At 46.2% G+C, this 57,671-nt stretch carries 47 protein-coding genes (1 of these 47 cut by a window edge); 34 read left to right on the top strand and 13 right to left on the bottom strand.

Annotation, left to right across the window (positions count from 1 at the left end; all coding sequences use genetic code 11):
• Positions 1 to 466: 466 nt before the first annotated feature.
• Entirely contained in the window at positions 467 to 2,425 is a 1,959-nt protein-coding gene (abc-f, locus tag DC345_RS02860; protein ID WP_113051826.1) for a ribosomal protection-like ABC-F family protein, read from the bottom strand.
• Positions 2,426 to 2,703: 278 nt separating this feature from the next.
• Between abc-f and DC345_RS02865 the strand changes: the two genes are divergently transcribed.
• The 10 genes from DC345_RS02865 (at position 2,704) to DC345_RS02905 (ending at position 9,741) form a co-directional block, all read left to right on the top strand.
• Positions 2,704 to 3,342 (top strand): 5-formyltetrahydrofolate cyclo-ligase, encoded by a 639-nt coding sequence (locus DC345_RS02865; RefSeq protein WP_113051827.1) that lies wholly within the window; start codon positions 2,704 to 2,706, stop codon positions 3,340 to 3,342.
• A gap of 15 nt (positions 3,343 to 3,357) precedes the next feature.
• Positions 3,358 to 3,861 carry a cyclic pyranopterin monophosphate synthase MoaC gene (gene moaC / locus DC345_RS02870; protein ID WP_309304310.1) on the top strand — a complete coding sequence of 168 codons (504 nt, stop codon included), beginning with the start codon at positions 3,358 to 3,360 and terminating at the stop codon, positions 3,859 to 3,861.
• Between the two features lie 37 nt (positions 3,862 to 3,898).
• Positions 3,899 to 4,384 carry a MogA/MoaB family molybdenum cofactor biosynthesis protein gene (locus DC345_RS02875; protein WP_024630749.1) on the top strand — a complete coding sequence of 162 codons (486 nt, stop codon included), beginning with the start codon at positions 3,899 to 3,901 and terminating at the stop codon, positions 4,382 to 4,384.
• Positions 4,385 to 4,585: 201 nt separating this feature from the next.
• On the top strand, positions 4,586 to 4,834 hold the full coding sequence (locus tag DC345_RS02880) for a twin-arginine translocase TatA/TatE family subunit (RefSeq protein ID WP_064640077.1): 249 nt from the start codon (positions 4,586 to 4,588) through the stop codon (positions 4,832 to 4,834).
• A 78-nt stretch (positions 4,835 to 4,912) separates the two neighbouring features.
• Positions 4,913 to 5,695 (top strand): twin-arginine translocase subunit TatC, encoded by a 783-nt coding sequence (tatC, locus tag DC345_RS02885; protein WP_063564478.1) that lies wholly within the window; start codon positions 4,913 to 4,915, stop codon positions 5,693 to 5,695.
• A 154-nt stretch (positions 5,696 to 5,849) separates the two neighbouring features.
• The gene (locus DC345_RS31605) at positions 5,850 to 5,996 is read left to right on the top strand and encodes a hypothetical protein (RefSeq protein WP_181586456.1); all 147 of its coding nucleotides are present in this window, start codon (positions 5,850 to 5,852) and stop codon (positions 5,994 to 5,996) included.
• A gap of 154 nt (positions 5,997 to 6,150) precedes the next feature.
• Positions 6,151 to 6,432 (top strand): co-chaperone GroES, encoded by a 282-nt coding sequence (gene groES / locus DC345_RS02890; protein WP_024630746.1) that lies wholly within the window; start codon positions 6,151 to 6,153, stop codon positions 6,430 to 6,432.
• Positions 6,433 to 6,505: 73 nt separating this feature from the next.
• Entirely contained in the window at positions 6,506 to 8,137 is a 1,632-nt protein-coding gene (groL, locus tag DC345_RS02895; RefSeq protein ID WP_113051828.1) for a chaperonin GroEL, read from the top strand.
• A 116-nt stretch (positions 8,138 to 8,253) separates the two neighbouring features.
• Positions 8,254 to 8,490 carry a hypothetical protein gene (locus DC345_RS02900; RefSeq protein WP_113051829.1) on the top strand — a complete coding sequence of 79 codons (237 nt, stop codon included), beginning with the start codon at positions 8,254 to 8,256 and terminating at the stop codon, positions 8,488 to 8,490.
• A gap of 207 nt (positions 8,491 to 8,697) precedes the next feature.
• Positions 8,698 to 9,741 (top strand): flavin-containing monooxygenase, encoded by a 1,044-nt coding sequence (locus DC345_RS02905; RefSeq protein ID WP_181586457.1) that lies wholly within the window; start codon positions 8,698 to 8,700, stop codon positions 9,739 to 9,741.
• Positions 9,742 to 9,861: 120 nt separating this feature from the next.
• On the opposite strand, the gene DC345_RS02910 is transcribed toward DC345_RS02905, so the two are convergent.
• The gene (locus DC345_RS02910) at positions 9,862 to 10,461 is read right to left on the bottom strand and encodes a hypothetical protein (RefSeq protein ID WP_181586458.1); all 600 of its coding nucleotides are present in this window, start codon (positions 10,459 to 10,461) and stop codon (positions 9,862 to 9,864) included.
• Between the two features lie 286 nt (positions 10,462 to 10,747).
• Positions 10,748 to 11,011: a DUF2642 domain-containing protein gene (locus tag DC345_RS02915; protein WP_397333620.1), complete on the bottom strand. Its 264-nt coding sequence runs from the start codon at positions 11,009 to 11,011 to the stop codon at positions 10,748 to 10,750.
• A 228-nt stretch (positions 11,012 to 11,239) separates the two neighbouring features.
• Here DC345_RS02915 and DC345_RS02920 point away from each other — a divergent pair, with 228 nt between their 5' ends.
• The gene (locus DC345_RS02920) at positions 11,240 to 11,659 is read left to right on the top strand and encodes a NucA/NucB deoxyribonuclease domain-containing protein (RefSeq protein ID WP_113051832.1); all 420 of its coding nucleotides are present in this window, start codon (positions 11,240 to 11,242) and stop codon (positions 11,657 to 11,659) included.
• A 57-nt stretch (positions 11,660 to 11,716) separates the two neighbouring features.
• On the opposite strand, the gene DC345_RS02925 is transcribed toward DC345_RS02920, so the two are convergent.
• Entirely contained in the window at positions 11,717 to 12,301 is a 585-nt protein-coding gene (locus DC345_RS02925; RefSeq protein ID WP_113051833.1) for a TetR/AcrR family transcriptional regulator, read from the bottom strand.
• Between the two features lie 304 nt (positions 12,302 to 12,605).
• On the opposite strand from DC345_RS02925, the gene DC345_RS02930 reads away from it, so the two are divergent.
• The 14 genes from DC345_RS02930 to DC345_RS02995 all read left to right on the top strand — a co-directional run bounded on the left by DC345_RS02930 (position 12,606) and on the right by DC345_RS02995 (position 31,704).
• Positions 12,606 to 13,670, top strand: a complete 1,065-nt coding sequence (locus tag DC345_RS02930; protein WP_113051834.1) for an LLM class flavin-dependent oxidoreductase — start codon at positions 12,606 to 12,608, stop codon at positions 13,668 to 13,670.
• 28 nt (positions 13,671 to 13,698) lie between these two features.
• Positions 13,699 to 14,667 carry an alpha/beta hydrolase gene (locus tag DC345_RS02935; RefSeq protein ID WP_113051835.1) on the top strand — a complete coding sequence of 323 codons (969 nt, stop codon included), beginning with the start codon at positions 13,699 to 13,701 and terminating at the stop codon, positions 14,665 to 14,667.
• Between the two features lie 221 nt (positions 14,668 to 14,888).
• A complete protein-coding gene (locus tag DC345_RS02940; RefSeq protein ID WP_113051836.1) occupies positions 14,889 to 15,800 on the top strand; it encodes a helix-turn-helix domain-containing protein in 912 nt (303 codons plus the stop codon).
• Positions 15,801 to 15,826: 26 nt separating this feature from the next.
• Positions 15,827 to 16,315: a DinB family protein gene (locus DC345_RS02945; protein WP_113051837.1), complete on the top strand. Its 489-nt coding sequence runs from the start codon at positions 15,827 to 15,829 to the stop codon at positions 16,313 to 16,315.
• Between the two features lie 175 nt (positions 16,316 to 16,490).
• Positions 16,491 to 16,778 carry a hypothetical protein gene (locus tag DC345_RS02950; RefSeq protein WP_113051838.1) on the top strand — a complete coding sequence of 96 codons (288 nt, stop codon included), beginning with the start codon at positions 16,491 to 16,493 and terminating at the stop codon, positions 16,776 to 16,778.
• A 165-nt stretch (positions 16,779 to 16,943) separates the two neighbouring features.
• Positions 16,944 to 17,468 carry a hypothetical protein gene (locus DC345_RS02955; protein WP_181586459.1) on the top strand — a complete coding sequence of 175 codons (525 nt, stop codon included), beginning with the start codon at positions 16,944 to 16,946 and terminating at the stop codon, positions 17,466 to 17,468.
• 123 nt (positions 17,469 to 17,591) lie between these two features.
• Positions 17,592 to 18,113 carry a GNAT family N-acetyltransferase gene (locus DC345_RS02960; protein ID WP_113051840.1) on the top strand — a complete coding sequence of 174 codons (522 nt, stop codon included), beginning with the start codon at positions 17,592 to 17,594 and terminating at the stop codon, positions 18,111 to 18,113.
• A gap of 393 nt (positions 18,114 to 18,506) precedes the next feature.
• Positions 18,507 to 19,358 carry a rhamnulose-1-phosphate aldolase gene (rhaD, locus tag DC345_RS02965; RefSeq protein WP_113051841.1) on the top strand — a complete coding sequence of 284 codons (852 nt, stop codon included), beginning with the start codon at positions 18,507 to 18,509 and terminating at the stop codon, positions 19,356 to 19,358.
• Between the two features lie 284 nt (positions 19,359 to 19,642).
• Entirely contained in the window at positions 19,643 to 21,460 is a 1,818-nt protein-coding gene (locus tag DC345_RS02970) for an APC family permease (RefSeq protein WP_113051842.1), read from the top strand.
• Positions 21,461 to 21,897: 437 nt separating this feature from the next.
• Positions 21,898 to 22,752, top strand: coding sequence for a carbohydrate ABC transporter permease (locus tag DC345_RS02975; RefSeq protein ID WP_397333624.1), 855 nt, complete (start codon positions 21,898 to 21,900; stop codon positions 22,750 to 22,752).
• Positions 22,749 to 23,570, top strand: a complete 822-nt coding sequence (locus tag DC345_RS02980; protein ID WP_064640050.1) for a carbohydrate ABC transporter permease — start codon at positions 22,749 to 22,751, stop codon at positions 23,568 to 23,570. Before DC345_RS02975 ends, DC345_RS02980 begins: the two co-directional genes overlap by 4 nt.
• A gap of 297 nt (positions 23,571 to 23,867) precedes the next feature.
• Positions 23,868 to 25,241 (top strand): ABC transporter substrate-binding protein, encoded by a 1,374-nt coding sequence (locus tag DC345_RS02985; RefSeq protein ID WP_113051844.1) that lies wholly within the window; start codon positions 23,868 to 23,870, stop codon positions 25,239 to 25,241.
• A 533-nt stretch (positions 25,242 to 25,774) separates the two neighbouring features.
• A complete protein-coding gene (locus DC345_RS02990; protein ID WP_181586460.1) occupies positions 25,775 to 31,303 on the top strand; it encodes a 5'-nucleotidase C-terminal domain-containing protein in 5,529 nt (1,842 codons plus the stop codon).
• 188 nt (positions 31,304 to 31,491) lie between these two features.
• Positions 31,492 to 31,704 (top strand): immunity 17 family protein, encoded by a 213-nt coding sequence (locus DC345_RS02995; RefSeq protein ID WP_053781663.1) that lies wholly within the window; start codon positions 31,492 to 31,494, stop codon positions 31,702 to 31,704.
• Positions 31,705 to 32,328: 624 nt separating this feature from the next.
• On the opposite strand, the gene DC345_RS03000 is transcribed toward DC345_RS02995, so the two are convergent.
• Positions 32,329 to 34,920, bottom strand: coding sequence for a glycine betaine ABC transporter substrate-binding protein (locus DC345_RS03000; RefSeq protein WP_113051846.1), 2,592 nt, complete (start codon positions 34,918 to 34,920; stop codon positions 32,329 to 32,331).
• Positions 34,886 to 36,115, bottom strand: coding sequence for a quaternary amine ABC transporter ATP-binding protein (locus DC345_RS03005; RefSeq protein WP_113051847.1), 1,230 nt, complete (start codon positions 36,113 to 36,115; stop codon positions 34,886 to 34,888). Before DC345_RS03005 ends, DC345_RS03000 begins: the two co-directional genes overlap by 35 nt.
• Before the next feature lie 497 nt (positions 36,116 to 36,612).
• Between DC345_RS03005 and DC345_RS03010 the strand changes: the two genes are divergently transcribed.
• On the top strand, positions 36,613 to 37,185 hold the full coding sequence (locus DC345_RS03010) for a GbsR/MarR family transcriptional regulator (protein ID WP_113051848.1): 573 nt from the start codon (positions 36,613 to 36,615) through the stop codon (positions 37,183 to 37,185).
• A gap of 98 nt (positions 37,186 to 37,283) precedes the next feature.
• On the opposite strand, the gene DC345_RS03015 is transcribed toward DC345_RS03010, so the two are convergent.
• The 4 genes from DC345_RS03015 to DC345_RS03030 all read right to left on the bottom strand — a co-directional run bounded on the left by DC345_RS03015 (position 37,284) and on the right by DC345_RS03030 (position 42,282).
• On the bottom strand, positions 37,284 to 38,912 hold the full coding sequence (locus DC345_RS03015; RefSeq protein ID WP_181586461.1) for a helix-turn-helix domain-containing protein: 1,629 nt from the start codon (positions 38,910 to 38,912) through the stop codon (positions 37,284 to 37,286).
• 197 nt (positions 38,913 to 39,109) lie between these two features.
• On the bottom strand, positions 39,110 to 40,396 hold the full coding sequence (locus tag DC345_RS03020; protein ID WP_113051850.1) for a DUF5050 domain-containing protein: 1,287 nt from the start codon (positions 40,394 to 40,396) through the stop codon (positions 39,110 to 39,112).
• Between the two features lie 154 nt (positions 40,397 to 40,550).
• A complete protein-coding gene (locus DC345_RS03025; RefSeq protein WP_113051851.1) occupies positions 40,551 to 41,384 on the bottom strand; it encodes an ABC transporter permease subunit in 834 nt (277 codons plus the stop codon).
• Positions 41,377 to 42,282 carry an ABC transporter ATP-binding protein gene (locus tag DC345_RS03030; RefSeq protein ID WP_181586462.1) on the bottom strand — a complete coding sequence of 302 codons (906 nt, stop codon included), beginning with the start codon at positions 42,280 to 42,282 and terminating at the stop codon, positions 41,377 to 41,379. Before DC345_RS03030 ends, DC345_RS03025 begins: the two co-directional genes overlap by 8 nt.
• Positions 42,283 to 42,729: 447 nt before the next feature.
• Between DC345_RS03030 and DC345_RS03035 the strand changes: the two genes are divergently transcribed.
• Positions 42,730 to 44,565, top strand: coding sequence for an HSP90 family protein (locus tag DC345_RS03035; RefSeq protein WP_113051853.1), 1,836 nt, complete (start codon positions 42,730 to 42,732; stop codon positions 44,563 to 44,565).
• On the top strand, positions 44,565 to 45,629 hold the full coding sequence (locus DC345_RS03040) for a hypothetical protein (RefSeq protein WP_113051854.1): 1,065 nt from the start codon (positions 44,565 to 44,567) through the stop codon (positions 45,627 to 45,629). The genes DC345_RS03035 and DC345_RS03040 overlap by 1 nt, the downstream gene beginning before the upstream one ends.
• Before the next feature lie 157 nt (positions 45,630 to 45,786).
• On the opposite strand, the gene DC345_RS03045 is transcribed toward DC345_RS03040, so the two are convergent.
• Positions 45,787 to 47,961: a serine hydrolase domain-containing protein gene (locus DC345_RS03045; protein WP_113051855.1), complete on the bottom strand. Its 2,175-nt coding sequence runs from the start codon at positions 47,959 to 47,961 to the stop codon at positions 45,787 to 45,789.
• 157 nt (positions 47,962 to 48,118) lie between these two features.
• Complete coding sequence (locus DC345_RS03050; protein ID WP_113051856.1) at positions 48,119 to 49,369, bottom strand: MDR family MFS transporter; 1,251 nt, start codon at positions 49,367 to 49,369, stop codon at positions 48,119 to 48,121.
• Between the two features lie 141 nt (positions 49,370 to 49,510).
• Between DC345_RS03050 and DC345_RS03055 the strand changes: the two genes are divergently transcribed.
• Positions 49,511 to 51,340 carry an ABC transporter substrate-binding protein gene (locus DC345_RS03055; RefSeq protein WP_181586463.1) on the top strand — a complete coding sequence of 610 codons (1,830 nt, stop codon included), beginning with the start codon at positions 49,511 to 49,513 and terminating at the stop codon, positions 51,338 to 51,340.
• Between the two features lie 42 nt (positions 51,341 to 51,382).
• Here the strand turns inward: DC345_RS03055 and DC345_RS03060 are convergent, their stop codons facing one another.
• Complete coding sequence (locus DC345_RS03060) at positions 51,383 to 52,876, bottom strand: serine hydrolase (protein WP_113051858.1); 1,494 nt, start codon at positions 52,874 to 52,876, stop codon at positions 51,383 to 51,385.
• 294 nt (positions 52,877 to 53,170) lie between these two features.
• Between DC345_RS03060 and DC345_RS03065 the strand changes: the two genes are divergently transcribed.
• The 5 genes from DC345_RS03065 to DC345_RS03085 form a co-directional block, all read left to right on the top strand.
• Positions 53,171 to 54,373 (top strand): outer membrane lipoprotein-sorting protein, encoded by a 1,203-nt coding sequence (locus DC345_RS03065; RefSeq protein WP_113051859.1) that lies wholly within the window; start codon positions 53,171 to 53,173, stop codon positions 54,371 to 54,373.
• 458 nt (positions 54,374 to 54,831) lie between these two features.
• Entirely contained in the window at positions 54,832 to 56,019 is a 1,188-nt protein-coding gene (gene alr / locus DC345_RS03070) for an alanine racemase (protein ID WP_113051860.1), read from the top strand.
• 261 nt (positions 56,020 to 56,280) lie between these two features.
• Positions 56,281 to 56,562, top strand: a complete 282-nt coding sequence (locus tag DC345_RS03075) for a CopG family ribbon-helix-helix protein (RefSeq protein WP_024630715.1) — start codon at positions 56,281 to 56,283, stop codon at positions 56,560 to 56,562.
• A 3-nt stretch (positions 56,563 to 56,565) separates the two neighbouring features.
• Positions 56,566 to 56,916 (top strand): type II toxin-antitoxin system PemK/MazF family toxin, encoded by a 351-nt coding sequence (locus DC345_RS03080; RefSeq protein ID WP_024630714.1) that lies wholly within the window; start codon positions 56,566 to 56,568, stop codon positions 56,914 to 56,916.
• 234 nt (positions 56,917 to 57,150) lie between these two features.
• On the top strand, positions 57,151 to 57,671 hold the 5' portion of the coding sequence (locus DC345_RS03085; RefSeq protein WP_113051861.1) for an alpha-galactosidase. It continues 1,669 nt past the right edge of the window; the window shows 521 of its 2,190 coding nt (coding positions 1–521); its start codon is at positions 57,151 to 57,153; its stop codon lies off the right edge, out of view.

Below are 57,671 nucleotides of genomic sequence, written 5' to 3' on the forward strand. Positions count from 1 at the left end.
GGAGTTAAAATGTGAGAGTTAGGATAGGTTTGTCAAGATGTGATTATAGTTATCCACATATTCAGGATAATTTGTGGGTAACTCCAGCAAACCCAAACCAGTAATGTTTTCGAAAATAAAAGTCTTTAGGGGATAGAAGTTCCCTCTTATATCCACAAAGTTGTGGATAACGTGGATAACTTGGTGGATAAATATGGTTTTTGTGCAGAAAAAGCTATTCTACCGCCGTATAATTAAGTTGATTAAGTTGCTTGCTATATTGCTTTCTTGTGGATAAAGTAGAGGGCGAGAAACCGAAAAATAATTTTCATGATTCGATTGAATTTGACAATTATGAAAACACCCTTGTCAAAAACTCTGCGGATATTATCAACAAAAAAAGCTGATTCCGTCAAGGAATCAGCTTTTAAAATTGTTAAATGTTCCACGCCGCAGGGCAGCAGAAAATGCACTGGAGTGGTCCGGTTTATTCCAAAGCTAATTCTTCCCACTCTTCATAAGCCTTGGCGAGTTGAAGCTTGTGATCCTCCGCTTTTTCCTGGAGTTCTTGCAGCTTCATGTAGTCCTGATAAATTTCAGGCAGGGCCATCTGAGCCTCAAGCTCCGTAATCTCCGTTTCCAGCTTCGCAATTTGTTGTTCCAGAGCTTCCTGCTTGCGCTGGCGATTACGCTCTTCGCGCTTGGCCTGTTTGTCCGCTTCGAATGAAGCGGCTCCGGATTTTTCGGTTGCGGATAGGGCTGGATCAGATTTGGCCGAGTTTTTGGAAGAGGCAAGGCGTGCTTCAGCCGCTTCGCGAGCGATATCTTCAAGCTCCTGTTTCTTCTCCACATAGTCATCATAATTGCCCAGGTAATGTTCTGTTCCACCCGGATGCAGTTCAACAATGCGCTCAGCCATTTTATTGAGGAAATACCGGTCATGCGAGATGAACAGCAATGTGCCTTCATAGTCCATCAGTGCCGCTTCAAGTACTTCTTTGGCGAACAGATCGAGATGGTTCGTAGGTTCGTCCAGAATGAGCATATTGGCTTCCTTGAGCATGAGCTTGGAGAGGGAGACACGTGCTTTTTCTCCACCGCTGAGCGATGAGATTTTTTTGAGTACATCATCTCCACTGAACAGGAAGTTGCCCAGCACCGTACGAATCCGTGCTTCCTCCATGCCTGGATAGGCGCTCCACAGCTCTTCCAAAACCGTATTGGAAGGATTAAGCCCGGTCTGTTCCTGATCGTAATAGCCAATCTGCACCTTGGTACCCCATTGGATCTCACCGCTTACAGGACGCAAACTTCCGGTGAGGCATTTCAGCAATGTGGATTTACCTATACCGTTTGGACCGATCAAAGCAACCGTTTCCCCGCGTCTTAGATCAAAAGACACATTGCGGAACAACGGAGAAGCCTCATCGTAGGCAACGGAAAGCTGATCCACACGGAGCACTTCCTTGCCGGACATGACAGCCGTTTCAAAAGAGAAATGAGCTTTCTTCAGATCTCCCATCGGTTTGTCGAGCCGTTCCATTTTATCGAGAGCCTTGCGGCGGCTCTGTGCTCGTTTGGTCGTTGAAGCTCGCACGATATTTTTCTGAACGAAGTCCTCCATTTTGGAGATTTCATCCTGTTGTTTCTCGTATTGCTTCATCTGGCTTTCGTACTCGGCAGCTTTCAGTTCCATGTACCGGCTGTAATTGCCCGTATATTTTTTGGAGCGGTGTCTTTCGATCTCCACGATGGTTGTTACAAGCCGGTCAAGGAAATACCGGTCATGGGATACAACCAGCAGGGCGCCGGAATAACCTCTGAGGTAATCTTCCAGCCACGTGAGGGTGGCGATGTCGAGATAGTTGGTAGGCTCGTCCAGCATAAGTAGGTCAGGTGCTTGAAGCAAAATGCGAGCAAGTGCAAGACGTGTCTTTTGCCCGCCGCTCAGTGTGGCAATCTGGGTATCTGGTGAAAATTCACCGAAGCCCATCCCGTGCAGTACACTGCGAATACGGGTCTCCATCTCATAACCGCCATGATCCTTGAACCAGTCTGAGCGTTTGGCATAACGTTCAAGCAGATCTGCGTATTTTTTTTCATCTTCCATCTGCGCGGGGTCGGCAATATCCTGTTCCATCTGACGCAAATCCGCTTCAGCCTGAGTCAGATGGGCGAATACGTTCATCATTTCTTCCCATATGGAGCGATCGGATTGCAGTCCGCTGTTCTGGGCGAGGTAACCAAGCGTTGTTTCCTTGGATTTGAAAATCTGCCCTCCATCGTAGGACATTTCCCCAGCTACGATTTTGAGCAAAGTGGATTTTCCTGCGCCGTTAACACCAACGAGGCCAATGCGCTCGCGTTCTAATATTTGTAAGTTCACGCCGTCCAGGATTGGATCGACACCAAAACGTTTGATAATTCCGGATACTTGCAGCAGCATAAAATTAAGTTCCTCCATAGGTCCAGTTCTTGATATGACAACTATATCCCAGTTTACATGAAATACAGAGCAAATGCACCGATTAGGAGTGCCTGGGGCGTGTAGTCTTTTTGGTCAATCAATGATAAACTGAAAGAAGGCATGTTAATACATGAGGATTTTGCAGAAAATGAATCATTTTAACGATTCCAACACGATGACAACTGGTGCATAACATATAAATGGTTTTAATTGAGAGCTAGTTTACCTTCCCGATCAACAGGAGGTTATTCAAGGACATGCAGGATCATACGGAACAGAAAATCCGTCTTCGTTCCAAGCTGAGACAGAGCCGGGATCTGATGGATGAAAGCATGCGTCAGCAGGCGATGACTGAGATCAATGATGTGACGAAGCGGGAGCTGGAGCGCCTTAGACGGGACAAATGGAAGCTGGGGAACAAGCGGCTTATGATTTTCAGCTATTTGTCTTATGGAAGCGAAGCATCTACGGCTTTTTTATTTGAAGAAGGCTGGGAGCATGGAGATCGGATGCTCGCACCGAAAGTGCTGACAAATCCGGCTCGCATGGAGTTGCGGCGTGTCATGGGTGAGCAGGATATTCAGCCGGGAATATGGGGGATACCTGAACCCAAGGAGTCCTGTGAAGTGCTGCAACCTGATCACTGGCCGGATATTGATCTTGTCATCGTACCGGGGCTGGGCTATGACCTTCAAGGAGGACGCATTGGTTATGGCGGCGGTTATTATGATCGCTTTGCCGAGACACTTGCAGCGCAATGTGCGATGACGGACAAAAGACCACGGATGGCTGCATTGGTATTGCCAGGCCAGCTTCAGGATGAAATTCCGATGGACCCGCTTGATCTGCGGATGGATCTGTTGATAACAACCGAAGGTATATTACATATCGAATAAAGGGTTGTGATGTGATTGAATTCAGAAACGAATAGCGACCAGGCTTCCGGCAGTAAACTGACTCATTTTAATGAACAGGGACGAGCCCGGATGGTTGACATCTCGGGTAAGGAAAGTACCGTTCGTACAGCTGTTGCGGTATCCAAAGTGACGATGAATCCGGCTACGCTTGAAGCGATTCGGGAGGGCCGCATCGGCAAAGGTGACGTTCTGGCTGTGGCCCAAATTGCGGGTATTCAGGGCGCCAAGAAAACATCGGACTGGATTCCGATGTGCCATCCATTGGCATTAACGGGTGTGGATATCCGTTTTCATGATAATGGTGTGGATGAATTGCAGATTGAAGTTACGGTCAAAACCGAAGGAAAGACAGGTGTCGAGATGGAGGCGCTCACGGCGGCGTCGGCAGCGGCACTGACGATCTATGACATGTGTAAAGCCATGCAAAAAGATATGATTATCGGTCCAACCATGCTTAATTCCAAAAGTGGTGGCAAAAACGGCGATTTCAGCCGATAAGGGACATTTATTTTCATAGAGGAGAAGGGTGATCTTTATGGTGTGGAGAACAGCAATCCTGACAGCCAGCGACAAAGGGGCCCGCGGGGAACGTGAGGATACGAGTGCCCAAGTGATCCGGGAACTTGTGGAAGAAGAACTGGGTGGGGAAATCGTGGAGTACCGCATCGTTCCGGATGAACCCGATGAGATTATTGCGGCTTTGATTGAAATGACAGATTATTTTCACGCTGATTTGGTATTGACCACTGGAGGTACGGAGCTTGCAATTCGTGATATTACTCCAGAAGCGACAAGGCGGGTTATTGAACGGGAAGTTCCAGGCATGGCGGAAGCCATGAGATACAGTGTCATGGGCAAGAATCGTTCTGCCATGCTGTTCCGCGGCGTATGCGGCATTCGCGGACGTACATTGATTGTCAACCTGCCAGGTACACCGAAGGGTGTGCACGAGCATTTGGCGGCCATTATGGACCAGCTTCCGGAAGCGCTGCTGATGGTTACGGGTCAGTTCAAACAATAAGTGTGAAACATATAGTGGTGGATGTGAAATCAAGCAGGGAAAATGATTGGATGTCGAGGTCTCTTTTGTGAATAATATGGGTTATGTAAGTGGTTACATCTATGGTATGATTGACATAATTCAAAATGAAGCAAAGACATCCATGAGCCTAAGGCCAAGCGTGTGCATCTTTGAAGCTTGAAACGAGGAGGAATAATATCCATGTTTAGTTCCATTGGACCAACAGGTTTTATTTTGCTGGCCGTTATCGCGTTGCTTTTGTTTGGACCCAACAAGCTTCCGGAATTGGGGCGGGCAGTCGGCCGCACTTTCCGTGAATTCAAAGAAGGCGCACGTGAGATTATTTCGGATGATGATTCATCCAGTCGCAAGGAGCAGGAAAAGGCGAAGCCGCTGGCATCTGAGACTGCATCTGCAGACAAGCCTGAGGATAAACGCCTGCCGGAATAACTTTGACGGCAATGAAAGAGAAATCCCTTCCTGCCGGAAGGGTTTTGTATTTTAAGCTGGCAACAATGGGGGGCAGGCATGACGCAGCAGAAGGAAGAAATGACGCTTACAGAACATTTGAGTGAGCTGCGCAAGCGGTTGATTTATGTGTTGAGTATTTTTATTTTGGGGCTGGTGGCAGGGTTTCTGGTGGCGGATCCGGTGTATCAATATCTGACGAAGGCAGAGACCGCTCAGGGGTTTGTGCTGCATGCATTCTCGTTCTGGGACGGGATTGGCATCTACATGAAGATTGCCGGACTGTTCTCGCTGGTCATTACGCTGCCGTTTACGGTGTTTCAGCTCTGGAAGTTTGTCAGTCCAGGTCTGCGCCCACGTGAGCGGAAAGCCACGCTGAAGTATGTACCTTATGTATTTCTGTTATTTCTGATCGGGTTAGCTTTCTCGTACTACGTTGTTTTCCCGATGGCACTTTCTTTTACTTCATCGATTACGGAAAAAATGGGGCTTGTCGAAACCTACGGAATGAAGCAGTATTTCAGTTTTTTGTTTGGCATTGTACTGCCGGTATCCCTGTTGTTCGAACTTCCGTTAATCATTATGTTCCTGACAGGACTGCGGATATTGAATCCCATCCGGCTTCGCAAAATGCGCAGAGTCGCTTATTTTGTCCTGATTTTCATTGCGGTTGTGGTCACACCACCTGACTTTATTTCCGATTTTCTTGTGATGATTCCCTTGTTACTGTTATATGAGATTAGTGTGTTTCTGTCTGGCTTTGTGTATCGCAAACAGCTTGCAGCTGATGCAGAGGCTGAATCCCGTTACATCCGTGCCGAGGATAAGCAGAGCGCAGTATAACAAGAAAGGTATCATAGGATTTTTGTAACTGTGATAATTTGTATGGTGCCCGTCCCGGGAAAAGGCGACCAGTCCATACCCGGGATATGAAGGGCCACAACTTTTACAGCTTAAATTCTGACGAACGGGACAAGCAGGCATATTATGTTCAACAATGGATACAATGGAAAAGGGCTGCCTGAGAATGGTGCAGGAAGACTTACGGATTCTGTGGAATAAGTTAATAAGGTATTACGGCATTACGGCATTTACGCAGGCCAATCGGGAGTTTTTTGGCTGGGTTGGTGTAAATACAACGTAAAATCTCGCAGGAATTCATGAAAAGGACTTGAAATCATGCTTCAAGTTGAAGTATCATAAAGTTGGTTGTTAGCACTGAACACTGTCGAGTGCTAATACATATGGCTACAACCTACAATGTAACGTTATATAATTTCAAAAGGAGGCTATTTTTCATGATCAGACCTTTAGGTGAACGCGTATTGGTAGAACCACTGGAGCAAGAGCAAACAACTTCTTTCGGGATCGTACTGCCGGACTCCGCTAAAGAAAAACCGCAAGAGGGTAAAATTATTGCTGTTGGCGCTGGAGTATTGAAAGACGGAGTACGTGTAGCTCTGGAAGTGAAAGAAGGAGATCGCGTTATTTTCTCCAAATATGCCGGTACAGAAATCAAGTTCGAAGGTAAAGAATATTTGATTATGAAAGAAAGCGATATTCACGCGATTCTCGACTAATTCAAATTTAATCGGTTAACCGAACCATATAGCAACACCATTTTACACAATATACTAGGGAGGTTTTCTTACCATGGCTAAAGACATTAAATTCAGTGAAGACGCTCGTCGTTCCATGCTTCGTGGTGTGGACGCATTGGCTAATGCAGTTAAAGTAACACTCGGTCCTAAAGGCCGTAACGTGGTTCTGGAGAAAAAATTCGGAAGCCCGCTCATCACGAATGACGGTGTAACGATTGCTAAAGAAATCGAACTGGAAGATGCATTCGAGAACATGGGTGCACAACTGGTTAAAGAAGTAGCAACCAAAACAAATGATGTTGCCGGTGACGGTACAACAACTGCAACTGTATTGGCTCAAGCGCTGATCACAGAAGGTTTGAAAAACGTAACTGCAGGCGCTAGCCCAATCGGTATCCGTAAAGGGATCGACAAGGCGGTTAAAGCTGCTGTAGCTGAACTGCAATCCATCTCCAAACCAGTTGAAACCCAACAATCCATCGCACAAGTTGCAGCGATCTCTGCAGCTGACGAAGAAGTAGGCGAACTGATCGCTGAAGCTATGGAAAAAGTGGGTAAAGACGGCGTTATTACAGTTGAAGAATCCCGTGGATTCGCTACAGAGTTGGAAGTGGTTGAAGGTATGCAATTCGACCGTGGTTACATCTCTCCATACATGATCACGGATACGGACAAAATGGAAGCTGTTTTGGACAACCCGTACATCCTGATCACAGACAAAAAAATCTCCAACACGCAAGAAATCCTGCCATTGCTTGAAAAAATCGTTCAACAAGGTAAACCGCTTGTATTGATCGCTGAAGATATCGAAGGCGAAGCACTGGCGATGCTGGTTGTGAACAAATTGCGTGGAACATTCAACGCTGTAGCTGTTAAAGCTCCTGGCTTTGGTGACCGTCGTAAAGCAATGCTGCAAGATATCGCTGCCCTCACTGGTGGCCAATTGATCACGGAAGAACTGGGTCTGGACCTGAAATCCGCTGTTGTGGAACAACTGGGTACAGCTCGTCAAATCCGTGTAACAAAAGAAAACACAATCATCGTTGACGGTGCTGGTAACAAATCCGATATCGATGCACGTGTAAGCCAAATCCGTACACAACTGGAAGAAACAACTTCCGAGTTCGACAAAGAGAAACTGCAAGAGCGTCTGGCTAAATTGTCCGGCGGCGTAGCAGTAATCAAAGTTGGTGCGGCTACTGAAACAGAATTGAAAGAACGCAAACTGCGCATCGAAGATGCCCTGAACGCAACTCGCGCTGCGGTTGAAGAAGGTATCGTATCCGGTGGTGGTACAGCGCTCATGAACGTATATAATGCCGTTGCAGGCGTAGCACTGTCCGGTGACGAGCAAACAGGCGTAAACATCGTCCTGCGCGCTCTGGAAGCTCCAATTCGTACAATCGCAGCTAACGCTGGCGAAGAAGGTTCCGTAATCGTGGAACGTCTGAAAAAAGAACAAACTGGCGTAGGCTTCAACGCTGCGACTGGCGAGTGGGTTAACATGATCGAAGCGGGTATCGTTGACCCTGCGAAAGTAACACGTTATGCATTGCAAAACGCTGCTTCCGTAGCAGCAATGTTCCTGACTACTGAAGCGGTTATCGCTGACAAACCAGAACCTGCAGGCGCTGCTGGCGTTCCTGACATGGGCGGTATGGGTGGAATGGGCGGCATGATGTAATAAAAGGTCTAAAAACCTTTTAATGCCGATAGATGAAAGGCTCCCGAAAGGGAGCCTTTTTTTATTAATTAGATAGGGTGCTTTGGATTTATGTTTTAACTGAGGGAGGAAATCATTTGAGAAAGAGTACAAAGTGGACATTGTGGATTCTAGGCTTGATGCTCGCTGCAATTTTCATCAACTTCTATATGAATCTATATAGCTTCGCTTATGCGCTGATTACCGTGCTTTTACTCGTATTTATGGGGTGGGGATTCTTAGCCAAGCTAAAGAACGACGTTCGTCAGCATGAAGATCACCATAGAAGAGAGCATCAATCTGCTATCAATGACATCGATCAATACAACAGGTAATAAAGGAATAGTATAGAAGATGCGTTACAGGCAAATTAGAATGAACTGATTAAAGGCTCCCTTGAGGGAGTCTTTTTTAATGTTGATGTTTTTGAAAAAAAAGTAGTGATGTTCTCTTCTATTGCTAAATAGATAGTTGTTAAGTAAAATAAACATATGAACAAGTGCTCATATATTTATACATAAGCGATATTGGAGATGATACATATGTATGATGTATTGGTTATCGGAGCTGGGCAAGCAGGCTTGGCAGCAGGTTACTATCTTCAGAGGTCGGGGTTAACCTTCTTAATCGTTGACAATGTCTCATCTGTCGGGGAATCTTGGCGTAAACGGTACGATTCCTTGCGTCTTTTTACCCCACGAATGTATGACGGATTACCCGGAATGTCTCTTATTGGAAATGAAAACAGCCTGCCAAGCAAAGATGAAATTGCAGATTATCTTGAAAGTTACGCCAAACAAATGCATCTTCCTATAAGATTAAACTGTTTAATCACTCGTCTCTCGAAGCAAGATGAGGTGTACTATGCTGAAACTAATGATGGAATAATTGAAGCGCGCAATATTATCGTTGCCACAGGACCTTTCCAAACCAAGAATGTTCCTCATTTTGCGAAATCATTATCCGAGAATGTAATTCAGCTTCATTCATCAGAATATAAAAATATCTCTCAATTGCTTCCTGGAACAACAGTAGTCGTAGGCGGAGGGAATTCAGGTGCCCAAATCGCAGTAGAGTTGGCATCAGATGATAAACAAACCGTATACATATCCATAGCTAGAAATATAACCTTTAGGCCGTTGCATATCATGAAACGAAGTATATTCTGGTATTTCGAAAAGCTCGGAGTATTACGTTCAGGTGCAGATCGCATGGTCGGAAAATGGTTACGAAATCAGCCTGAGTACGTATATGGCTACGAGTTAAAAGAGTTAATCACTAAAGGGAAAGTTAACAAGCGTCCACGTGCTATAAATGCAAAAGATAACCGCATCCTATATGAGGATGGGAGTGAGGCGCCAATACACAATATTATCTGGGCGACTGGGTTTAAGCGAAATGATGGTTGGATTGATATCGCTACTGCTTTTGATTCCCGAGGCGAAATTTTACACGAGGCAGGAGTATCACCGGTTGTTGGACTATACTTTGTAGGGCTGCCTTGGCAAACATCACGAGGTTCAGCACTGTTGGGATGGGTTAAATACGATGCTCAGAAGATCGTTAATCATGTGATTCAAAGGTAAGACACATCATTGAGTATCTCTCGCATTATGGAGGTGTTCATTATTACTGAACGATCTAAACAGTACATATCACATGTTAGGCCGTTCCTTCATGGAGCGGCCTCTTTACACATTGGGGTCTTATTTCGCAACAGTTATTTCAAAAGTAGAGTGTTCATGGTCCTGTACGCTGAAGCGATATTCAAATCCATTTCGAACCGTCGCTCCATCAAATTCACTCTGGCTTACATTGCGATCCAATATACCGATATCCTGAATCACGTTTTGCGCATCATTATATGTGTACTCATTATTGGTTGTCAGAATAAGTGCAGCGATAGCCGTCAAAAAGATTCCACCCGTTGGTTCGCTGACGTCACCAGTCCCGTACAACCTGACTTCCTGCACTTTTTGATCCAAATTTAATGTACCAACCAATCGTAATTCATCATTGAATACATACTCAAAAGTGCCGGTTCCCTGCTCGGAAGAGTTTTTCATATTCAAGCGGGTAATACTCAACCCATTCAGTCGGTATTTGCCCACGGCGGCATTAAACTTGTTTTTGAATTCCTCTGTTGTAGCAGTGACAGATTCTTGTTTTTCCGTCTGATCTGTCCTGGATGATTGCGGAGGATTTGAAGGTAAAGCCAGCATACCATACATGCCTATCGAAGCAATTGCAAAACATGCGGCTGTTAGCGCTAGGTACCTTATCGGTATCCGGTTTTGTTTCCTCATGGATAAGACCATCAAAACAATAAATACGAAGAAAGCCATAAAGCCTAGGATAAATAGGATTGTAAATAGATACTGCAAATTCTCACCTCGTAATGAATCGTTATTTCGTACTTTCATTATAATGTTCCTTCGTGAAACTTTAAACTTGCACTTGTCTCTTTAAAATATGAACATTCGAGCGAGCAGACTAAAAAGATGACCCCTTTGCAGCACGGGGGTCATCTTTTTAGTCTAGTCTAATCCTCCATTTTAAAAGGCGTTCGGTTTGTTAGCCCTCAATCGGTATTTAGTCAGGCATAATCCAGACGATCTCGGCAATGCGCACGAAGAATTTTCTGTTTCTTTCCTCCAGCACAACATGGTCATGTTTAACAGTAACCACACATCCATCCAATCTACCGCGAGTTGTTTCCAGGATAACCACTTTTCCCACCAGGGACATCAGACTTTCGACTACACAATGATCCACTGGATGAACGACAATGTTATGAGGCATGTGGGGCACATAATGTGAGTTAGCCATTGGATGCATCATTGGATAATTATTCAAGAAAAAACCTCCCAAATCATTTATACGGCATCCTATGCGATTGCCCGCCCAAACGACTGGGCGTTTGCCTGGTATCATCCTTTTGGAATATCTGAACGTAAAAAGAACGCATGTCAATATGGAAATATGTAACATTATTTCTTCCATTTATTTTACAAATGGTGCGATACTCTCTCACAATCGTTCTGTAAACTGAGAGGGTATTTAACATTATTTGGAGGTGTTTGGATGGTTAAGAAGTGGTGTATGCTTGTCCTTATTCTTGTTATGGCTTTATCTGGGAGTGTATATGTGCAGCCCTCTTCGACAGTCCAAGGTGCTGCGACCACCTATACGTTGACCTTCCCGATGGATCGTTACCCGGAAACAGGAGCGCATATCCGTGACGCCATTGCAGCAGGGCATTCGGCAGTGTGTACCATTGACCGGGATGGGGCGGATGCCAATCGCAGGGAGTCGCTGAAAGGCTATCCGACCAAAGCGGGTTATGATCGGGATGAATGGCCGATGGCGATGTGTGAAGAAGGTGGCGCCGGCGCGGATATTAGATACATAAGTCCAAGTGATAACAGGGGGGCTGGATCTTGGGTGGGAAATCAGTTGGAAAAATATTCAAATGGTACAAGGGTCAAGTTTACAGTGAAATGAATGAAGCACTGTCGGCGTTTTAGCCAGCAGTGCTTTTTTTCTGATATTCGCTTGGGCTTAATCCATCAAGGAAAGTGTGATTCGAATCGAATTATCTATAAATGAACGACTGGGACGAGATTTCATGAAAACGGTCAGTCCAATTAGTGATACAATTAGTGCTTGGGCGACAGCCTTGGCGTCCAGGGAATGGTTGAGTTCGCCTGATCGCATTCCCCGCTCAATATTTTCCTGAAAGATGACCGACAGGTACATCTGATGTTCCCGGGTGAGAATTTCAAATTTCTCATCATGTGGTGCGAGCTCAACCATCGTATTGATGCAAAAGCATCCACGACTGAGTCGCTCTGCGTTGTATTCTTCGTCCACGATTTCTGCAAAAAAAGTACGAAAGGCCTCTTTTACCGATGAAATACCCGCCAGTCTGGTTCGCATCTCTGCGGCACGAGCCATCGTGTACTTCCGTAGCGACGTTTCGAATAATTCTCTTTTATCTCCAAAAGTGGAGTATATACTGGGCCTTTGAATGCCCATTCTCGAAGTCAAATCGCTTAATGAAGTGGCCTCATATCCTTTTTCCCAAAAAAGCTGCATCGCAGCATCCAGTACTTTCTCTTCGTCAAATTCGCGAGTTCTAGCCATGATAAATGCTCCTTGTTACTTATATTTTCTAAAGTATAGATATTTTGTATTGGATCATACAGATCGTGTTTTGCTAATTATATTTCTTACTCATCAGTATGATATATACTATATAACTCTCGATTATTTGTCAAACGAATCTCTTTTTGATGATGTATTTAAGAAATATGATATAGATTTGATGAAAATAAAAAGATTGACAGTAAGAGAAACACTGATATATATTAACTACCTAAATAACATACCGATCGGTAATTTATTTTGCTAGTAACAGTCCAATTTTGAAAAAAAGGAGAAATGAGTTATGGAAATAGGAATTACTTCGTTTGTGGAGACCACACCCGATCTTCGGACAGGTGAAGTCATAAGTCACGCACAGCGATTGCGTGAAGTGGTGGAAGAAATCGTGCTTGCCGATCAGGTGGGGTTGGATGTATTTGGCGTAGGAGAACATCATCGTAAAGATTATGCGGCTTCATCCCCTGCGATGGTGCTGTCCGCAGCTGCATCCCTGACCAAGCGTATTCGGCTGACTAGTGCAGTAACGGTACTTTCGTCCGCTGACCCGGTACGTGTGTTTCAGGATTTTGCCACACTGGATGGCATTTCGAATGGACGTGCGGAGATTATGGCAGGGCGGGGTTCCTTTACCGAATCATTCCCTTTGTTTGGCTATGAGCTAGGGGAGTATGATGAGCTGTTCGATGAACATCTGGAACTGCTGCTCAACCTGCAGAAGTCGGAAATAGTCAATTGGCGAGGTGGGCACAGACCTGCAATACATAATCTGGGCATATATCCACGGCCTGTGCAGAGCCCTCTGCCCATATGGATTGGCAGCGGGGGCAATCAGGAATCGGTGGTGCGAGCAGGATTGCTGGGGCTTCCATTGACGTTGGCTATTATTGGCGGGAGCCCGGAACGGAATTTTGGCCCCCTTGTACAGTTGTACAAGCAGGCAGCGGCACATGCCGGACATGACGCTTCGAAGCTTACCGTAGGGTCGCATTCGCTCGGATTTGTGGCTGAAGATACAGAGCTGGCGGCTGATCTGTTCTTTCCTTCCACCCAGGCGGGAATGAACAAAATCGGCAAGGAACGGGGATGGGGACATTACAGTCGTGCCAGCTTTGATGCTGCACGCAGTCATGACGGTGCTCTGTATGTAGGTGATCCAGAGACGGTTGCCCGAAAGATAGTTCACCTACGCAAGAATGTGGGCATTACACGTTTCATGATGTACGTTCCCATTGCAACGATGCCGCATGATCAGGTGATGAGAGCGATCGAATTACTCGGAACAGAGGTGGCACCTCGAGTACGGGCAGAGTTGGCTAAGTGGGAAGCTGAGCATGGACAAAAAGCATAGAAAACATACACTGAAGGAGGAATTGTATATGAGTTTTGTAGATCGGGTGGTACCTGAATTAAGAGATGCATTAACCCAGTTTCCGGGCTTTAATTTGAAGGGGGCATTGCAGGTTAGCCGGGCGATGCTCATGAATCCACCGATTGAGAAGTCGGAAGACGTACGCACCACAAAGAGAATTATTGCTGGGGCAGCAGGAGACATGCTGGTCAAAATATATGAGCCGGCTGAGCGTACTGGAGATAAGCTGCCAGCGATGTTGTGGATTCATGGAGGGGGTTATGTGCTGGGGCATCCAGATATGGATGATGCGTTATGTGAACGCTTTGTACAAGCGGCACATTGCGTAGTCGTATCGGTTGATTACCGCCTGGCCCCGGAGCATCCTTATCCTGCTGGTCTTTATGATTGCTATGCAGGTCTGGTATGGATGACGGACGAAACAGAGTCACTCGGCATTGATCTCACCAGAGTCGCAATTGCCGGAGCAAGTGGAGGGGGAGGACTGACTGCAGCACTTGCACAAATGGTCCGCGATAAAGGTGGGCCGAGTCTGATCTTCCAAATGCCTTTGTACCCGATGCTGGACGATCGCAATATTTCGGCTTCGAGCCGCGAAATTACGGACCAAAATGCTACATGGAATCGGACTAATAACCTGGAGGCATGGAGTATGTACCTGGGAGAAGAAAGGGAGGAATTTGGGGAAAACGAAGAACACCACATACCTGCCTACGCAGTCCCGGCAAGAACTGAAAATCTGGCAGGGTTACCTCCAATGTATACGTGTATTGGCCAACTCGATCTATTTCGAGATGAAACTATTGAATATGTGACACGCCTTGCTGCAGCGGGAGTGGATGTCGAGATGCACCTTTATCCTGGTGCTTATCATTGCTTCGAAGTATTTGTGCCTGATGCGGAAGTTAGCCAACGGGCTAGTCAGGATTATATTCGTGCCATGGCCAGAGCGCTTAATCCTTCATGGGAGCAATGAATGTCTCCGGCGTTGTCCATAAAATTGAGGTTCTTTTCATCTCCATTTCAGATTCCATTAAGGTAGGAGGGGTAAGATAAGTCATGTAAACCCCTTCTCGTGTTAAATAGATGTGTGACTAGCCCCGTCGGATCGTCCGGCGGGGTACTTTTTTTCTTCGTTTTATCGGTTAGATGGTATGATAGATAAATACATAAATGCTAGTAACGGAGGGATGGTTCGTGGACCCCAACCTGCATCCGCTGTTCAGACCCATTCAGATGAATGGGACGGATACAAATTCCTATTATTATGAGCGAATGCCTTCTGTTTCCCTGATGGCTCATATAGCCTGTTATTGGGAATCGGGTTCCATTCCATACATGGGAGAGCAAGAACAGGAATCTATATCAGTGCCCGCTCGGGTATTGCCGGATGGCTGTACGGATATGCTGATTACATACGACGCGGTCCGTTCGGTTCATTCCTATGCCTACTGTGGCAATTATTCGCATCCGTTCGTTGTGCCCGAGACATCCGGTATAAGTGCTTCTGCCGATTACACATTTGGCGTTCGTTTTTTCCCGGGCGGGGCATACGTGTTTCACGGTTTGCCGTTGGAAGGATTTACGGACATGCGAATTCCGCTTGAGGATTGTTGGCCAGTCAGGTTGAATGAGCTGCAGGAGCGGATAGCTGGAACAAAAAGCTTTGAAGAACGGGTACGGGTTATGAATGACTATCTAAGTCCCCTGTCCGTGCAAACCAATACATACGAGAATGATCTGATGAAAAATGCGCTGCATCGCATCTTTATCGATGGGGGACGTATGAGCGTCAGTGAACTGGCCATGCGGGAAGTTGTCAGTGAACGCCAGCTGCATCGGAAGTTTGCAGAATGGATCGGAATTAGTCCGAAACGATTCAGTGAGGTGGTTCGTTTTCACCGTGTCCTGGGCAGCATTCATCAGGGGCATGCGGCGGATGGGGTAGCACTGGCCCTGAATCATGGTTTTTTTGACCAAGCTCATCTGATTCGTCAATTCCGAAAGTTTTATGGAGAAACTCCGATGACCGCTGCCAAAGAACATCAACAAAGGTTGTCCGATTTGTACAATAACTTGGTTGCCCCTTCCGATATACTTAGATCGTGAGAATAATAGTAAAGGAGATATCATATATGAATGGAACTTTGCAAATGCGGGATCATCTGCTCAATGAATTGGAGACGGGAGTACGTACGGGGGCGAGTCTGATCCGCCTGATCCGTCCAGAGGATTGGGCATACCGCCCGCAGGACAATATGCGTTCACTGGTGGAACTGGTCCATCATTTTATTCAAATCACGGCATCGGACCTTGCCATTATGCAGGAGAAGAGCGAAGCTGAGGTGGGTGTGGTAGAGAATAGCCTGTCAGGGATCGAGGATATTGAAAAACTGGAGGCAACACTTTGGGGCAATTTGGAAGCCTACAAAGCTTATATTGTATCACTGAGCGAAGAAGATCTGTTGAACCGCTCAACCAAAGCTTTCTATATGGAGCATGGTCATTTGCAGGCTCAATGGCAGATTGAAACGCTAACGCATGTATTCCATCACCGTTCACAGCTGTATAATTACCTCAAACAGCAGGGGCATGAGTTAAACTTTTTCATGCTGTATGCTTAATAATCTCACAATATGAGTTTCATGTAGTGGCTCCGCCGGATGATCTGGTGGGGCTTTTTGATTACTTTAGTCTAGCATCTCTATCAAAATGGACGTTATCACACGGTCATTTTACCGTTACATTAATAGATTCCATGCATAGAATACCGTATCAAAGCAAAAGGAGGTGATTTCCATGGCCATCCTTTTACCGCAACAATTTTATGCCTTAGCGGCTGGTGTGGGTAAATCGTATTATGAAAACCTTGCTGGAGGCACGAATGCCAGCATCACAGTGAACAATTTTGGTCCTTTCCCGATAGACCTGGTTGTGACTCGTGTTAACGCACCAGTAATCACGTATTTGATCCCTGCTGGCAACAGCCTTACGTTGTCTGTTGATTTACTGCTCGTAGCTGCTTTGTTGACTACTCCCGCAGGTGCTTCAACAGGTACAATTCAAATCGCAACAGCTGATTTCTAATGAATGTAGCGTGCTTTGTGAACCTCTGTCGGACATGTTGTCGGCAGAGGTTTTTCTTTTTTTATGGATGAATTTGGGGTTGGAATGATATTATACTAGGGGATTTATAAATTTAAGTAGTTGTTATAAGAATGATTGATATTCTTATATCATGGCTATGGGACGATGACCTGGGGAAAGAGCAAGACTTATAAGGGGAACTGGGTAGCGGGCAAACGTTCAGGATATGGTGTCTACAAAGCAGTGACAAGTGATAAGGACCGTGTTACAGACCTCAAGTATGATGGCTTTTGGAAGAATGACAAAAAGGATGGAAAGGGTGAACTGGAGATCAGAGAAATATCCTACGAAGCAACTATGCTTGAAAATCGTATTCAGAATGGGACTTTTGCTAAGGATCAGTGGATTTCAGGATATGATGTTCGACATGGAGAATACGACCCTCCTTATTACTTTGCGTACAAGGATTCAAATATGAGTCTTAAATTACTGGGTGGTGCAGAAAATATTTTAGATGGATTGAAGGACGGTTATTTCTTCTCATTTACATATCAAAAAGGAAAAGTATACAAAGATGTCGGTGTTGGAGATGAATTCAGTCAGAAACAGTTTAGATCTTTTATCAAAAATGTAGAAAAAGAGATTAAGCCTCATATCAATCAGTTTGAGAAACTGGCTCAAAAATTATAGGTATTAATCTTAGTCGTAATAGACGGGTACAGTCAAATTTTTGTTTATTAAGGCAGCTATTCGAGTAATTTATTGTAGAAGTAATAGGAGACTGACCTTGTTGAAACAGGAGGGGATTGGACGATGAACAGAACAACGTTTCTTGAAACCGAGCGGCTAGTATTTTCGACATGGAATGAAGAAGACCGTGCTCTGGCTTCCGCTCTATGGGGTGATCATGAGGTAACGAAGTGGATTAGCAGCAAGGGATTTCTGAGTGAGGATGAAGTGGAGGCTCGGTTAACCCAGGAAATAAAAAGGCAAGAAGAAGTAGAGGTGCAATACTGGCCACTCTTTGAGAAAGATTCGGAAGTCTTTGTTGGTTGTTGCGGCTTGCGCCCATATTCTCCGGAAGAAGAGATATATGAATTGGGATTCCATCTTACCCGGGATCATTGGGGCAAAGGCTATGCTATGGAGGCGGCACGGGCGGTGATTGACTATGCATTTGGCGAACTGAAGGTGAAAGCATTGTTTGCGGGACATCATCCGGACAATGAAGTGTCGCGTCACATGTTAATCAAGCTGGGCTTCGAATATGTCCGGGACGAGCGTTATGAACCGACAGGACTGATGCACCCATCCTATTTGCTGAAAAAGGAATAAATATGTTCAACATTCAAGGCAGCACAACGTTTTTAAATATATAGCATAAATGGAGAGGTAGCAGCGGTGACCGTAATTTTTTGGTGAATGGGTTTTCATCGTTTTTTTATTTCATTTTCAGCTTCTATTAAGGTAGCAGAGGTAAGATAATTCTTGTAAACCCCTTCTCGTGTTAGATAGATGTGTGACTGACCTCGCCGGACGCCGGTGAGGTATTTTTTTTGCTTATTTTTATAAATGTACACAAAACAAACATAAACAAAAGTAAATAAAACAAATATTTCTGTATTTCATTGACTAATAAAAGAAAACAAAGGTATAATGAATGTGAAAAAAGGAACTTACTATGTTCGTGACGGGCATTCTATATTTTATCATGAGGAGAGAATGATGATGAACGTGACCCTTGCCAATGAAACAACGCAGGCAGCTGGCTTTCATATCCCATTTGTTCGTGAGATGGCGGAAATTACTCAACATATGTGGAAAAACGGCTGGGATGAACGCAATGGTGGCAATGTCAGCTATCTGCTGGAGGAAGAGGAAGTCGCCAAATATATCGATATCAACCATGTTATTCGCAAGATCAAACCTGCATTTTCGATGCATGAGCTGGCAGATAAATATTTTATTGTGACTGCTTCGGGCAAATATTTCAAAAATGTACTGGCTGATCCAGAGAGCAATCTGGGAGTGTTACGTGTATCGAGTGATGGACAGGAGCTGGAAGTGCTGTGGGGGCTAAAGTCGGGAGCGAACCCAACGAGTGAATTGCCAACACATTTTATGAGTCATATCGAACGTTTGAAAATAGATCCGAAACACCGGGTTGTGATGCACAACCATGCGACCAACGTTCTGGCGATGACATTTATCCATGATTTGGACGAAATGAAGTTTACAAAGACGCTGTGGCAGATGTGTACGGAATGCGTTGTCGTATTTCCTGACGGCGTTGGTATTATTCCGTGGATGGTGCCTGGATCGAATGAAATTGGACGGGAAACGGCAGAAAAAATGAAGGGTTACCACGCGGTCATCTGGCCTCAGCACGGGATTTTTGGAACGGGTACAACGATTGATGAAGCTTTTGGTCTTATTGAAACCATTGAGAAGGCAGCCCAGGTGTATATGCTGGTTGCAGGCCATGAAATCAGACAGCGAATTACGGATCAGCAGCTAGCTACATTAGCCCAAGCTTTCGGTGTCACTCCACGTCCTGGTATATTGAGCATGGAAGTTTGACAGATCGAAATCGTATAAAAGAAAGAGCTCCAACACAGCCTAATATGAATGGTCTTTGGTTTATTAAACCGAAGGCCATTTCCTTTTTTTCGGCAAACAAACGCCGTTTTGGTTCAAAAAAGTTCAAAAAGTGGATAAAGCGCGGCTTTGTTATCGATTATTGAATCGTAGTATGCATTATCACACGCTGGCGAAATTCGGGTGAAATGACGTATTGTCAATGGCTCGGCGATTTTGCATAATAACAATGCTTCACAGATGAAAGACGGAAGGAAGTTATGATCATGCTTGGCAAAATGAAGAGAATCTTAATAGGCAAGCCTATGAAATCGGCTGAATTGGATGCAGAAAAATTGGGGAAATGGAAGGCGCTCGCCATCCTGTCCTCCGATGCACTATCGTCCGTTGCCTACGGTACGGAGCAGATCTTACTGGTGCTCGTTGCGGCCGGATTCGCCGCCTTGTGGTACTCTGTTCCAATTTCCATCGCCGTGTTGGGATTACTCGTCATTTTAATTTTTTCCTACCGCCAGACGATTTTTGCTTATCCAACAGGAGGCGGCGCGTACATCGTAGCCAAGGATAATCTCGGTACGGCTCCGAGCTTGATTGCCGGAGGATCTTTACTGGTCGATTATATTCTGACTGTTGCGGTAAGTTCGTCCGCAGGGACCGATGCGATTACATCTGCCTTTCCAATGCTTCATGATTACAGCATAGTCATTGCATTGATCATGATTGTATTTCTGACCATTATGAATTTGCGAGGGGTGACGGAATCCGCTTCCGTACTGGCGATCCCCATATATTTGTTTATCTTTTCGATTGCGATTCTGATTATATCCGGGGGGATCAAATTTCTCGCTGGAGGCATGGAAGCTGCCGCCCCTGAATTTGGAACGAGTATGTCACATGTGAGTCTGTTTCTGCTGCTGAAGGCATTCAGCTCGGGGTGTTCAGCTTTGACTGGGGTTGAGGCGGTGAGTAACGCCATCCCGAACTTCAAGCAGCCTGCCGAGAAAAATGCAGCGGGAACCTTGATGCTTATGGGATGTATTCTGGGAGCTATGTTTATCGGGATCACGTTACTTGCTTATGGTTACGGGGTGAAGCCTGATCCCAAAGCCACCGTGATATCCCAGATTGCCGAGGCGACATTTGGCAGGGGCACGATGTATTTTATTATCCAGGGCGTAACAGCACTGATTCTGTTTCTCGCAGCGAATACGGCGTATTCTGCTTTCCCGCTGCTCTCCTTCATGATGGCGAAGGATAAATATATGCCGCATATGTTTATGGTTAGAGGAGACCGCCTTGGCTTCTCGAACGGTATTATTTTCCTCAGTGTGATGTCTGCCTTACTGGTTGTTGGATTCAAAGGGAATACGGAAAGTCTGATTCCGCTCTACGCAGTGGGCGTGTTCATTCCATTTACCCTGTCACAGTTGGGCATGATGATTCGTTGGATCAAAGTCAAACCAGCCGGTTGGGGTGTGAAGCTGCTCGTCAATACAATTGGCATGCTGACCACGCTGTCGATTACATTGATTTTTATATTCACCAAGTTCACGCAAACATGGGTTATCTTTATTTTCCTGCCACTCGTCGTTTATGTGTTCATGCGAATTCACCGTCATTACTGCAACATTGCGGATGAATTGCGGATTGATATCAAGCTGGAGAAACCGGTGAGAAAGGGCAATACGATCATTATTCCGGTGGCAGGCATTACGAGGGTGGTGATGAATACAATCTCTTACGCTCAGACGATGTCAGATCACGTGGTTGCCTTGTATATCGGGTTCGATGATGAAGCCATCCGGAAAATGGAGCAGAAGTGGGAAGAGTGGAACCCTGGGGTACGCCTGGTTGTCATTAAATCGAGATACCGCAGTATTATGGGGCCGCTCAAAAAGTTTATTGATACCGTGGAATGGAAGACGGCCGAGACGGACCATATCACAATTCTAATTCCGCAGTTCATCACCAAGCATTGGTGGCAAAATGTGCTGCACAATCAGACCAGCTTCATGATCCGTGCTTATCTGATCAATTACAAAGACGTAATAGTCACGACTGTCCCTTACCATCTCAATCGTTAAAAGAATTCAACCGAACATTTTGCGTTAACATTAAATATCCAGTTTTCTGTTAAATTTATTGAATTGATATCTAATCATTGTTCATCTTCCCTTAACACACAAAACCGCACGAACATTCCCGAATCAAGGGAGTTCTTGCGGTTTTTTGCTGTTTGCTGTTTTTGTTTTGAAGTCTATTCAACGTCCTTTGTTTGGTAAAGTCGCTTGTCCACGATTAACGCTGTGTTGATTCAGAACAGATGCTGCTGTAACAGTTGGCTTTTACACTAGTTAATGTGGGTGATGAAGTTCACACTCCGAATGCGTAGATCAAGGGGGAAGAAAATCCGATGAGTGAGCTTGACAACCGGATCGGCTTGCCTGCTGCCAGACGGCGCGTATGGGGCACGAGTCAGCGCCGGACAGCTTCGCTGCGTGTGCAGCGAATACGGGAGAATATGCTGGCCTATGGTTTCCTGGCACCATCGCTGCTTTTATTTGCAGTGTTTCTGTTTTATCCGATGTTCAAGTCGGTGTACCTGAGTCTGCATTCCACTGACCCTACCGGACAGATTGCAGCTTATGTGGGATTGGACAATTTCAAAGCGGTATTCCAGTCCGGACTGTTCCTGCAAGGCATGAAAGTGACGTTACTATTTGTCCTGTTCACCGTGCCAACGGGCATGCTGGCAGCTCTGATTCTAGCGGCATTAACACACAACCGTTTCAAGGGAATGCGTATATTTCAGTTTGTATTCTCTCTGCCTGTGGTATTGTCTGTCGGTTCATCGGCGGTCATCTGGAAGTTCCTTTTCCATCCGACCTTGGGTATGCTGAATTATTTATTAGGAAAAGTTGGGATCGATCCGATTCCCTGGCTGACCAGCCCGGATTGGGCCTTAATATCGATCTCCATTATGACGATTTGGATGAACCTCGGATTCAATTACATTATTCTATCCAGCGGATTACAGGGCATCCCGGAGGAAATTTATGAGAGCGCGAAGATTGATGGTGCAGGTCCTTTGCTTACTTTTCGCAAAATCTCGATGCCACTGTTGTCGCCAACCCTGTTTTTCGTCACCGTTGTATCGATCATTGGTGCGTTCCAATCATTTGGTCAGATCAACATTCTAACCCGTGGCGGCCCGATGGATAGTACCAATGTATTCGTATATTCCATCTATCAGGAAGCTTTTGTTAATTTCCGCTTCGGGACGGGCAGTGCGCAGGCGCTTATCCTGTTCGCGGTCATTATGCTGCTGACCCTGATTCAGTTCAAATGGGTGGAAAGGAAAGTGCATTACCAATGAGAACACCATGGACCAAAACATTGCTGTATGTGCTGCTTACAATCTGTGCGGCACTTGTACTGTATCCGGTGCTGTACACCTTTTTCATGGCGGTCATGACACCGGAGGATGCCAGTGCGTATCCGCCTCATATCATCCCTCAATCGATAGACTTGTCCAATTTCACGGAAGTATTCGATATCGTTCCGATTGGTTCGTTTATCGGTAATACGTTCCTGGTGGCAGGGCTGACGATGCTTGGTCAGCTTGTCACAGCGAGCATGGCAGCCTATGCATTCGCGAAAATGGAGTTTAAGGGCAAGAACGTCATCTTTAGCATGTTTGTGGCGACGATGATGATTCCTTGGGAAGTCACCATGATCCCGAACTATCTGACGGTGCGCAGTTGGGGCTGGCTCGATACGTACCAGGGACTGACTATTCCGTTCCTGGCAACAGCGTTCGGTACATTCCTGCTGAGACAATTCTTCATGCAGCTGCCCAAAGAGCTGTTTGAAGCGGCGAAGATCGATGGTTGTGGGCATATCCGGTATTTTGTATCCCATGTCCTGCCATTGTCCCGCCCGGCACTTGGAACCTTGGCCATCTATTCGTTCCTGAGCATGTACAACTCCTATCTGTGGCCGCTGCTCGTTACGAATACGCCAGAGATGAGGACGGTACAGATCGGAATCTCGATGCTGGAGTTCCAGGAATCCACAGCATGGAATCTGGTGTTTGCCGGCACAGCGCTTGTTATTTTACCGTCGCTGCTGCTTCTGGTCTTCGGCTTGAAACAGCTTGTCCGCGGTATGGCCGCAGGCGCGCTAAAGGGTTAGTAGGAGTATGGTTTGTTGTAAAGATTTAAACGGTTGGCGGTTTGGATACCCAGGAGCGAATAAACAAGGCTCACTCTTGAAATAAGTCTTTCAAGGCTGCAAAAGCAGTGAAGGGGACGAAATCGATTCTGTAGAAGCGTTAGCGTTCGCCTTTGTCTCCGGAATTTAAACAATTAAAAACTAATTCAAAAAAATATGGAGACAACAGCGATCGAAAGAACGATTCGTAACCGGAACGGCCACCTTGCAGAACGTAAGCACTTATTGTGAAGTGAGCCATAAAAAAGGAGAGCGATTATGATCGGGTTTCGTTTGAAAAAAAGAGGAACATTTGCATTGATGTTGGCTGCACTTATGCTGGTATTGTCCGCTTGCGGCGGAAAAACCGAAACGACAAGCACAACGGGCGGAGCGCAGGCAGATCCTGCAGCTGCTGAACCGATACAACTGACATGGTGGCATTCGATGTCTGGTGCAGGGGAGAAAGCCATTAATCAACTCGCTTCCGATTTCAACGCAAGTCACCCGGACATTCAGGTGAAGGCAATCTACCAGGGGAAATATGATGAGAGCCTGAACAAACTTAAAGCTTCCATGGGATCGGACAGTGGTCCGGACATTATCCAGGTGTACGAGATCGGCAGCAAGTTCATGATCGATTCCGGTATGATTACACCAGTTCAGCAATTTATCGATAAAGACAAATTCGACTTGTCCCAACTGGAGCCGAATATCATTCGTTATTACACTATTGATGGCAAATTGAACGCCATGCCGTTCAACACATCGAACCCAATTCTGTATTACAACAAGGACATGTTCAAAGCAGCTGGTTTGGACCCGGAGAACCCGCCTAAGACATACGAAGAGTTTGAACAAGCAGCCAAAGCACTGGCGAAAGACGGTAAACCCGGTGCGTCCATGGCGATCTATGGTTGGTTTATGGAACAGTTCTTTGCAAACCAGAATGCAGATTATGTAAACAACGGTAACGGAAGAACCGGTGCAGCGACGGAATCCATGCTGAACTCCGAAGCTGGTGTGAAGACTTTGACGTGGTGGAAAAAGATGATGGACGAGAAAACCGTCTCCAATCTGGGACGTAGCACGGACGATACAACCGCTGCATTTACAGCACAACAAATCGGTATGACGCTAGATTCCACCGCTGGATTGCGCAAAATTGTAGAGGGTGCTGGCGGTAAGTTTGAGCTGGGAACAGGCTTCCTGCCACGTCCAGCAGATGCCAAAGAAGGCGGCGTCGTTGTTGGTGGCGCAAGCTTGTATATCATGAACAACAAATCTGAAGCTCAACAGCAAGCCGCTTGGGAATTCATCAAGTACCTGGCTACACCTGAGGTGCAAGCCAACTGGAGTGTTGCGACAGGATACTTCCCTATTACGACAGCAGCCTACGATGAGCAAGTATTAAAGGATAATATGGCGAAGTACCCGCAATTCAAGACAGCAGTCGACCAATTGCACGCTTCTGCTGATTCGACAGCAACATCCGGGGCCGTAATGGGTGTATTCCCCGAAGCCCGTCAAATTGTCGAAGGAGCGATCGAGACAGTTCTGAATGGACAAGGTACACCACAAGACGTATTGGATGCAGCAGCGAAGCAAATTACAGACAAGATTGCACAGTATAACAGCACGGTGAAGAAGTAACATGCTGACTTGCAGCAGGACAAACCTTAGGCCGGGGCTAGGGAAGTTGAGATAAATGACTTAACTTAGGATGTCAAAATGAGTGAGACGTATGCGATGGTCAACCCTGACTGTCGCATCGTTTTGCTGTGAGAAGATCTTGAACATAATCAATTTAAGGTGAATTGGCTATGGGGATATCTATCAATAAATGTCGAATACAGAGATTTTATTTTTATTATGTTAGTTTAAGTGACTCTAAATAGGCTGTTATACACAATGATTCACTATTTAAGTAATGTATATGACATGTTAAAGCTGAAAAATAGCAATTTATTACTTGTTTTTATTTTTTTATTATCAATTTTGTGATGTTTGTGTTCTATTTTATATCATTTCAAAAGAATATTATTTACATGTAATAAAAGTTCAGTTATCTTATATTTGAACTAATGTACAAATTTCATGAACAAATGATTACGAATTTAAAAAATGGAGGTAGGTAAAAGATGCATGTTCTGCAAATGAAGAGGTGGCTCAGGTTGTTCCTGGCCATGGTTCTGCTTATCACGGGTGCCATTCCGGCTGGATTGTTCAGCAGTAAGGCAGCTGCGGCGGATGAGCCGTTAACGGTTGCTCAGGCACAGGCAAAGAATTCTGACAAATCTACAGCGACTGTTGAAGGATATGTTGTTGGTTACTATAACAGTGGAACCTCTATCCAGCTAAATCCTCCGTTTACTTCTGACACAAATTTTGCACTGGCAGATCGTCCTGATGAAACAGATGTAAGCAAAATGATGCCAGTACAAGTACCCACAAATGCTCCCCGCAGCACTTTTGGTCTACAAAGCAATACATCCTTATATCATTCCAAAGTTCGAATTAACGGTGCTACATTGGAAACATATTTTACTGTTAACGGGATTAAAAGTACCACTTCGACCATTTTCCAATTGATTGATGAGACGCCAGAAACCAAGGTGGTAAACGTTACAGCTAATCCATCCTCTGGAGCTGTGCCGGCAGGCACAGAGGTTAAATTGGCAACAACTACAGTTGGTGCCGCCGTATACTATAAATTAAATGATGATAATGAATTTCTTCCATATACAGTGCCCATCACAGTGAATGATACGATTCACATTGAAGCTTATGCACACAAAAGTGGATTAATGGATAGCGATATTACGCTTCTTGACTACACCATAGTCGACAACAGTCCCATTTCAATCTCCGAAGCAAGAACTAAATCTGAGAATACACCGGTTACTGTACAAGGGATTGTAACTTATCGCGAAGAATCCGGAGGATTGGCGAATCTGTACATTCAGGATGATCATGCAGGAATCGTCATTCGTGGAACAGACGCCACCGTGGAGCGGGGCGATCGTATTGAAGCTTATGGTCCGCTGACGATTTATAACGGTTTGCTTCAGGTAGAGAAGGACAAGACCGGATTTCCAGGCGGTTATATTAAGGTCTTAGATAAAACGCAAGATATCCCTGAACCCGTTACACTGACATCCAAAGACTTTACACCTGCTGAAGGCGGAGGAAAGGGTACAGGTGGCATTTACGAAGGGATGCTTGTCGAAGTCAACGCTGTTACAGTGACAAGAAGCAGCAGTTCCACCTTTTATGCGACAGATACCGATGGTGGAGAGATCACGATCTATGCCAAAAATAGCCCTACTGCACTGGCAACAGGCAAAACATATGAAAAAGTGACAGGAGTTATGACCTACCATACAAGTTATGGTCTTGAACTGATTCCACGTACAACATCGGATGTTGTCGAAAATTTGCTCTCTGTTACAGCCAGTGCTTCATCAGGCGGTATTGTCAAAGGATCAACAGTGACATTGTCCTCGCCAACGGCAGGAGCAGAAATCTATTATACGGTTGATGGCACTGAACCAACCCCAACATCCACAAAGTACAGTGTTCCGATTACAGTAAACGAGGACACGATTGTAAAAGCGATTGCTGTATCGGGTGGAAGTACGAGTGGGGTATATACCTTTACTTATAAAGTTCTTCATGAACTGGACAATCTTAGAATCCATGATATTCAAGGAGCTTCCCATAACTCTTTGTACGATGGTTTAGCTGTTCAGAATGTCGAAGGAATTGTGACTTATGTTGTAAATGCAAGCTCCTTCTATATACAGGAGATTCCTGGAATGGAAGATGACGATGTGAAAACATCCGAAGGTATACTCATCTATAAGTCATCTCATGGAATGACAGTAGGCAACAAGGTTAAGGTGTCGGGTCAAGTCAAAGAATATGCGACAGCGACGACTGAGCTGTCTACGACAGAGATCGTTGCAACAACAATTACGGTTGAAGACAACAATCAAGAACTTCCTGAACCTGTGATTCTGGGAACTAACGGTCGAATCATCCCTACTGTAATTGATTCAGATCAGTTCGGGGAGTTTAACCCGGAAACGGATGCGATCGATTTTTATGAGAGTTTGGAAGGCATGAGAGTGCAACTTGATAATGCAACAATTATTGGTCCATATTCCAGTGAACCGGGTCTAGCAGTTGTCGTTGACAATGGTCTGAATAACCCAGTACGCACACCAGCAGGAGGCGTTATCCTAACTGCGGATAGTACAGAACCTTACGAGAGTGCCCTCAATCCGCAACGATTGTTCATTAACAAAAAGCCCTCTCAGGCGGTCAAAACTGGTGACAAGCTTACTGAGTCCGTCAAAGGTGTTATGACGTATTCCAACGGTAATTTCAAGGTTAATCCAGAGGGGAATCTTCCAGTCATCACTTCAGGGGGGCTTGAGCAAGCAACAACGACGATACAACAGGCCGACGGTAAGTTGACAATTGCAACTTTTAATGTGGAAAATTTCAGTAAGAAGGATGCAGCGAGAGCTGTCAAAATCGGTGGGATTGTAGTCAATAATCTAAAGAATCCGGATATTATTGGCATAATGGAAGTACAAGATAATGATGGAGCTACAGACAGTGGAACAACTGCTGCTGATGCAAGTTTCCAAACCCTGATTGATGCTATTGCATCTAAAGGCGGTCCTACCTATAAATACACGGATATTGCTCCAGAAAACAATAAGGATGGTGGAGCTCCGGGGGGGAACATTCGTGTAGGATTCTTATACAATGAGTCACGTGTAACTCTGAAACAAGGAAATAAAGGGGACGCAGTAACGGGAATCCAAGTGGAAACAGACGGGAGTTTGTCCCTTAATCCTGGAAGGATTGATCCAACAAACGATGCTTTTACAAGCTCGCGTAAGCCGCTCGCTGCTGAATTTGAGTTCAATGGAGAACGTGTTGTTGTGATTGCAAATCATCTGAATTCCAAAGGCGGCGATCTGAAGCCTTACGGAAGCATACAGCCTGCGACAAGAAGTAGTGAAATTCAACGTGCACGACAGGCAACTGCTGTAAATAGTTTTGTTAAAGAACTGCTAAGTAAAGACCCTGAGGTGAATGTTGCTGTTCTTGGCGACTTCAATGACTTCCAGTTCTCCAAAACATTGAATATTGTTGAAGGTAATGAACTGGACAATCTGGTAAACAAACTGCCAGAGAATAAGCGTTATTCCTACATCTATGACGGAAACTCTCAGACACTGGATCACATTCTGGTGAGTAAAAAACTGTCCGAAACTGCTGCTATCGAAGCGGTTCATGTGAATGCTGATTTTGAAGATTCCCATGGTCGGGTCAGTGACCATGATCCGCTGCTCGCGCAGCTGAGCATTGGAAGCACAGCAGAAGAAGGTGACTTCAACCTGCGTGTATTGCACACCAATGATACACACGCGCATTTGGATAACATCCCGCGCCGTGTAACAGCGATTAAGGAAACGCACAATGATAACACCCTGGTATTGGATGCAGGGGACGTATTCTCGGGTACATTGTACTTTAACCTCTTTAACGGTCTGGCGGATCTGGAGTTCATGAACATGATCGGATACGATGCCATGACCTTCGGAAATCACGAGTTTGATAAAGGCCCAAGCGTACTCAAGGAATTTATTGAACAAGCGGAATTCCCATTTGTGAGTGCCAATATTGACTATACCAAGGATGCGAGTTTGGGCAGCCTGTACAACAGTACCATCGGAAATCCAGGCGAGAATTCCCAAATCTACCCGGCCATTATTACGGAAGTAAACGGCGAGAAAGTCGGAATCTTTGGATTGACGACACCGGATACCGTATCTCTGTCCTCACCGGGAGATGATTTGACCTTTAAGGATTACAAAGCAAGTGCTCAGGCGACAGTGAACATGCTGCAAGATGAAGGAATCAACAAAATTATCGCGCTGACGCATCTGGGGTACTCGGAAGACCTGAAGCTGGCAGAAGCGGTAGAAGGCATTGACATCGTAGTGGGTGGTCATTCACATACCATTCTGAACAAACCGGTAGTTGTAGATACACACACTGATCCGACACTGGTTGTACAGACGGGAGAATATGACGTTTCCCTGGGTCAACTGGATGTAACGTTCAACGAAGCAGGCGTACTTAAAACATGGAACGGCAAATTGCTTAACCTGGATGCGAAGGATGCCACCGGTAAGTATGTTTACGCAGATGATAAGGAAGCAGCAGAGAAACTGGCAAGCTATGCTAAACCTCTGGCTGAGTTTAAAAAAGAAGTTATCGGTAAAACAAATGTATTCCTCGATGGAGAACGTGGCGCTGTACGTAAGCAGGAAACCAACCTCGGGAATCTGATGACAGACGGCATGCTGGAGAAAGTGAAATCCATTGTGAAAGAAAACGACGTTAAAGGATATGTCGCTATCCAAAACGGTGGAGGCATTCGAGCTTCATTCCAAGCAGGAGATATCACGTTGGGTGATTTGTTAACCGTAATGCCATTCGGCAACAACCTTTCGGCGCTAAAAATGACAGGTAAGGAAATTACGGCTGCGCTGGAAAATGGCGTGAGTGGCGTGGAAACAGGAGAAGGACGCTTCCCGCAAGTTTCAGGCCTGCGTTTCTACTACGACTCCACGAAGCCTGGCGAGAAAATTGATGCGGTAACGAATACGGTGACCCAAGTCGGTCAACGCGTGCTCAAAGTACAGATTAAGAATGCCAATGGCACGTACACGGACATCGATCCGAACGGATACTACATTGTAGCTACCAACTCGTTTATGGCTAACGGTGGAGACTTTTACCGCGCCATGAGAGCAGCGAAGGATGACAACCGGTACTATGAACTGAATTTGGTCGATTATGAAATCTTCCATGAACATTTGGACCGTGTAGGTACGGTAAACCAGACAACGGAAGGACGTAGTACCGATCTGAAGGGAGCTCCACTTCCGGGTGATGGGAATGGAAGCAACCCTGGTAATGGCGGTGGGAATAATGGAAGTAATCCGGGCAGTGGTAATAGTGGTGGAGGTACAACCACACCAACCACACCTGTAACACCAACAGATCCAACAAATCCGACGACGCCTACAACACCTTCCAACCCGGGTAATGGGAATGGAGGAGGTACTACACCGACCAATCCGGGTGTGACTTTGAAAGATATCGGCAATCACTGGGCAGCAGCTGCCATTGAGCAGGCCATTTCCCGGGGAATTGTAAATGGATATCAGGACGGTAATTTCCGTCCAAATGCACCGGCAACACGTGCCGAGTTCATTGTCATGCTGGCAAGAGCATTTGAACTTCCGGCCAGCAGCAAGGCGTTGACGTTTAAGGATGCTTCCAAAATTCCAGCATGGGCACAATCCTTTATTGCTCAAGCTGTAGAACAAGGGATCATTAGTGGCTATACGGATGAGACGTTCCGTGCTTCCGGCAAAGTATCCCGTGTAGAGATGACGGTTATGCTCGTAAGAGCACTCGGACTTCCAGTTGCATCGAATGCCACATTAACCTTTGCAGATGCGAATAAAGTACCTGCATGGGCCGTACCTTATATTGCAGCTGCATATGATGCAGGACTGGTGAAAGGCACAGGCAAGAACCTGTTTAACCCACTTGTTGAAGCAACTCGTGCTGAAGTTGTGACTCTGTTGATGTCAGCGAGTGAGTTTCAGGCGAAGTAATAAAGACTATTCAATCTTTCTATGAAAAGGAAGCCAAAACCAATTTAACCTGAAACGCTAAACTCTTTTACTCTAAGAAAAACAGCTTGCAGACCTACATCTGCAAGCTGTTTTTTTACTAATTAATGGCTGTTCAATTTTACCAGAGGAAGGTATAGTAGACAGGATTATATGGAAGGAGTGTTGAAATGCAAGATCAACCGGTTTTAATCGCACTATTGGCTATTGCAGCAGGGATTTTCAGTTTGTTGGGTGGAATCAACAATTGGGATTGGTTTATGAAGAGTTTTAGAGCAGGTCTCTTTGTGAAAACCATTGGACGTCAGGGTGCAAGAGTGGTGTATGGTATTTTAGGTATTGTGCTGATTACCATTGGTGTATTATTGTTGCTGATTGGGTAAGCGTAGAAAAAGAAAGAAAAGAAAAATTGTAGAGCCTGAGTACATAATTCAGTTTCACAGCCTTTAATGTAGAAAGTAACGATTAGTACGTTTAGCTTTATGCTTGAGATTTTCGAGGTTAGTTAGGGTGTGGAAGTTAGCTTTTTAAAAAGTCTTGAAGCCTAAGCCAGTTTACTCCTGGGAATGTGTGGACAAATTATCTAAGAAACCGGGGACGTCTTATTTTGCCTTCAGCTCTTCTTTTTACAAAGTAAGAAACTCCAGACACGTTATTTACTGAAATTCCTGACAAAAACACTATAAACGACTTTTTTTTCTGATACAGCGTGTCTCAGGTTCTTTAGATTTCTGGAGTCACTTCATATCCTTGAATAAGACGTCTTCGATTCGTTGCGCTTGCACATGCTCTGCTTCAATCGCGTGTGAGTCGCTGACTCCTGATCCCATCCGGAGCCAAGCTTTTCATTGAAAGGGAGAAAATCCACTTTAACGGCACTTCAGGTATACTTGGCTTCCAGCAGGTTCGATGACGCAGCTTATGAAAAGTTACATTCATTAAAAAGACCACCGAAAAAATTTCGGTGGTCTTTTTGCCAAATTCAGGTTTATCCATCTCAATCTGGTTTAATTATCTTTTAAATCTTCAATGGAATTGATGTCCATATAGGTTGGTACAACCAGACCTGTTTTGGCACCGTCCATATTTGGACCGAGATCATCGATCTGATCCTTGTATTTGTTGAAATAATCTGCAGAGGTGAGTGGCAACCATGCAGCTGGAGTTGCATCGACATCACCATTGGCAATACCGGTCCACATTGGACCAATTTCAACTTGAAGGGAAGTTACTTTGTAACCCAGTTTTTCTTTCAGGATGTACTCCAGCAAGTTGGTACTTGCAATCTCGGAGTCCCAGGCTACGTAACTCAGTTTAATGGAATCTCCATTCACCGGGGTCAGACCTTTGGTCCATTCAGCCACTTTGTCGCTATGCTTCTCGGCAAAAGCTGCTGCGGCTTTTTGGGGGTCTTCTCCGTTTTGAATGGCGACCATAATTTCACCCATATCCTCAGGTGTCCAGGAGAAGCGATCCAGGAATTCATAAGCGACAGGTTTGTCTTCCTTCAACCCTTTACGGGCAATGGTATGAATTTGTTCTGCTTCACCGTAGACGCCTTCCGGATCGTCCAGGTATTTCAGGTCATATGCGTTGAACATCCAATGCGGTGTCCAACCGGTAACGATAACCGGTTCCTTATTCTTAACCGCTTTATCCAGCGTTGCTGTCATTGCGGCTCCTGAACCTTCAACCAGTTTCCAGTCAGACAGACCGTATTTCTCAATGGCACTGGCTGTGGATTTCATAATTCCGGCACCTGGATCGATACCGATAATTTGGTGATTCACTTCATTTCCCACATTGGCATTCGCCGATGGAGTAGAGGAAGAAGCACCTGTTTCCAAATCTGCAATCGAATTAACGTCTGTCATGTAGGCAGGAACAACGAGGCCAGTGCGTACACCGGTCATGTTGGCTCCCAGATCATCCACCTGGTCTTTGTAACGTTCCCAGTAGTCAGCGTGAGTTAATGGCAGCCAAGCTGCTGGAGAGGCATCTACGTCGCCTGAGGCAACACCCGTCCACATAGGCCCAGCTTCAACTTGCAGGGCGTTAACTTTATAGCCGAGTTTGCTTTCCATGACATATTTCAACAGGTTAGTACTAGCGATCTCAGAATCCCAGGCTACGTAGCTAAGTTTAAATGCATCACCGTTAACTGGCGTCAGACCTTTGGTCCATTCGTCAATCTGGTCTGCATGTTTCTCAGCGTAGTCTTTTGCGGCTTCTTCTGGAGATGTACCATTCTGAATGGCACTCATCATTTCGCCCATTTCATCTGATGTCCATTGGAAACGGGACAGGAATTCATAAGCAACCGGGTGATCTTCTTTTAAACCTTTACGTGCGATGGTGTGAATTTCTTCTGCATCACCGAAAGATTTCTCGGGATCATCCAGATATTTTAGATCATATTTATTGAACATCCAGTGCGGAGTCCAGCCTGTAATAATGATCGGTTCTTCCGCTTTAATGGCTTTGTCCAGTGTGGCAGTCATCGCTGCACCAGATCCTTCAATCAGGGTCCAGTCCGTCAGATGATAATCTTCGATGGCTTTGGCAGTGGACTTCATAATGCCTGCACCCGGATCAATACCAATGATCTGATAATTGACTTCTTCACCTACAGCATTCGCTGGAGTGTTGTTACCGCCGGCAGAAGTACTGTTGCCGCCAACAAAGTATTGTGAGAAACCAGCTACGAGCACAACGAATGTTGCGGCAGCCGTAATCCAGGCTTTTTGTTTCGCTGAGAAGCGTGAGCTTTTCTTGCGGCCTGGCATAAACAGATTTTGAGTGAAACGGTCAAGTACAATCGCAAGAACTACGACAGCAAGACCTGCTTCAAAACCTTTACCAATCTGCAACTGTGTTACCGCACGGTACACTTCCGCACCAATACCCTGTGCACCGATCATGGATGCAATAACAACCATGGACAGCGACAGCATGATGGTTTGGTTAATCCCTGACATTACGGTAGGCAATGCGAGTGGAAGCTGTACTTTGAACAACTTTTGCATGGACGTGGAACCAAACGCATCCGCTGCTTCGACCAGTTCGCCAGATACCTGCTTAATTCCGAGGTGAGTCAGGCGAATCGTTGGTGGAATCGCAAATATGACGGACGCGATAACACCGGGAACCACACCAAGGCTGAAGAAGGTTACCGCTGGCAGCAAGTAGACAAATGCAGGCATGGTCTGCATAAAGTCAAGCAATGGTGTAATAATCCGGGCTGCAGTTTTGCTGTATGCGAGCCAGATACCAATGGGAACACCAAGCAGGATGGAGATTAATCCTGACGTAATAACGAGGCCCAAAGTATCCATCGATTGGGACCAGTATCCGAGGTTATCTACGAGCAAGAAACCGATAACCGTAAACAGGGTTAGTGGTATTCGGCCAACAAGGTATGCCAATACACCAAGTATTACAATAAACAGGAGCGGATGGGGGAGCATGAACAGCCCGGAGAAAAATCCGACAACCTCCTGAATAACAACAGAAATGACTTTAAATAATCCGGAGAGCGAGGAGCTCATCCAGTCAACAATCGCTTCAATCCACGATGCTAGTGGAATTTTGGGAATCATTCGCAAGTTCCTCCTTTACTGCAACTTCACCGCTTAGTGCTCCAAGCAGGGCACCGCGGACGATAACACCTTGCAGACGGCCAGTTTCGCCAACAACAGCGAGCGGCACATGGGCTGAACTTACAATTTCAAACAATTCATGAATCAGGGTTTCAGGCGCTACAGTCGGCCCATCCGTAATCAGAATGTCGTTCAATACTTTGTTTTCGCGCATTGCGCGGGTTGCATCTTCTGCTGTGATAACACCAAGCAGTTTTTTCGAACGGTCAATGACAAACAGGTTGGAAATACCACGTTCGCGCATTAATTCGAGGGCAACACGGGGACCACGGTCAAGCGTAATCGTTTCAGGACGTCGCATAACATGAGATGCGGTAAGGACCTTGGACAAGTCCACGTCTTCGACGAAGCGGGCCACATATGAGTTGGCCGGTTGAATCATGATTTCTTCCGGAGTACCGATCTGCACGACTGCGCCGTCTTTCATGAGGGCAATACGATCGCCGATGCGCAGCGCTTCGTCCAAGTCATGGGTAATGAAAATAATGGTCTTTTTCATTTTATCCTGAAGCTCAATCAGCTCATCCTGCATATCACGACGAATCAGTGGATCAAGTGCACTGAATGCTTCATCCATTAGCAGTACTTCCGGGTCATTCGCCAGCGCACGGGCCAAACCTACACGTTGCTGCATCCCGCCACTCAGCTCATCCGGCATTTTATCTTCCCAGCCTTTAAGGCCTACAAGCTCAAGCGAGGTTTTTGCTTTTTCCCGACGTTCATCTTTATCAACCTTTTGAACTTCGAGTCCATACTCCACATTATCAAGAACGGTACGGTGCGGGAATAACGCAAATTTTTGGAACACCATGCTGATCGTTTTCCGACGCACTTCGCGCAATTGTTCTTTATTCATCTTACGTAGATCTTTACCATGGACCAGAATCTCTCCCGATGTCGGTTCAATCAGACGATTGAACATTCGAACAAGTGTAGACTTACCACTTCCGGACAGTCCCATGATGACGAAAATTTCACCTTCCTGAATTTCCATGTTGACCCGGTTGACGCCAACCGTTATCTGTTTTTCTTTGGCCAACTTTTCTTTGCCCCAACCTTGCTCCAGTAATTGCAGACCTTGCTCGGTTTGGGGGCCAAACAGTTTACTTACATTCTTTACTTCAAGTATGGTCATGTTTTCACCCCTTCTGATGTGTTGTGCACTTCGAACGGCTTTCAGCATCCACAAGCCCATACACTTGTGCGCCCAGCCACGAAATCCGGTAATCGTTGCTTCGCTTCCCGTCTTTCTGGGTAACGTTTTGTATTCTAACAATACTTAACCCGTATAGCAACTGAATAAACAGTACATAATGTTTGTACAGTAAAAACTGTACAAAGTTTTCCGTCCATATGCTCCGTCATTCTCCTTATTCTGGCTAATAAGACACCTTTACATTTGATATCGCTTTTTCTACAATAGAAAATGTGCTGAATCTAAGCAGTTTCTTTTGGTTAAAAGATAGTCGTAGGCGTTTGCAACTTGGTAAAGCTCCCATGATATACATGGGGTAACCTTAAGCCCGTTGGCATATAGGATGTCCTGCCGGATACTTTCCCATGTAAGCCGGATCTTAAACAGTTGCAATTATTTTGCCGAGACTGGGAATGTTCAGAATGGAGGTTGCAAGCATGAGCTTGGACCATTTACAAGAGGAGCAGCAGGCAACCGTTCTTAGAATCCGTAAACGCGTCATTGAAGCCATTGGGCGTAATATGGATCTCTACGGCGTTACGCTGTCCACGGGACACTTATATGGATTGCTTTTTTTTGCAGACAAACCTATGACCCTTGACGATATGGGCCGGGAAATGGAAATGAGCAAAACGAGCATGAGTACCGGCGTACGTACACTGCTGGATCTAAAAATGGTGAATAAAGTATGGAGCAAAGGCTCCCGGAAAGACCTATATGAAGTGGAGTATGACTGGCATCAGACGTTTACGGATTATTTTGTGATTAAATGGAGAAAAGCCGTGGAGAGTAACCTTCAGGTACTGCGCAAATCCGTTGATGAACTGAATCGTTTGATTGCCGACTTGGATGAACAAACAGATGCTGAACTTCTTCGCATTCTTAAGGAAGACAAGCATAAGGTGCTTCAAGCAGAGGCTTACTACAAATGGCTGGATCGCTTGATTGATACCATGGAAGATGAGGAAATATACAAACTGGTTCCGAAGGAAGAGATCAAGGAACATTAATAACAGCAAAAGCAAAGGGCCCTTTCCGAATAGGAAAGGGCTCTTTTGTCTTGATGGGTTGTACACTTGTACATTTATAATGAAGAAAAAAATATGCTTTACAATTGTCCGATTAATCCGACATGGGATAAGGTCTCAAGCTGTAGAACGATCTGTTCCAGTTCGTCCATGATCTGATGGCGTCCGCTGGGGGACCAGCATAGTACAGACCAATCGGATATATCGTGTACGTTACCTTTCAGGACAGCAGGAGATCGATTCCAGGCAGTGGTTTGTTTCATGCGCCGAAATAGTTTCTCACGGGCAGGAGCATTGGAAACACGGTTAATCAACAGATGATCCGTGTCCAGCATGGGGATGCTATCTGCCGCATACTCATCAGTAATTATATCTGTAGATATGATCTGTGCAGGGTTCAGTCCAAGTTCACCGTAGATAAGGCGATATAATGGATGCTCGGTATTATCCTGAAGCCGGATAGACTGATTCGTAACCTGCATAAGCATAATACGTTCTTGCCCGAAATGATGCTTCAAACGGAGCCCAATATCAAGGTTGCGAAGCTCCAGCTGTTTGAAATTCTGCAAGCCCTGTTGATCTCGTCCAACCAGTTCAGCTATACGTAAATGATTGTCTTTCCAGTCATGGGTCTGATCCAGGATGACTGTAGGGGCAATACTTTTGAGCTTATCGTAAAAGGATTGATGATAAAAGTCACCGATAATCAGGTCCGGCTTGGCCTGACGTAATTTCTCCAATTGTAAGGCTAGCCGCTGCTGCTGCTCGAATTCATCAAGCTCCCGATCATGGAATCCGTCCATTGCAGCTACGGGATGTAATCCTAGCGAAGAGAGGTTCTCATGAAGTCCAATCCTGGACGCGGTAGCCACGCGAATTTGGTCTTTTTTCATATATAGGCTGGGTGCAATACCCAAGGTTTGTTTGAATTTGCGGCTAAAATAATATTCATTGCCATAGCCAACAGAGACAGCGACGTCTTTGAGTGCACATGACTCTTGCTTGAGCTGTTTTTTGGCTTCGTCAATCCGTAAGCGATTTAGATAATCGGTAGGTGACATGCCTTTAGCTTTCTTGAAACTGCGAGAATAGGAGCTTGGCGTCAATCCGGCAATTTTAGCCAGTTGATCCATGCTGATTCCTTCACTCATGAACCTTCTCATATACATAATGCTGCGTTCAAGCGCCGGATCGACTTTCTCATAATTTTCTTCAAGCCGGTTCTCCGAGAGATACTGCAAAAGCTCGTGCAGCTGGCTATGTATACTGATAAAATGATCGGGGTGAACACCGCGATAGGCTTCATACAATTGTTCAAATCGTGCTGTGGCCAGTTGGTCATGCCGAACCATCAGTCTGCCTGTCTCCCAATCCAGCGGGAAGCCAGAGGAGGAGGACATTTTCCATCGGCCGCGCACTTGCTGCAAACATACCGTATCCATGCTAAGTATTATAAACTCCGTAACAGCCGAGCGTGCAGCCGCTTCAATCGTTGTTCCTGGCTTCAAAACATACAGTTGATGGGCTTCGGCGTTATAGACTGTATCGTTCAGGACCAGGACACCGTCTCCTTGTAAAATAAGACAGAGCATGGGCCGGGACACCGTCTTGCCTTGCACACGGAAATGCTCCCCGCGCCGTACACGGCACATGGAAGAGAGGAGCGGTAGAGATGAGGTTTCAGAAATGAAGGGAAGCTGTTCAGTCATACGGACCATCCTTTTGTCTTATTTTCTTAATGATAACAATAATCATTCTCATATGGAAGATGTTTTTGAAAAATAGTTTTGGACATGAAAAAAAGAGGATGCCCAGATCCGTGATGGCTTCTGGGTTATCCTCTTTATTTGGAGCAAGAATGTTGAGATAGTTTATGTCTCTATAAGTCTATGCCCACATGCGTGGGTTAGTTTGGCACGACCAACAGGATATCATCCAGGAAAACGTCGCTTAGCACTTTTTTGCCTGTGCCATTGGTTTGCACATGATACAGACGATAGAGATCATTTGCGTTGATGTAGAACATGCCCGGAACATCGTCATGAAGCTGGAACGTTGCCCATTCCTCTCCAGCAAGCTTGGTTACTTTGAGGGCTGTGCTCACGGAATAAAGACCATTTGTACCGGATAGATATGCAATAGCTGATGTTCCGTTGGTCAGCTGAGCAGTTACGAAAGTAACGCTATTCAAATTCAGGTTGGCAGATTTGGATACCTTGTTCCCGGCGATGGTTTTGGCATACGCCTTTTTGTCTGCATCCACAACGACAACCTTATCTGTACCTAGTGGGCTGACCTCCCGGATACTCTTACTATGAATCTGAAGTGTTTTGCCAGAACTGGTCAATGCAAAGGCTTTGCCTGTTGAATAATCATAATCCTTGTTGCTGTCCAGCTTAATGCCTTTATTATACACGTACAGATTGTTGCCCCAGCCGCCAGCATAAACAGCGTTCACGTCCAGCTTTGCTTTTGGATTAACAGCTGTACCTTTGCCTGTATTGTAGTTTACCTTGTACATGATAATGGCGTTGGTCGAGTAGTACTGCTCATACGGGTCAGTGTTCACCATCAGTTGCAGTTCGTTTTTGGCCACGTTCATAAAATAACGACTTTCTACTGCACCAGCAGCAATTCGTTGCACTGCTCCGCTGCCATTGGATGCTTTGGAAACGATCCATGGGTTTCCATTAACGAGCCCGTTATAATATACACGGCCTTTCGTTACGGCGAGCAGCGGAAAATCTGTATCCGCTTTGTCTGCAATTTTGGTGGCAGCGGAAGCTTCGCTATTACCATTTGCACGATAGATCGTTCCTTTGGAGTCCATATAATAGATAAACCCATTATCCGTAAAGTAGCTCAACACATCTGTCGCATACGTTTCAGCAGAATCGCTGGAACCGTCATTGGGAACGCGAAGTAGCGTTGTGGAAGACTCGGAACGGGTGTAATAGAGATAGGATCCCGCCGCAGACAGACCATCTCCTTCAAAATCAAGCAATACCTCTGTGGTTCCGCTTCCGTCGCCGGATACTTTGTACAATACACCATCGGACTCATAATATACCGTAGTTTGGCTGAGGGAAGCTGCATGAGCATTGGCTCCTCCTCCAAGCACTGCTGCTGCGATCAGTGTGAACAGCAGCAAGGTGCAAACCGTGCGTTGCAAGCGTGTTGACCCTTTGTTCATAAATCAATCGTCACCCTTCTTCTTTATGTATGTAATTAACACAATAACACCTTATGTTATATCGGTAAACTATGGAAAATATGTTATACATCTGAGTCAGATAAAAACGGCAGAAGATCAGATCTTCTGCCGTCATATCTCAACCCTATTCCGCCTAAATCTGACTTTCAGCCAGCTGTTGACGACTGTTCCACAAAGTAACCAGACGAAGCAAAATGAAACTGATGAGCAGAAGTACTGCTCCGACCAGGATTAACATGAGAGGACTGATAAGCAGCATACCGCTCGCTTGACCAGCAATCAGGGCAAGCAATGGAATCACAACCAATCCCCCCAGTTGATAGGCCTCCTGAAATCCACGTACCTTCGCCGAGATTAGTACATTCAACAGAATGACCACAAGACTGCACGCCGGAACAACCCACAGTACGAGAATGATCCAGTTCAGATTCGGAAACATCCATTTCCCGAACATGGGATACATCAGGATATTGGCAATGATTCCGTAGATAATGAAGGTAATCCAGGACAATAACAGAGAAGGGATAAGTGCAGCCAGCACCTTGCCTTTAAATAACGTATCCATACTCATCGGAGTGAACAGAAGACCTTCCAGAGTCTTGCGCTCCTTCTCTCCTGCAAAACTGTTGGCCGTCAAAATACTGGATGCCATCACCGGAATGATGAGAAACAGGGGCGCGAACATGTACAAGGCAAGATAATAGACAATACGGTGATTGTCCGTAGGCATCGAAGCAAGCTGCGGAATCCGCCCGACATGGGTTAGGTTATCCAGCGTATCAAGCAGGAAGCTCATATTGCCGAGGGAAGCAAGTTCCATTTTTGAGGCTGTCCAAATGAGTACGCCAGGCATAATGATACCGATAACCAGCGGAACGATTAACATGGGTAACCAGAGCTGTACGCTGGCTGCGATGGCTCGAATATCTTTGCGAACAAGTGCGCGTATGGCTTGTCTGTTATTCATGATGGTGTGCCTCCCTAATGGCAAAATAAATACTCTCCAGATCGCTGCCCGTAATCCGGGCCTGATAGACTTGTCCAAGCTCAGTCAATTGTCGCAGTAACAAAGGAATATCTTCACGGGTTTGAAGCTGAAAAACGGCTTTGTTCGCGGAAACCATCTCCGGTGTATACCCTGCTACCGTTTGCCAGCCATTTGGCATGGTCGCTTCAACTTCAATCCGGGGTGAGGTCAGGTAACGGTTGATGATCTCCTGCTCCGTACCTTCCTCAATCTTGCGCCCTTTTTCCATAAAAATATACCGGTCACACACAGCCGATAGCTGGGATAACACATGAGACGATACTAGAATCGTCATATGTTCTTCCTGATTAAGCCGACGGATGATTCGGAGGACCATCTGAATCCCATCCGGGTCAAGCCCATTGGTTGGTTCATCCAGAAAGAGAATGGAGGGACGGTGCAGAAGCACCCGTGCTAGACCTACGCGTTTTTTCATCCCTGTGCTGTAAGTGCCTACTTTTCGATGCTGATATTCCTGCAATTCGAACAGATCCACGAGCTCGTCAATCCTTGCTTTGGCATGTTGTACACCGAAAGCTTCAGCGAAAAAGATCAGATTGTCACGCCCACTCATATTTTCATACAATCCGCTCTGCTCGGTTAGTGTGCCGCATATGGCTAATACGTTCTCCGTCTCACGGAAAGGATCAAGGCCGTTAATGCTCACTTGCCCACCCGAAGCGCCAAGAACGCCGTTCATGATGCGGATCAGGGTAGTTTTGCCCGAACCGTTGGGCCCGATTAGCCCGGTAACGCTGCCTTGTTCAACCGTGAAGCTTACATCGTTCAGTGCCTGATGCACTTTAAATTGTTTGGAAATGTTGCGAACTTCAATCATGTACATTCACCGTCCGATCTGAGTTTGGAGATTATACGTCTATATCAGCAATATCGTTCAAATGGAGGGCCGAAAAATAAAAACTCTACGTCTTTAGTCCCAAACGCGGGCATTAACTTCAACCTAAAGTCCGGCGAAATCGGGTCTCAGGTTTGTTTTCATAGTGGTCTATACCATGTATTCTGGTTAAAAGGATGCAATATCCCGTTTCATTGCCATCCATAACGTGGTAATTAGACTTAAGGCTTCTGACATATCATGAATGCCTGAATATTCATCTAACGCCGGTCTTGGTTAGCCAAGGCCGGTTTGACGTCGTTACTTGGCGTATCCATCCACTGGAACGCCTCATTTCTTGTAATTACATAACTAATTCGTCTAACACATCATATGAACACTTCCATTAGAAAGCATCCGATGTGTTTGACCCAGAGGAAGGTGAGCGAAATGACAGCATCCAATGAGTATCGCTTCCAGGTGAACCTGAGCGGTATGATCCAGATTCTATCCAACCATCTATACAGCAGCCCTAAAGTATTTTTACGTGAATTAATGCAAAATGCGACTGATGCCATTACAGCTCGAACAGAGGCAGAAGCGGGATTCCAGGGTGAAGTTCGTGTGGAACTGACCGGAACTGGCGAGCAGTTAACCATGATGGTGGAGGACAACGGCATTGGCTTGACTGAAGCTGACATCCATGAGTTTCTGGCGATGATCGGACAATCCTCGAAGCGTGGGCAGCAGGCCTTGCTGGATGGAGAGACTTCGTTTATCGGACGATTCGGAATCGGATTATTGTCCTGTTTCATGGTGAGCCATGAAATCGTCATGCTGACGCAATCCGCGAAGGGTGGACCTTCGATGGAGTGGCGGGGTAAGCCCGACGGTACGTATACGATTAGACAGTTGGAGACACAGCTGTCTCCGGGAACAAAAGTATATCTGCGGTGTACGCCGGATGCAGCCCATTATTTTGAAACGGAATATGTTAAAGAAGCCTTGTTCTATTATGGAGCGCTGCTGCCTTATCCAGTCATCCTGCATAGCGACAGTGTTCAACATAACGTCAATAGCGAGTCACCGATCTGGTTGATGGAGCCTGAGCTTGCACGTGGACGCAGGGCGGAAGTGCTGGCTTTTGGTGAACGATTGCTTGGGGAGAAGTTTCAGGATTTCATTCCACTGACGACGGCTTCAGGCCGTACAGGAGGTATAGCTTTTGTACTCCCACATGCAGTTAATCTGAATGCCAAGCGTTCTCATCGGGTGTACCTGAAAAGAATGCTGATCTCGGAGAAGGCGGAGAATATTTTGCCGGAATGGGCCTTCTTCGTGAAATGTCTGATCTGGACGGACGAGCTTCAACCAACGGCTTCACGGGAACATTTTTATGAAAATGAAAAACTGGAAGAAGTTCGCTCTGAACTTGGCGATGCCCTTCGTAAAGGATTGGCCGACATGGCTGAGAGCCAGACGGAACGGCTGCAAAAGCTGATTCGCCTGCATGCGCTGTCCATGAAAGCACTGGCTGTGCAGGATCAGGAGTTCTATGCCATGATTCACCGCTGGCTTCCATTTGAAAGTACACGTGGTCATCGGGAACTGGGCGAGTTGATGAGCGAGGGAGAGACGTTGTACTTCACGACCACGGTGGATGAGTATCGTCAGATTCATCATGTCGCGTCAGCCCAATCGATGCTGGTCATCAACGGTGGATACATCTATGACAGCGATTTGATGGCCATGCTGCCGATAGTGGTGCAGCATGTACAGACGCAGCGGTTGCAGCCGGATGAGGTATCCATGAGTTTCACCGACGTGCCGCCGGCTGAACGGAATCAGTATTATGATGCCTTGCGCCTTGCTGACTCTGCTTTGCAACGTTTCCGCTGCCGTGCAGAGGTCAAGGGCTTCAAGCCAGCTGATTTGCCGGTGCTGTTCACGCTCTCGCAGGAGTCTTCCACGCTGCGTGCATTGGAAAAAGCAAGTGAGGAGAGTACAGAATTATTCTCCTCTGTCCTTGGATCATTGTCATCCGGCATTAGTTCCGCAGGTTATTCGACCCTGTACCTAAACATCAGCAATCCAATTATTCAGCGGGTCCTGACTTCACCGGATGCCCAAATGACTCCGATTGCCATTGAGATGTTGTATGTCAATGCACTAATGATGGGGCATTATGCGATGAATCGGCAGGAGCTTGAGGTGCTGAATCAGGGCATCGTTCGCTTTATTGATTGGGGTTTGCGTGCGAATACAGATCGCAAGGGGGATGCTTGATGAAGACCGAAATGGATTTTGAGGATTTGATGGATGAGGCATATGGCCTGCCTAATGGAACAGCAAAGCTTGGCATGCTGGAGGAAGCGGCAAGAGTTGCCGATGTGAATGGCATGGAGGAGGAAGCATACGAAGCACGTTCAGAGATCGTGGAGACCGCGACATTCTGCGGTTATCCGATGAAAGCACTAATTGCTTTTTCCTGGCAGCTGGGCAAGTTTGATCAACAGCCAGAACGCTATGATGAAGAAACGTTAATGTGGTCGTATAAATGGATTTTGGGCGAGTTATCCAGCTTCCCGGAAGTGTCTCGCGATAAAATGATGGAGCTGCTGGAGGACTTCGGACGTCGCTTCAAATCATTTGGGTATAGCGAGCGTTCGTATTGGTATTATCGGTTCCGCATATCCATGGATCTTGGCGAGCTGGAGGAGGCCGGTACCAGCTATACGAAGTTCAGAAATATGGACCGTGACTTTATGAGTGATTGTGAAGCCTGTGAGCAGGACGAGATCATGCGCTACTGGATACTGGTAGGTGAGGATGAGAAGGTATTGGAAGCGGCGAAGCCCATTTTGAAAGGGAGAATGAGCTGTGCCGAAATTCCGCACCTGACCTTATCGGAGATTTTGATGCCGCTATACCGGCTTGGCAGGGTTGATGAAGCTGACAAACATCAGGCCAAAGGCTATCGCATGATCAAAGGACATAATGATTTTGTGCAGAGCTTTGCTGAGCAGATGGATTATCTTGCACGGACTAACCCGGCGAAGGGCATCGATGTTCTGGAAGAAAATATAGTGCTTGCGATGGACCATGAAGATCCGTTTGCCAAAATGATGTTCTATGCCAGAGCGGCACAACTGTTGCGTCGCTGGGCTGACGAATCTCCAGGATACCGATTGCGGCTTCCTGCTTCATTTCCCTATGAAGAAGACCCGGGGGATTTACGTAAAATGGCCGACTATTTTGCCGGATATGCCAAAGCAGCCGCAGACAAATATGACCAGCGGAATGGCAATCAACATGTCTCTTCTATGTTAAGCGAGGTATTTAATCCATAACTTGCGACTATCACTTGAATATCATCGTACCATTAAATGGTACGCCAGAAGGTTACCGTGCTAACCAAAACAGGCTTGTTCAGAAGGAGGATTATCCTTCTTTGAACAAGCCTGTTTATCGTTTTTTTATACCGTGAATATAAAATTGCTACTTCGGTTATTCAGGAGTTACGGTTGCAGGCGCGGTTGTATCTTCGGCAGTTTCCTCATCTGAGGAAGTTTCTGATTGCGGCTGCTTTGTCATCAGGTCAGCTACGATCTTGTCGGTTGGCTGTGTAAACAGCTGGTACATAATCGCTGCTTCTTCCTGGCGAATCAGTGGTTTGCGGGAGAGGAAATCGACTGATCCATCCTCCAGCGCCTTCACTTCAGGACCGTGGATACCTAGCTTAACCATCATCTGGATTGCAGGCACCGCCCAGGCATCTGTCTGCCCGGCCAGCTTCACATCCTCGAACAGTTCATTTGGGTATTGCAGCTGGAGGCTTCTCCAGATCATCACCATGGCTTCCTGACGTGTGATGACCTGATCCGGTTTGAACTGTTTCTCATCCGCACCTGCTATCATGCCGGATTCATAACCTAGCTGAATGTAACCGGCAGCAGGGTGAGTTGCCCAGTCGGTATCCGCAGGTGGCGTCGTTTTACTGGCTTTCAGCCCGCTCATTTTAAGGACATCCTCAATGAATTCAGCCCGTGTAACCGCATTTTTGGGTTGAAAAGCTTCACTTGCATCATTGCTATAGTATCCAAGGGATTGTAATCCATAGATAGCTTCAGCATAAGGACTATTTGCCTGGACATCCCGAAAACCTTGGGGTTTCTGTCCTTTTTTCTCATAACCCATTGGGTTGAGATAAGGTTCTTTCATATAGATGGTTCCATCATCATTTTCCTTGAACGCCGTGAACTGGCCTGTTAATTCATCCTTGAAGAGATTATCTTCAACCTGAATCAGGGTACGTGGGCCAAGGAAGACGTCCGAAATGCTCAATTGTCCAGGTTCTTTGCCGCCCTCTTTCAAGGAACTGACAATGGTGCTCAGTCGCAGATCCGCGTAAAGCCCGGCGAAGCGTTGCAGCTCATCAGCAGTTTGAGGTGTATAGTCCTTGAACTTGACGGGCTCCGCATATTGCGGGAAGAACGTTTGGATAAAGGCAGGATAGAAGAGATTACGAAGTGCTCCCGTTTGGTTGTAAGTAAGGAAGACACCTGTGTTTTGCTCAGGAATAAGGAAGAGATAAGAGCTGAATCCGATTAGGTCGCCAGCCTTGGTGATAATTTTGGAACTGCTGCCTGCACCCGGAAGCTGAAAAGCAGCTTCAAATCCATAAGTGGTATTGGGTAGCAGCGGATGAATGGAAGAACGGTATTGTTCCATGCTTTTTACTGTAGATTCTTTCCAAATACGTTCGTTATCCTTCACACCATCATTCAGGAAAGCGATCATGAAATTACCGATATCCTCTGCCGTTGAGAGCATGCCGCCTTGAGGCATGGGTGCTGGGGAAAGGGTGTACAGGTCGAGTGGATTATGGCCCGCATCATAGGCTGTTGCAAGTTGTTTTTTGAACTTGCCGTCCAGCATAAAACTGCTGTTATCCATACCCAGAGGTTTGAAGATATGTTGCTGCATATACGATTCAAACGGCTCGCCGCTCACATTCTCCACAATCATGCCAAGTAGCAGGAAGGAGAAATTGTCGTACATGTAGGCGCTACCAGGTTCTCTAACGACAGGTGGCATATGTAACTTGGCATAATCCTCCATCGATACACTTTTGTTAAAATCATCATGGATGTCTTCCTGCTGCGGGTCGCGAATCTCGAATCCGGTGGTGTGAGTGAGCAGATTCTCTACCGTTACAGGTTGGTCAAAAGGATTATCGAATTCCAGTCCTTTCACATAGGTCTGAAAATCAGCCTTCAGATCCACCTTGCCTTGCTCTACGAGTTGCATGACAGCGGCTGATGTGAATGTTTTGGAGACCGAGGCGATACGAAAGGTGGTGTTTTTCGGATCAACGGGCTCTTTGCTCTCCAGATCGGAATATCCATACCCTTTCTCTGCCACGACTTTTCCATCTTTGACAACGACTACGGAAGCACCTACATATTGGGCCTTCGCTTCGGCGGAATCAAAAAATGAATCCAGAAAGGCTGTTGCGGACTCCGTTGTCAGCGCTGTCACTTTTCCTTTTTCATCGACCGCAGCAGGTGCGGTCTCCGCATGCACGGCGGGTGCCCATAAACTGAGGGACAGGACCAACGCCATGAACGCCCCCGTTAGGGAGGTGAGCCTGAAGCGGGTGCTTCGATTGGATAAATGCATGTAAACACTCCTTCAAAAGAAAATTTTGTAAAAGGAACTCTCCTGTTTATTACTGATTACTGCCCCGATAGGTTTCAAGAGAGTAGATTGTGATATCCATTCCTCTATAGAACTCACAACGATCAGGAGCCAAATACAGCATAGAGGAGCTTGGAATTTAAGAGGCATCTGCACAAGGTTGTGGTTCATTTTGACCCGTTGACGGGCGAAGCGACTGCCGGAAAAATATAAGAGCACCGATACCCATCAATACATACAGGCCAGCCATTGCATAAGAAGGCAGAAAGGCTCCCATCGTTAGGCCAAGACTCCCCAGCAGAGCGGCCGCGTTATAACTCATGCCGTCAGCGGCCATATAGGCAGCACGGTCGGAGTCGGGAATCATGCCAGCAAGCATGACCTGACGGACAGGCGCATACATAAGTTCACCAATGGTTAGCAGTACAGCGGATGTAATAAGCAGCCAGACCCAATTGCTAAAAGCGAGCACGGCAAAACCAGTAGTGTACAGACATATGCCAACGGTCATGATAAATCTGGATTGGAAACGCCCCAGCCATTTGGAGAATGGAATGGCCATGATTACGACGAGTACAGTGTTAATCGCCATGATCAGACTGAACATCTGCAGACCTGAGATGTCCCAACGGAACAGTTGGGCGTTGAATTCATTTTTCAGACGAACGGCGATGTATTTATCCATTTGGAACTCCAGAGAGACAGCCAGCACCGTTGCGGTGAAAAACACCATAAAACGCTTGTCCCTAAGTACATCGCTATACGTTTTCAGTATATTTCTATTAATTGGGGCATTAAGCTGCTTGAAGTGTTTATTATCCATTGTTTCATGAATATAGAACAAGAGAATAAATAATGTAACCAGGCTCTCTATGCATACCAGACTGAACAAAATGAAGCGGAAGGACTCGAATAATAACCCGCCCATCAGCGCACCAATCGTAACGGCAACGTTGGTGGTCCAATATTGCAGCCCATAGACATACTGACGTTCATGTTCATTGCTCACGTCTACAATCATGGCATTGGCAATGGGCCCGGTGATACCCGAGCTGATGCTGCTAAGCAGAAACATTGCACAAGTTAAAGGAACGGAGTCGAGCCATGGGGAGTTAGCGGCAGCCAGCCAGAACAGGGCGAATACCTGCAGCAGTTGGGCGATGACCATCAGTTTCTTGCGCCCGACTCGGTCAGACCAGTATCCTGCGCCCAAGCCAACAATCATGGAGGCAGCAATATTAACGGTTAACAGCATGCCTGCCCAGCCTGCACCAATCTGGACACTCAGATAAATCGCCATAAAAGGAATAATGGATTTCTGAGTTAGATCCGTAAAAAAATCAGTAATGATACGAATCTTGATGTTGCGATGTAAATCAGTATATTTCATGTGCAGTTTTCTTCCTTCCCGTTGGTGTTGTCGATGTACCTGAGTATAATGGAGGAAAACCTGAAGAAAAACTGTAGAAGCGTACGAGTCAATTTCGTATTTTACTCAGGGGAAGGAAAGGCAGGGATAGTTGTGGAGGTCATGGATCATTATATTCAGCTTCGCATGGCCTTTTCGAATGTAGACGAAGAGGAAGAAATACATACAACGATTGGTGAACTGGCGAATCATTTATGTTGTACGATGCGCAATATGAATCTGATAATGAACAAATTTATGGATCATGGCTGGATCAGATGGAGCCCACAACGCGGCAGAGGGAAGACATCGGTGCTCGTTTTTTGCCATCCACTGTTACAGGCTGTTCAGGAACGATTTGATCAACTGTTGCAGGGAAACAAGCTGGAAGAGGCCTATGTGCTGGCTTCAACGATGCCGTTCTCGATGAGAGAAATATTGTTGCAAGGATTGCAAGGTCAGTTCGGTCTGCGTTCCGATCACGGCGCTCGAGGAAGAGTTGATACGCTTCGAATTCCACAGGAGACTGCCTTTGAGACATTGGACCCGACCCGAGCTTACATGTGGGGAGAAGTTGGAATTGTTGCGCAGGTATTTGATCGCTTGGTGCAGTACAACGCCGAACGCCAAGTCTGTGAACCGAGTCTTGCCGTTGCATGGGAGAGCAACCCTGATGGAACAGAGTGGACCTTTTATTTACACAAAGGCATACTCTTTCACCATGGCAGAATGCTTGATGCAGAGGACGTAAGATATACATTTGAACGGATTATTTCCGATCAGGAGAACCCCTGCAGGGCACTGTTTGGTTCCATTCATCACATAGAAACGTTCGACGAGCTAACGGTGCGCTTTGTGTTGCGGTTTCCCAACTTTATGTTCCCGGATTTGATGAGCAGCATGAATGCATCCATCTTGCCACATGATGTGGAACTTGACCCGATGCATCCGATTGGTACGGGGCCTTACCGATTGACACGTAATCATCCCAAGCTGCTTGTGCTGGAGGTATTCCCCTCCTATTTTAGGGGTCGGGCATTTATTGATAGGGTTGAAATATGGCAGCTTCCTCAGACGGGTCTAGTGGAGTCAGTGATCAAACAGGACTTGTTTCCAGATGGACAGGCTCGTGCGGTTCAACATGAGGTTCAGGGCGGCGTTTATATGACTTTTAATATGCGAAAAGCAGGCCCACAGCAGGATTTATACTTTCGTCAGGCTGTTCAGCAATTGATGGATCCACAGGAGATGATGGGGGCATTGGCACACTCAGGTGTACAGGCTGCATATAGCTTGGTTCGGGATAATTCCAAGGAAAAGCGGGTGCTTGAACGGATAGAATTGAAGCCAACAGCCCTCTCTGCGGACGCTTCCCTTGTAAGAGCTTCAGAGCTGTTACAACGAAGCAGTTATGCAGGCCAGATCGTGAGTGTATGGGTAGAGGAAGGCGAGAAAATGGAGACAGACATGGCCTGGTTCGCACATCGTTGTGCGCTTATTGGACTGAAAGTGAGTGTTACGCCAGGTAATCCGGTAGATGCCGTGTACCATGATGAATTCGCCTCTTATGATGTGATTTATACGGGTGAAGTGTTCGATGAGCATGTGACGCTGAGTCTACTAACGATGTATACGTTCCATAATACGCTGTTCCTCATGGCACTGGATGACGAGCGAAAAAGCGAGCTGGAACGTGAATGCAGACACGTCGTTATGATCCAGGATAGTGCTGAACGATTGCGTACGCTAATGACGTTGGAGGAACGGCTCATTCAAGAGGCCTTGCTCCTGCCTACATACAGCTTCAGGGAAGAACATGCACACCACGTTTCGCTTCAAGATTATCGTGTAGTAGCATTCGGTATGCCTGATCTGCGTCGATTGTGGGTGAAGAGAAGTCCGAATACTGAAGAAGATACTGCGAGTTATCCGGCGTATATCCCATTGTGGTAAAGAATGTAATTACTACAATGGGATAGGCTGGAGGGGATGTTTTTATACTGAAGGCGTCTTAATAAATTCAATCGGATTCGTGCCTGGTTCGAGCAACAATGGTATGGATATAGAGCTTATTGTATCTTGTTCATCTGCCTTAAACGTAAAAGTGATTTTCAAGCCAAACAGGACAAGCTCTACGGAAAACGTATCTTTTCCAGTGCATTCCATAGGCATTTCAATGGCATTCAAAGTGGCCTGTAAACCATCGTTCGACTGTTGAATAACGATTTCGCCGTAACCCGGATGGCTATAACTTCCCGCATACGCAGATAAAGGACGATCATGGGGATGAACCTGAGTTTCTACTGGTTTTTCCTCAACAGAGGTTTCTGGAGTAGCTGGTGTTTCTATGGTGTTTGTTGCTGCTTCGGAATCAGTTGATTCTCCAGTCATTAATTTGGCTAATCTCCCGCTCCAATCTACAGGTTCCAATCCAAGCAAACGATCAATAACGTTAAAAGAAATCGTATAGGGAAGAATGCTTCCATTGGTATTGCAAAGGACTACAACACCGATCTGTTCCTCCGGTAAAAAGGCGACCTGTGAAGCGAATCCATCAATTGCCCCACCGTGATGAATCATGGCGTGTCCGCGATAAGAATCAATCATCCAGCCCAGACCATACGTGCTAACAGGTAGCTCTTTGCAGTGGAACGGTGAATCACTAGCCATTTGCGGGCTGTGTGTAATAGCCAACTGTTCTTTGGAAATCAGCTGTTTCCCACCCTGTTGCCCTTGATTCAATTGAAATTGCACCCAGGCGATCATATCAACCAGATTGCTGTTAATGGAGCCAGCAGGGCCTACGGCATCTAGTTTCCGAAAAGGTATCCGCGTATTCTCACCGTTTTGATCCATATAGGGGAATGCAAAGTCAGGTTGATTCTGCATCTCATCAACAGAGAAGACACTTGAATTCATACCAAGTGGATTAAACAGGGACTCCTGGACAACATTCTCCCATGAAGTTCCTTTGAGTTGACCCACCAGATAACCAGCTGCCATATACATCAGGTTCTGATATTGCCACTTGTTCCGAAAGTCCTCATTAGGCTCCAGATACTGAAGCGCGCTTACGAGTTCTTCTCTGCTCCGTGATGAGTTGTACCATGCCATATCGTGCCTTGGAAGTCCGGAGCGATGACAGAGCATATCGCGGATGGTCAGGCGTTCTGTGGCTATAGGATCGAACATTTTGAAGTCTTTCAAATACGTTCTGACAGGTGTGTCCCACTTCAGAATGTCCTGATCGACGAGCAGGGCGGCGGTTGATGCTGTGAAGGCTTTGGTACTTGAACCGATTGCGAATAAGGTATGGGGGGTGACTTCAAGCTTGGACTCCAGGTCGCGATAACCGTATCCTTTTTGCAAAATGACTTCATCCTTGTGGATAACCGCTACGGCGACACCTACTCCTTTCCAACGTTGAAGCTGCTCTTCCACAAAATCATCCAATCCATTCAGCAATGAGTGAAGGTAGGTTGTGTTCATTATTTTCCTCCAGTTTAAAATAGAGTTGTACATCAATTCAGCTACATAATAGTGGTATGTAATACATTGGTTGGGTTGTTATCTGTATTTACTATGAAGAATATGGTTGGATTTTACATCCTACCCGAGACTGATTTTGTTACCAGACAGGGTATTGCGGCACTAGATGATGCAATGCTTGTCAAACTAGTCCGCATATATCGAACAAGTCCCTCATAACATGTACTAATCAAGTAGGGGTTCTGCTGTACGCACAATCCTGAAGTGAAAACATGTGCTAAAGGGGATGATGTCATGCGCCGAATATCATGGATGCTTGCCATGGTATTGGTCTTATCGACCTTACTTGCCGCCTGCGGGAAGAAGGATGCGGCAGCCGTGGTCAAAGATCTGAACGAAGTCGTAGGAGAAATGGAAAGTTATCAGGGGGCAGGCGTTATGACGCTGCATACCGGAGATACGCCGCAGCAGTACAAGGTCGAGGTATGGCATCAAAAGCCTTCATATTATCGTATCGCGTTAACGAATGCCAAAAAAGATGTAACGCAAATTGTACTGCGCAATGATGAGGGCGTATTTGTCCTGACGCCGAGCCAGAACAAAAGCTTCCGTTTCCAGAGTAACTGGCCGGATAACCAAGGCCAGGTTTACCTCTACGAGACGCTGATCCGCAGCATAACAGGTGATTCGACCCGCCAGTTTGCCGATGAGAAGGAAAGCTATGTATTCGATGTAGCTGCCAACTACAATACACATGCATTGGTCAGACAGAAAATATGGTTAAACAAAAGTGATTACGCTCCAAAACAGGTTGAAGTATCCGATTCGAATGCCAATGTGGTGGTCGATGTGAAGTTCGATAGCTTCAAATTTGGTACCGCATTTGAGAAAGACGCTTTTGACATGCAGCGTAATATGACTGCTGCTACTGAAAATGGAGGCAAGCCAAGTGCTGACTCAGGCGCGGCTCCTGCTGGGGATGGTAAAGAAACTACCAATCCTCAATCTGCAACAGAGGAAGGTTCTGCATCGAATCCAAGCGGAACCGTTAGTGACGGACAGACGGGTGTGAGTGATAACGCCGAGCAGCAAGGTTCAGAAGATCCAGCCAGCGGGCAAGGAACCGAAGAACCTACATCGGCTGAGCCGGAAGGTACAGGCAGCTTCGGAGTTATTCAGCCGACATATGCCCCGGAAGGGGTCAAACTGAAAGACGATCAGATCGTGGAAGGATCAGGAGACTATTCGGTTATGCTTCGCTACGAAGGAACATATAACTACACGATTTTTGAAGCGCGGCCGCAGGACAGAGCCGTATCGCTTGCCCCATCGCGTGTTCTGGATCTTGGATTCACCCTCGGTATGATAAGCGGAGATGCGTTGCAGACACTCACATGGATGTCAGATGGAGTAGAGTACAGGATTACAAGCGCAGATTTGCCAGATAATGAGATGATACAGATTGCGACCTCCATGCAGGAAGAGTCAGGGAAATGATTTGGAAAGTATAGTCGTCCTAACATAAGGAATGCTAAGAAGCATCGGAGATATTCTCCGGTGCTTTGCTGCATATAGAGGTCATCTTTCCTGCCTTATAGCAGTGATTCACAGGATTTGATTTCCGTTGAAACTAAAGGTATCAACAGCCGATGATCCTGCGTAAGATAAGCAAGGGATTAGGTCCAGTGGACTCAATAATGCAAAACACGCTTCTACGCGGGAGGAACCGGGTAATTAATACGATATAAGCAGATAAGTTGCGTTATGCAGAGGTGATTATCTCATTCATGGTCTGGCTTATAGGTCTTATTCGGCGTTTGCTCCCGACTCCGGGATAGCGCTCCTGTATGTGTTTTGGACTGCAGATCTTCCGTTCATTTGACAGTCACATGCTTGAGCATTACGATGGAGTCTGACGTGAGCCGGATTAAGATGATTAGAGAAGGTGACTTAACGTGCAAGAACAATATCGGCCGACCCAAGCGGAAATCAATTTGGATCATTTGTGCACCAACGTAGACGCTTTCCGCGAAGCATTGCCGCAAGGCATGAAACTGCTCGCTTGTGTGAAGGCAAATGCCTATGGGCATGGAGCAGTGGAAACGGCCAGAGAGCTGGAACGAGTTGGTGTGGATTACTTAAGTGTAGCTTTTCTTGACGAAGCGCTTGAATTGCGACAACACGGAATTACCCTTCCGATTCTGGTATTGGGCTACACGCCGCCAGAAGGCATAGCTGAAGCCTGGAGACATGATGTAACCATTACGCTATTCAGTAGAGAAGTACTCGAAGCCATTCAACATTTGGAAACGGGCACATCCTCTCGTAAGCTGAAGGTTCACATTAAAATCGACAGCGGTATGGGCAGGCTTGGCCTGTTGCCTGGCGATGAGGCACTTGCTTTTATTCAGGAAGCAGCCAAGGTGAATCAGGTCATGCTGGAAGGCATGTTTACCCATTTTGCCAAGGCGGATGAAAAAGACAAGACCTATACACTGGAGCAGTATCGACGGTTCCGAGGCGTGGTTGATGCGCTGCGGGATCAGGGATGTGTCATCCCGATTATACATACGGCGAACAGTGCCGCCGCCATTGATACGCCGGAATTGTCCTACGATATGGTGCGTGTGGGAATCAGCCTTTACGGACTCTATCCTACGGCAGAGGTGAATCATCAGGTGGTGAAGCTGTCCCCGGTATTGACACTGAAGACGAAGGCGGTTCTGGTCAAAACGCTGCCGCCCCACTGGGGTGTCAGCTACGGAACCCGTTATGTAACACATGGGAACGAACGAATAGCGACCCTGCCTATCGGCTATGCAGACGGATTTTCAAGAATGCTGTCAGGTAAAGCACAAGTACTTGTGCGCGGCCGCCGTGTTCCCGTCGTCGGTACGATCTGCATGGATCAGTGTATGGTGTCGCTACAATCTTTTGCAGCAGAAGCAGAAGAAATTCAAGTCGGCGAAGAGGTTGTTCTCATCGGTCACCAATCGGGTGCAGTCATAACTGCAGACGAGGTGGCATCTCAGCTCGGTACAATTCACTACGAAGTGATCTGCATGATGGCGCATCGAATCCCGCGGGTTTATACCCGTCATGGAGCAGTAGTCGCCAGAATCAATCCTCTTTTGACATCCTGATAGCTGGACTGGACGCTATTTCCAATAAACTTTTTTTCAGAACAGAAGGAAAACTGTCGGAGCATCTCGAATTATGAATGATGACTGGGATGAAAAATCCTGAAAAGAGATGTTTGGTCTGTACGAATAATGTTCCCCGTGTTTATAATGGAGTACAGCATACTTGATATACTCGGGGCATATATATTCCTTTGTATAAAAGTTCTGGAAAAACGTAATACTGGTTCACAATGGCGAAAGGTTTGTGGGGGTGGAAGAAAGGTGGCCAACTTGCAGAACACCAAGCGGATCATGATCAGTTTGCCTGATTATCTTTTGCAAGAAGTGGATGGCATCGTAGCGCTGGAGAATTCCAACCGCAGCGAATTGATTAGGCAGGCCATGAAGCTGTATTTGACGGAGCGTAAGAAACGTTACATCCGTGAATCGATGCAGCGAGGGTACATGGAGATGGCGAAGATTAACCTCACCATGGCATCCGAGGCCTTTCACGCGGAGGAAGATGCGGACAGCACTCTGGACCGCTTAGTTAGCGGGGTGTAGACATTGATCGTAAAACGCGGTGACGTTTTTTTTGCGGATCTTTCTCCCGTTGTCGGTTCCGAGCAAGGTGGAGTCAGGCCGGTTCTGGTCATCCAGAATGACATCGGCAACCGGTTTAGTCCTACTTGTATTGTGGCGGCGATTACCGCCCAGATCCAAAAGGCAAAGCTGCCGACGCATGTGGAGATTGATGCGGCGGCACACGGCTTTGACCGGGACTCGGTTATTTTGCTCGAACAAATACGGACGATTGATAAGCAGAGGCTGACCGACAAGATTACCCATCTGGACGAGGAGACCATGAAACTGGTCAACGAAGCCTTACAGATCAGCCTGGGTTTAATCGATTTTTAAGGCATCCGGCAGTTGTTTCTTTGTTCTGCCGCGCCGTCCGTAGACAATGGATGTTCCTTTCAGGAACACACAATTTCAGACAGCAATCAAGAGAGCGTACAACAGCCTAACGGCCGGGGTACGCTCTTTTGATTAAAGCTTCATGAAAGCGTAGAACATTGTGAAGCTTTTCGTTATAATGATACCTGAGAAACCGTTTACGTTAAACGACATATATAGAGGTGGAGGAGACATATGAGCATTTATATTGATCAGGAGAAACTTCAATTTCATCTACAGACTCAAAAGGCAAGTTATGTATTTCAGGTCCTGCCTTCGGGATATTTGGTACATTTATATTATGGCAAAAAACTGCGTGATACTGATCTGAGCTGGCTTCATGTGCGTACAGAGCGTGCTTCGTTCAGCCCGAATCCGGTGCCGGAAGATCGGACGATCTCTTTCGACACATTGGCGCAAGAATTGCCCGTATACGGGACGAGTGATTTCCGTAATCCGGTAATTCAACTACAGCTTGAGAATGGTTCAACCGTTTCAGAGTTTACGTATACAGGCCACCGATTGATCAAAGGAAAGGCAGCGCTTACGGGACTGCCAGCAACTTATGTCGAGTCTGACGATGAAGCCGAGACACTCATCGTTGAACTGGAAGACCGTGTTGCAGGGATCAAGATTGAACTTAGCTACACGGCCTTTACAGCATTTAATGCGATTACGCGTTCCATGCGCATCATTAATGAGAGCGCTACCTCGGT

This window comes from Paenibacillus taichungensis (assembly GCF_003287275.1).
Classification (GTDB): Bacteria; Bacillota; Bacilli; order Paenibacillales; family Paenibacillaceae; genus Paenibacillus; species Paenibacillus taichungensis_A.

Bases quoted from the DNA above. Each gene is read 5' to 3' on its own strand.
- abc-f (WP_113051826.1), bottom strand. From the start codon at position 2,425: ATGCTGCTGCAAGTATCCGGAATTATCAAACGTTTTGGTGTCGATCCA.
- DC345_RS02865 (WP_113051827.1), top strand. From the start codon at position 2,704: ATGCAGGATCATACGGAACAGAAAATCCGTCTTCGTTCCAAGCTGAGA.
- DC345_RS02875 (WP_024630749.1), top strand. From the start codon at position 3,899: ATGGTGTGGAGAACAGCAATCCTGACAGCCAGCGACAAAGGGGCCCGC.
- DC345_RS02880 (WP_064640077.1), top strand. From the start codon at position 4,586: ATGTTTAGTTCCATTGGACCAACAGGTTTTATTTTGCTGGCCGTTATC.
- tatC (WP_063564478.1), top strand. From the start codon at position 4,913: ATGACGCAGCAGAAGGAAGAAATGACGCTTACAGAACATTTGAGTGAG.
- DC345_RS31605 (WP_181586456.1), top strand. From the start codon at position 5,850: ATGGATACAATGGAAAAGGGCTGCCTGAGAATGGTGCAGGAAGACTTA.
- groES (WP_024630746.1), top strand. From the start codon at position 6,151: ATGATCAGACCTTTAGGTGAACGCGTATTGGTAGAACCACTGGAGCAA.
- groL (WP_113051828.1), top strand. From the start codon at position 6,506: ATGGCTAAAGACATTAAATTCAGTGAAGACGCTCGTCGTTCCATGCTT.
- DC345_RS02905 (WP_181586457.1), top strand. From the start codon at position 8,698: ATGTATGATGTATTGGTTATCGGAGCTGGGCAAGCAGGCTTGGCAGCA.
- DC345_RS02910 (WP_181586458.1), bottom strand. From the start codon at position 10,461: ATGAGGAAACAAAACCGGATACCGATAAGGTACCTAGCGCTAACAGCC.
- DC345_RS02920 (WP_113051832.1), top strand. From the start codon at position 11,240: ATGGTTAAGAAGTGGTGTATGCTTGTCCTTATTCTTGTTATGGCTTTA.
- DC345_RS02925 (WP_113051833.1), bottom strand. From the start codon at position 12,301: ATGGCTAGAACTCGCGAATTTGACGAAGAGAAAGTACTGGATGCTGCG.
- DC345_RS02930 (WP_113051834.1), top strand. From the start codon at position 12,606: ATGGAAATAGGAATTACTTCGTTTGTGGAGACCACACCCGATCTTCGG.
- DC345_RS02935 (WP_113051835.1), top strand. From the start codon at position 13,699: ATGAGTTTTGTAGATCGGGTGGTACCTGAATTAAGAGATGCATTAACC.
- DC345_RS02945 (WP_113051837.1), top strand. From the start codon at position 15,827: ATGAATGGAACTTTGCAAATGCGGGATCATCTGCTCAATGAATTGGAG.
- DC345_RS02950 (WP_113051838.1), top strand. From the start codon at position 16,491: ATGGCCATCCTTTTACCGCAACAATTTTATGCCTTAGCGGCTGGTGTG.
- DC345_RS02955 (WP_181586459.1), top strand. From the start codon at position 16,944: ATGACCTGGGGAAAGAGCAAGACTTATAAGGGGAACTGGGTAGCGGGC.
- DC345_RS02960 (WP_113051840.1), top strand. From the start codon at position 17,592: ATGAACAGAACAACGTTTCTTGAAACCGAGCGGCTAGTATTTTCGACA.
- rhaD (WP_113051841.1), top strand. From the start codon at position 18,507: ATGAACGTGACCCTTGCCAATGAAACAACGCAGGCAGCTGGCTTTCAT.
- DC345_RS02970 (WP_113051842.1), top strand. From the start codon at position 19,643: ATGCTTGGCAAAATGAAGAGAATCTTAATAGGCAAGCCTATGAAATCG.
- DC345_RS02975 (WP_397333624.1), top strand. From the start codon at position 21,898: ATGCTGGCCTATGGTTTCCTGGCACCATCGCTGCTTTTATTTGCAGTG.
- DC345_RS02980 (WP_064640050.1), top strand. From the start codon at position 22,749: ATGAGAACACCATGGACCAAAACATTGCTGTATGTGCTGCTTACAATC.
- DC345_RS02985 (WP_113051844.1), top strand. From the start codon at position 23,868: ATGATCGGGTTTCGTTTGAAAAAAAGAGGAACATTTGCATTGATGTTG.
- DC345_RS02990 (WP_181586460.1), top strand. From the start codon at position 25,775: ATGGTTCTGCTTATCACGGGTGCCATTCCGGCTGGATTGTTCAGCAGT.
- DC345_RS02995 (WP_053781663.1), top strand. From the start codon at position 31,492: ATGCAAGATCAACCGGTTTTAATCGCACTATTGGCTATTGCAGCAGGG.
- DC345_RS03000 (WP_113051846.1), bottom strand. From the start codon at position 34,920: ATGATTCCCAAAATTCCACTAGCATCGTGGATTGAAGCGATTGTTGAC.
- DC345_RS03005 (WP_113051847.1), bottom strand. From the start codon at position 36,115: ATGACCATACTTGAAGTAAAGAATGTAAGTAAACTGTTTGGCCCCCAA.
- DC345_RS03010 (WP_113051848.1), top strand. From the start codon at position 36,613: ATGAGCTTGGACCATTTACAAGAGGAGCAGCAGGCAACCGTTCTTAGA.
- DC345_RS03015 (WP_181586461.1), bottom strand. From the start codon at position 38,912: ATGACTGAACAGCTTCCCTTCATTTCTGAAACCTCATCTCTACCGCTC.
- DC345_RS03020 (WP_113051850.1), bottom strand. From the start codon at position 40,396: ATGAACAAAGGGTCAACACGCTTGCAACGCACGGTTTGCACCTTGCTG.
- DC345_RS03025 (WP_113051851.1), bottom strand. From the start codon at position 41,384: ATGAATAACAGACAAGCCATACGCGCACTTGTTCGCAAAGATATTCGA.
- DC345_RS03030 (WP_181586462.1), bottom strand. From the start codon at position 42,282: ATGATTGAAGTTCGCAACATTTCCAAACAATTTAAAGTGCATCAGGCA.
- DC345_RS03035 (WP_113051853.1), top strand. From the start codon at position 42,730: ATGACAGCATCCAATGAGTATCGCTTCCAGGTGAACCTGAGCGGTATG.
- DC345_RS03040 (WP_113051854.1), top strand. From the start codon at position 44,565: ATGAAGACCGAAATGGATTTTGAGGATTTGATGGATGAGGCATATGGC.
- DC345_RS03045 (WP_113051855.1), bottom strand. From the start codon at position 47,961: ATGCATTTATCCAATCGAAGCACCCGCTTCAGGCTCACCTCCCTAACG.
- DC345_RS03050 (WP_113051856.1), bottom strand. From the start codon at position 49,369: ATGAAATATACTGATTTACATCGCAACATCAAGATTCGTATCATTACT.
- DC345_RS03055 (WP_181586463.1), top strand. From the start codon at position 49,511: ATGGATCATTATATTCAGCTTCGCATGGCCTTTTCGAATGTAGACGAA.
- DC345_RS03060 (WP_113051858.1), bottom strand. From the start codon at position 52,876: ATGAACACAACCTACCTTCACTCATTGCTGAATGGATTGGATGATTTT.
- DC345_RS03065 (WP_113051859.1), top strand. From the start codon at position 53,171: ATGCGCCGAATATCATGGATGCTTGCCATGGTATTGGTCTTATCGACC.